Annotated in this window: 30 protein-coding genes and 3 pseudogenes (1 of these 33 only partly in view); 18 read left to right on the top strand and 15 right to left on the bottom strand. The window is 33.7% G+C overall.

Features of this window, described 5'->3' with window-relative positions:
• Positions 1 to 122: 122 nt before the first annotated feature.
• The 3 genes and pseudogenes from F0000_RS08565 to F0000_RS08550 form a co-directional block, all read right to left on the bottom strand.
• Complete coding sequence (locus F0000_RS08565; RefSeq protein WP_255452677.1) at positions 123 to 857, bottom strand: C-terminal helicase domain-containing protein; 735 nt, start codon at positions 855 to 857, stop codon at positions 123 to 125.
• Between the two features lie 15 nt (positions 858 to 872).
• Positions 873 to 2,090 (bottom strand): annotated as a pseudogene (locus tag F0000_RS08555) (DEAD/DEAH box helicase).
• A gap of 167 nt (positions 2,091 to 2,257) precedes the next feature.
• On the bottom strand, positions 2,258 to 2,647 hold the full coding sequence (locus F0000_RS08550; RefSeq protein WP_149624298.1) for a hypothetical protein: 390 nt from the start codon (positions 2,645 to 2,647) through the stop codon (positions 2,258 to 2,260).
• A 208-nt stretch (positions 2,648 to 2,855) separates the two neighbouring features.
• Between F0000_RS08550 and hemH the strand changes: the two genes are divergently transcribed.
• From hemH to F0000_RS08525, 5 genes are all read left to right on the top strand, one after another.
• Positions 2,856 to 3,893: a ferrochelatase gene (gene hemH / locus F0000_RS08545; RefSeq protein WP_149624297.1), complete on the top strand. Its 1,038-nt coding sequence runs from the start codon at positions 2,856 to 2,858 to the stop codon at positions 3,891 to 3,893.
• Positions 3,893 to 5,281: an MATE family efflux transporter gene (locus tag F0000_RS08540; protein WP_149624296.1), complete on the top strand. Its 1,389-nt coding sequence runs from the start codon at positions 3,893 to 3,895 to the stop codon at positions 5,279 to 5,281. Before hemH ends, F0000_RS08540 begins: the two co-directional genes overlap by 1 nt.
• A gap of 266 nt (positions 5,282 to 5,547) precedes the next feature.
• The gene (locus F0000_RS08535) at positions 5,548 to 8,124 is read left to right on the top strand and encodes a M14 family zinc carboxypeptidase (RefSeq protein WP_149624295.1); all 2,577 of its coding nucleotides are present in this window, start codon (positions 5,548 to 5,550) and stop codon (positions 8,122 to 8,124) included.
• 725 nt (positions 8,125 to 8,849) lie between these two features.
• Complete coding sequence (locus tag F0000_RS08530; RefSeq protein WP_149624294.1) at positions 8,850 to 9,704, top strand: SPFH domain-containing protein; 855 nt, start codon at positions 8,850 to 8,852, stop codon at positions 9,702 to 9,704.
• Positions 9,705 to 9,707: 3 nt separating this feature from the next.
• On the top strand, positions 9,708 to 9,896 hold the full coding sequence (locus F0000_RS08525) for an Arc family DNA-binding protein (RefSeq protein ID WP_149624293.1): 189 nt from the start codon (positions 9,708 to 9,710) through the stop codon (positions 9,894 to 9,896).
• 250 nt (positions 9,897 to 10,146) lie between these two features.
• On the opposite strand, the gene F0000_RS08520 is transcribed toward F0000_RS08525, so the two are convergent.
• A complete protein-coding gene (locus F0000_RS08520) occupies positions 10,147 to 11,169 on the bottom strand; it encodes an AraC family transcriptional regulator (protein WP_149624292.1) in 1,023 nt (340 codons plus the stop codon).
• Positions 11,170 to 11,322: 153 nt separating this feature from the next.
• On the opposite strand from F0000_RS08520, the gene F0000_RS08515 reads away from it, so the two are divergent.
• The gene (locus F0000_RS08515; protein WP_149624291.1) at positions 11,323 to 14,430 is read left to right on the top strand and encodes an exo-alpha-sialidase; all 3,108 of its coding nucleotides are present in this window, start codon (positions 11,323 to 11,325) and stop codon (positions 14,428 to 14,430) included.
• Positions 14,431 to 14,825: 395 nt separating this feature from the next.
• Here the strand turns inward: F0000_RS08515 and F0000_RS08510 are convergent, their stop codons facing one another.
• On the bottom strand, positions 14,826 to 16,280 hold the full coding sequence (locus tag F0000_RS08510) for a family 43 glycosylhydrolase (RefSeq protein ID WP_149624290.1): 1,455 nt from the start codon (positions 16,278 to 16,280) through the stop codon (positions 14,826 to 14,828).
• A gap of 246 nt (positions 16,281 to 16,526) precedes the next feature.
• Here F0000_RS08510 and F0000_RS28240 point away from each other — a divergent pair.
• Both F0000_RS28240 and F0000_RS08500 read left to right on the top strand, forming a co-directional pair.
• Positions 16,527 to 16,661 (top strand): annotated as a pseudogene (locus F0000_RS28240) (CopD family protein); the annotation flags it as partial.
• A 309-nt stretch (positions 16,662 to 16,970) separates the two neighbouring features.
• Positions 16,971 to 19,907, top strand: a complete 2,937-nt coding sequence (locus F0000_RS08500; RefSeq protein ID WP_188112057.1) for a proprotein convertase P-domain-containing protein — start codon at positions 16,971 to 16,973, stop codon at positions 19,905 to 19,907.
• Positions 19,908 to 20,224: 317 nt separating this feature from the next.
• Here the strand turns inward: F0000_RS08500 and F0000_RS08495 are convergent.
• Positions 20,225 to 20,452, bottom strand: a pseudogene (locus F0000_RS08495) (transposase); the annotation flags it as partial.
• A 587-nt stretch (positions 20,453 to 21,039) separates the two neighbouring features.
• Here F0000_RS08495 and F0000_RS08490 point away from each other — a divergent pair.
• The 5 genes from F0000_RS08490 (at position 21,040) to nadD (ending at position 24,371) form a co-directional block, all read left to right on the top strand.
• Complete coding sequence (locus F0000_RS08490) at positions 21,040 to 21,591, top strand: CopD family protein (protein WP_149624287.1); 552 nt, start codon at positions 21,040 to 21,042, stop codon at positions 21,589 to 21,591.
• Between the two features lie 6 nt (positions 21,592 to 21,597).
• Positions 21,598 to 22,143: a GNAT family N-acetyltransferase gene (locus F0000_RS08485; protein ID WP_149624286.1), complete on the top strand. Its 546-nt coding sequence runs from the start codon at positions 21,598 to 21,600 to the stop codon at positions 22,141 to 22,143.
• A 75-nt stretch (positions 22,144 to 22,218) separates the two neighbouring features.
• Positions 22,219 to 23,079: a YicC/YloC family endoribonuclease gene (locus tag F0000_RS08480; RefSeq protein WP_149624285.1), complete on the top strand. Its 861-nt coding sequence runs from the start codon at positions 22,219 to 22,221 to the stop codon at positions 23,077 to 23,079.
• A gap of 82 nt (positions 23,080 to 23,161) precedes the next feature.
• Positions 23,162 to 23,731, top strand: a complete 570-nt coding sequence (gmk, locus tag F0000_RS08475; RefSeq protein WP_149624284.1) for a guanylate kinase — start codon at positions 23,162 to 23,164, stop codon at positions 23,729 to 23,731.
• 58 nt (positions 23,732 to 23,789) lie between these two features.
• Positions 23,790 to 24,371, top strand: a complete 582-nt coding sequence (nadD, locus tag F0000_RS08470; protein WP_149624283.1) for a nicotinate (nicotinamide) nucleotide adenylyltransferase — start codon at positions 23,790 to 23,792, stop codon at positions 24,369 to 24,371.
• Positions 24,372 to 24,571: 200 nt separating this feature from the next.
• Here nadD and bluB read toward each other — a convergent pair whose 3' ends face one another.
• The 4 genes from bluB to F0000_RS08450 form a co-directional block, all read right to left on the bottom strand.
• A complete protein-coding gene (gene bluB, locus F0000_RS08465; protein ID WP_149624282.1) occupies positions 24,572 to 25,228 on the bottom strand; it encodes a 5,6-dimethylbenzimidazole synthase in 657 nt (218 codons plus the stop codon).
• A 195-nt stretch (positions 25,229 to 25,423) separates the two neighbouring features.
• Positions 25,424 to 26,203, bottom strand: coding sequence for an enoyl-CoA hydratase/isomerase family protein (locus F0000_RS08460; protein WP_149624281.1), 780 nt, complete (start codon positions 26,201 to 26,203; stop codon positions 25,424 to 25,426).
• 14 nt (positions 26,204 to 26,217) lie between these two features.
• The gene (locus F0000_RS08455) at positions 26,218 to 26,910 is read right to left on the bottom strand and encodes a DUF6090 family protein (protein WP_149624280.1); all 693 of its coding nucleotides are present in this window, start codon (positions 26,908 to 26,910) and stop codon (positions 26,218 to 26,220) included.
• A gap of 83 nt (positions 26,911 to 26,993) precedes the next feature.
• Positions 26,994 to 28,406, bottom strand: coding sequence for a PAS domain-containing sensor histidine kinase (locus F0000_RS08450; protein ID WP_255452675.1), 1,413 nt, complete (start codon positions 28,404 to 28,406; stop codon positions 26,994 to 26,996).
• 148 nt (positions 28,407 to 28,554) lie between these two features.
• On the opposite strand from F0000_RS08450, the gene F0000_RS08445 reads away from it, so the two are divergent.
• Positions 28,555 to 30,243 carry an ABC transporter ATP-binding protein gene (locus F0000_RS08445; protein ID WP_149624278.1) on the top strand — a complete coding sequence of 563 codons (1,689 nt, stop codon included), beginning with the start codon at positions 28,555 to 28,557 and terminating at the stop codon, positions 30,241 to 30,243.
• Positions 30,244 to 30,399: 156 nt separating this feature from the next.
• On the opposite strand, the gene F0000_RS08440 is transcribed toward F0000_RS08445, so the two are convergent.
• A complete protein-coding gene (locus tag F0000_RS08440) occupies positions 30,400 to 30,582 on the bottom strand; it encodes a hypothetical protein (protein ID WP_149624277.1) in 183 nt (60 codons plus the stop codon).
• A 440-nt stretch (positions 30,583 to 31,022) separates the two neighbouring features.
• On the opposite strand from F0000_RS08440, the gene F0000_RS08435 reads away from it, so the two are divergent.
• The 3 genes from F0000_RS08435 to F0000_RS08430 all read left to right on the top strand — a co-directional run bounded on the left by F0000_RS08435 (position 31,023) and on the right by F0000_RS08430 (position 32,429).
• Complete coding sequence (locus tag F0000_RS08435) at positions 31,023 to 31,511, top strand: hypothetical protein (RefSeq protein ID WP_149624276.1); 489 nt, start codon at positions 31,023 to 31,025, stop codon at positions 31,509 to 31,511.
• A gap of 347 nt (positions 31,512 to 31,858) precedes the next feature.
• On the top strand, positions 31,859 to 32,014 hold the full coding sequence (locus tag F0000_RS27660; protein WP_188112056.1) for a hypothetical protein: 156 nt from the start codon (positions 31,859 to 31,861) through the stop codon (positions 32,012 to 32,014).
• Between the two features lie 217 nt (positions 32,015 to 32,231).
• The gene (locus F0000_RS08430) at positions 32,232 to 32,429 is read left to right on the top strand and encodes a hypothetical protein (RefSeq protein WP_149624275.1); all 198 of its coding nucleotides are present in this window, start codon (positions 32,232 to 32,234) and stop codon (positions 32,427 to 32,429) included.
• 160 nt (positions 32,430 to 32,589) lie between these two features.
• Here F0000_RS08430 and F0000_RS08425 read toward each other — a convergent pair whose 3' ends face one another.
• From F0000_RS08425 to F0000_RS08415, 3 genes are all read right to left on the bottom strand, one after another.
• Positions 32,590 to 34,407, bottom strand: coding sequence for a sodium:solute symporter family protein (locus F0000_RS08425; RefSeq protein ID WP_149624274.1), 1,818 nt, complete (start codon positions 34,405 to 34,407; stop codon positions 32,590 to 32,592).
• Between the two features lie 284 nt (positions 34,408 to 34,691).
• Positions 34,692 to 35,498 (bottom strand): hypothetical protein, encoded by an 807-nt coding sequence (locus tag F0000_RS08420; RefSeq protein ID WP_149624273.1) that lies wholly within the window; start codon positions 35,496 to 35,498, stop codon positions 34,692 to 34,694.
• 438 nt (positions 35,499 to 35,936) lie between these two features.
• Positions 35,937 to 36,962, bottom strand: coding sequence for a Gfo/Idh/MocA family protein (locus F0000_RS08415; RefSeq protein WP_255452674.1), 1,026 nt, complete (start codon positions 36,960 to 36,962; stop codon positions 35,937 to 35,939).
• 800 nt (positions 36,963 to 37,762) lie between these two features.
• Between F0000_RS08415 and F0000_RS08410 the strand changes: the two genes are divergently transcribed.
• The gene (locus tag F0000_RS08410; RefSeq protein ID WP_149624271.1) at positions 37,763 to 40,315 is read left to right on the top strand and encodes a discoidin domain-containing protein; all 2,553 of its coding nucleotides are present in this window, start codon (positions 37,763 to 37,765) and stop codon (positions 40,313 to 40,315) included.
• A 590-nt stretch (positions 40,316 to 40,905) separates the two neighbouring features.
• Here the strand turns inward: F0000_RS08410 and F0000_RS08405 are convergent.
• Positions 40,906 to 42,077, bottom strand: partial view of a hypothetical protein gene (locus tag F0000_RS08405; RefSeq protein WP_188112055.1) — the 3' portion only. It continues 19 nt past the right edge of the window; 1,172 of the gene's 1,191 nt are visible here — the last part of the coding sequence; the start codon falls outside the window, past its right edge — the gene reads right to left on this strand; the stop codon is at positions 40,906 to 40,908.

The following is a 42,077-nucleotide window of genomic DNA, read 5'->3' as shown; positions in this document are numbered from 1 at the left end:
AGCTATAAAACAATAACTTACACAAAATCGAGTTGAAATGAAAAAATAACGATCATTTTTGAAAGTAAAAATATAGCAGAATAGATATAGAATATTTTTAAAAACCAATTAATAGAGGTCCCCTAAATACCTGTCAAAAACTCCATTTCTTTTGTCATTACTTCTTCCATTTGCTGGAAATTCACTTCTTTCTTTTCAATTTTTGGTGTTGAATTTATTTCTTTTTCTATACTGTTATCCGTGATATTTGATGCTACATTTTCATTAACAATTTCTTGTAAAACAGTCTCTTCGGGATTTTCGCTTATGAATGTATCTTCTTCTTGTATTGTAGCAAAATCATTATCCTTTATTACTTCTTCTAGCTGTTTGATAAATTGTGATTTCCCTTTCTCAGAAAAATCAACTTCGTCTGTTAAATTGCCTGAACTCAGAACACCTTCAAACAGATTTTGTTTTAATAATAATCCAGTAGCTATTTTTATTTCAATAGATTGATAAGACAATAAATTAAACATATGTAATTTCTGTTTTTGTTGTCCGATTCTATCGATTCTACCAATACGTTGATTTTTTTTGGCAGGATTCCGTGGTAGCTCAAAATTAATTACGGTATCTGCCTCCTGGAGATTTAGTCCCGCACCACCCGATTCGCTAGAAAGAAAAACGCTGCATGCTGGATTCTCCTCAAACTCTTTTATTAAGGCTCCACGTTTTTTTACAGGTACTTTTCCAGAGAGCATTGTATAGGTAATACCTTCTTTTTTTAACATATCTCCTATTAATTTTAGCATGGTGACCCACTCAGAAAAAATAATTATTTTTCTTTTAGACCTTTTTATTGCTAGTTTCTCTATTAATATATCTCTAAGCTATATTAATTTGGGAGAATGATAGGTCTCTTTGTCGACTAAATAACTAAAATCACAAACCATACGCATATTCGTAAGTAAATGCATTAGTTTCTGCCAGTCATAAGTGGTCTTAAATTTTTTCCCTAATATAGAGGCAATACCCCTTGCAAAACTGGCATGTAAGTTTGCCTGTTCATCAGAAAGGTATACATATACATTTTTCTGACTCACATTGGGTAATTGCTCAAAAACTTCTTGTTTCTCTCTTCTTAATAGGATAGGATTCAATCGTTTTTTTAAATTTTGAAGATTGTAATATCCCGCAATCTTATTTTTATATGTAACGTCAAAAATACAATGCTGATATGAAAACTCCTATTGTGGTGATAGGAACTGCTGGTCTAAAAACTGAACTATAGAGTACAAATCCAGTAGTTTGTTTTCTAGTGGTGTACCTGTAATGACCAATCCGTGTTTTTTTTGGATTCTTTTTACAGCATTCGCTGTTTGGGTTTCATAATTTTTTATTTTTTGTGCTTCATCCAGTATTACAAAATCATAGTCAGCCTTATTTATAAAAGATAAATCCCGCAAGACAGTTTCATAATTTATAATATGAAAAAAGCTATCATCGTTTATATATAAATTGTTCCTGTTTTCTGGATTACCTTCTATTACAGCAGCTTTTTCATTAGAAAATTTTAAAACCTCATTCTTCCATTGGTGTTTTACAGAAGCAGGACATATTACCAACGTTCTTTTGACATTAAAATCCTCTTTTTTAAGAATAGCCGTTGCAATAGCTTGTATCGTTTTTCCCAGTCCCATTTCATCTGCGATGATGACTCCTTTTTTAAAGACCGAAAACAAAATACCTTCTTTTTGATATGGATACAATGTAGCGTTTATAACAGAAAAATCTAACGTAGTTTGTTGCTCTATTTGCTCAAGTTCATTATTCTCGAAATAAGTTTCAATCTTTTCAAAAACCTCTTCTCTAATTTTTATCCGCTGAAAATCTCTGGATTTATGTACAAAAGAAAAAAATGAAGAAATCTGGTTATCATCAATTGAATTATTTTCTCCAAAATAAGACGTCAGCAATGACTCTTCATCTTTGTCTAATTTTTCTGGAAAAAACCAGGATATTTTATAGTCATTCAGGGGGTCTGTATGTATCTCTATAAATGGATATTTTTTATCCAGTTTTTTTATCTTTTTGGGATTCTCTTCCATGTAGTTATACAAATACATTATATGCTTTGTTGCCCCTAATTTATTGGTTTTCCAATCTATATTATTGATATATCCTGTTTTCTTGTTGAAATCCCAAAGTGTAACTTTATATGTTTTTCCTTTTTCGTTTATTAGTGTATGTTCGCCCTAAAGATTATTGGCCAGTTTTACTTTATACTAGCCTTTTTTGCCTTATCCATGCGTTCTCCCAATACGCGTTTCTTCATGCCATCCCGAGTATATTTTATACCTTCTGAAAGTTCCTTTTCTTCAAATTCATACGATACAACATATAACGCGACAAGCGTATTGATTTCCCAATCTGCATAACTTCCATTTATTTTGGCAAGCAAGCCATCATTATAATCCACCAAGAGCTGCACTATAATTTTCTCATCATTCTCATACGCCATTTGTAGTGTAATCTTTTCTTTTCCCTGAGATAGTATTACGTGCTCATATTTCTCAAAAATGGATTTTGCCTTTTCTATTTCTGTAGTAGATAATTTATCGTTTTCTTCTATATCTTTGATAGTGTTTTTGACAAGTTTGAGCATTGTGATATGTGCTTTTGAGTTGATATTTTTTCAAAAGTAATCAAACTCATTTTCTATCCAAAATATTTATCGTGTCACCATTATGGTCAAAAAAGAATGGAATACGTATTATATTTACTAATACTAGTATCATTCAGTCTTATTATATTTTTAAGATCAATCCATATAATAGTTTGTATTTTTACCTTCTGAAAAAAAAAGAAAAGTTATGAGTAAAGGTGTACTTCTTGTCAACTTAGGATCACCAGACAGTACGGATCCTAAAGATGTTAAGAGATATCTTGGTGAATTTTTGATGGATCCCAGAGTGATTGATGTACCTTTATGGGCAAGAATACTTTTGGTAAAGGGGATTATCCTTAATACAAGACCTAAAAAATCTGCTGCTGCTTATCAAAAAATATGGTGGGATGAAGGTTCGCCATTAATTGTACTTTCTGAAAGATTACAAAAAAAAGTGTCAGAGCGCACCTCTATTCCTGTTGCTCTTGCCATGCGTTATGGAACCATGAATATCAAGAAAGGATTACAGGAATTACATGATAAAGGTGTAGATGAAGTACTAATTATCCCTTTGTATCCACAATTTGCTATGGCAACTACAGAAACCATTCTGGTATTAGCTGAAGAATTGAGAAAGGAATATTTCCCGAATATGACACTTACTGATATTCCTGCTTTTTATAAGAATCCTGAATATATAGAAGTATTATCACGAAGTATTGATGAAAAAATCAATGATCTTGATTATGATCATTTATTATTTTCATATCACGGAGTTCCCGAAAGACATATCCGCAAAAGTGATGTAACAAAATCTCATTGCAAAATTGATGGTTCTTGTTGTAAAGCGGCTTCTACTCCAGCTCATGAATTTTGTTATCGCCATCAGTGTTATGAAACCACACGACAGGTTGCAGAAAAATTAAATCTAAAAGAAGGTACGTACTCTACCTCTTTTCAATCCAGACTGGGTTTTGATCCGTGGTTACAACCCTATACAGATCGTACTATCGAAAGAATGGGTAAAGAAGGTATTAAAAAAATGGCAATAGTCACCCCGGCATTTGTTTCTGATTGTCTGGAGACGCTGGAAGAGATTGCTATGGAAGGTGAAGAGATATTTCATGAAGTAGGTGGAGAGGAATTTACTACCGTTCCCTGTATAAATGATCGGGATGATTGGGCAGATGTCATAGGAACCTGGATACAAGAATGGGTTTCTGTTAAAACTACCTTGGCGTAATGGCTAAAGTTAACTTAGAGGCCTTAGGCACTCAACCTATAGGAAAACTTCTAGTACAACAAGCTGTTCCAGCATCTATAGGAATCCTTGTCATGTCATTAAATATGATTGTAGACACTATATTTCTGGGGAGATGGATCGGTCCCTTAGCAATTTCTGCAATTACTGTGGTTATTCCGATAACTTTTTTTATTGGTGCCATCGGTCTGGCAATAGGCATTGGCGGCACCTCTGTTCTATCAAGAGCTTTGGGTGCGGGAGATCAAAATAAGGCGTTACGTGTTTTTGGTAATCAAACAACATTAACTTTTTTAATCTCAGGATTTCTAGCCATTTTAGGATTGCTCTTCCAGAATTATCTTATCGATTTTTTTGGAGCAGATGATTCTTTTAAAGAATACGCACTTACCTATTATCGAATCGTACTCTATGGAATCGTTATGCTCGCCATGATTATGATGGGCAATAATATTATTAGAGCCGAAGGTCAGCCAAAATTTGCAATGGTAGCTATGATATTACCCGCTATTGGTAATATTTTTATGGACTATATACTTATTAACGTAATGGGATATGGGATGGAAGGTGCTGCCTGGGCAACATTTATTAGTTATGCTATCTGTTTTGGGTTTATTGTCTGGTTCTTTATCACTAAAAGTGAACTCAAGCTTACTTTTGAAAGTTTTAAACTTAGTCCTACTATTGTGCGTGAAATAAGCGGATTAAGTTTTGTTACTCTTGCAAGACAAGGAACTATTGCAGTGCTTTCTGTTTTATTAAACAATGTACTCATTGGATATGGAGATGCATTGGATGTAGCCATCTATGGGATTATCAGCAGGATGTTAATGTTTGCTTTGTTTCCGGTAATTGGTATCAATCAGGGTTTTATGCCAATTGCAGGATATAATTATGGTGCCGAAAAATATCAGCGAGTGCGAGAAACGATTAATACCTCTATTAAATATGGCGGAATCTTAGCGATCTGTATTTTTACTATTATAATGATATTCCCTGAAAGCTTCGTCTCACTCTTTATAAGTAATAAAGAATCATTGGATGCCCAAACACTGGCTGATAATACCGAAATACTGAAACGTACTCCCTCGGCATTACGTCTTGTTTTTCTGGCGACACCTGTTATTATTATTCAACTTATTGGATCTGCTTATTTTCAATCTATAGGAAAGGCAACACCTGCATTGCTATTAAGCCTTACTAAACAAGGTTTCTTTTTAATCCCTTTGATTCTAATTCTCCCTCCTTTCCTGGGAGTTCTTGGTGTATGGATTGCATTCCCTATTGCTGATGTACTCTCTACAGTGCTGACAGGGTATTTTTTAAACAGGGAAGTAAGAAAAACGTTGATGATCTCTAATGCTACCTAACCCAATCTGACTAAGAAAAAAGGCTTCTTTTTCTAATCAATACTGCTAAGAATCAGCTTTCTTAATTACAATACTGATGCATCCAATTTGTATTTTAACGTTACTCAGTATTATATTTTATTGTAACTTTATATCTGGTAAATAGTTGTACCTCATAGCATAACTTATTATGTAAATATAAGGATATTCATTAAAATTTATATAATTATCTAATCTATATAGACAGCTGCCAATATTATTATTATTCTCTTAAAACCAAACTTATTATGAACACAAAACCAACAACTACAAAAAGGTGGTTAGCACTACTCGTGACTGTTTTATTTTTTTGCAACACATTCATTATTAATGCTCAAGAAAAATATCACCGAGTGACAATAGACCTTGAAAAAGATCAGTTACAAACACTAAAAGATAAAGGGCTTGAGGTAGATCATTTTCACTATGAAAAAGGAAAAGTTACTGCAGAAATTTCTCAACACGATCTTACTTTATTAAAAAAAAACAATATTAAATTCAAAATTAATATTCGAAATCTGCAAAAGAAAATTCATCGCATAAATAAGAAAATCGACAGGAAGAATGCAAAAGTAAATATGGTACAGGCTGTTCCTACACCAACTAATTTTGAACTGGGAAGCATGGGAGGTTTTCATAAGTTTGATGAAGCCATTGCTACTATAGATAAAATGAGGCAACTCTATCCAGAATTGATCACAGCCAAATCTTCTATTGGAACCACAGCAGAAGGCAGGTCTATCTATATGGTTAAAATAAGTGATAACGCTGATATAGATGAGAATGAAAATGAAATGCTTTTCACTTCTATACACCATGCCAGAGAACCTATGGGGCTCTCACAAAATTTGTTTTATATGTGGTATTTATTAGAAAATTATAATTCTGATGAAGAAATAAAAACACTTGTCGATAATACTGAACTATATTTTATTCCTGTAATCAATCCCGATGGATATATCTATAACCAGCAAACAAACCCCAATGGAGGAGGTTTCTGGAGAAAAAACAGGCGCAATAATGGCAATGGCACTTTTGGCGTAGATCTAAATCGTAATTATGGATATCGCTGGGGAGGAGCTTCTAATAATACAAGTAGTGATGTATATCAGGGAACCGCAGGGTTTTCAGAATTAGAAACACAAGCCATCCGTGATTTTACAAATCAACATGAGTTTATTGCCGCACTTAATTACCATTCATTCAGTAATTTATTAATTCATCCCTGGGGATACAGTGCTAATACATTTACTCCTGATCAGAGTACATTCGAAACAATGGGTGCTTATATGACGGAGGAAAATTCATATGCAGTGGGAACTCCAAACCAAACTGTGGGTTATACGGCTACAGGAAGCTCTGATGACTGGATGTATGGAGAGCAGTCCTCTAAGCCTAAAATGTTATCCTTAACACCAGAAGTAGGAGCTTCCAGTGATGGATTTTGGCCAGCTTCAAGCAGAATCATCCCTTTATGTAATGATGCTTTTCCACTTAATATTAAAATCACCAGAATGATTGCTAAATACGCACAAGTAACTCCTGTCAATACTAATCAAACTATTACTGCCAATACTGGTGCTATAGATTTTTCTATAAAACGTTTTAGCCTTAATCAATCTAACTGGACCGTGAGTTTATCATCTACCTCATCATATGTAGCCTCTGTAGGCGCAGCGAAACAATACGATACTTTGGTATTTCTAGATACGGATACAGGGAGTATCGATTTTCAATTAAGTACAAATATCCCTTTGGGAACTATAATCCCGATGACATTGACTATCAATAATGGTTCCTGGGAGTATTCAAGAAATATTACTCTTACTTATAATGGCGGAAGTGATACTACTGCTCCTACTGCTCCAACCGGATTGGCAGCCTCGAATATCACTTCCTCTTCTGTAGCATTATCCTGGAATGCTGCAACTGATAATACTGGTGTTGTTGGATATGACATTTATCAAAGTAATAGTTTGGTTACCTCTGTTACAGGAACTACTGCTACTATGAGTGGGTTAACAGCTAATACTTCATATCCATTTAAGATAAAAGCAAAGGATGCCGCAGGAAATACCTCTGATTTTAGTAATACTATTACTATCACAACTACTGCTACAACGGTAACTTATTGTAATGCCAGCTCTAATAATGTATCTGATGAATATATCAGTAATGTACTGCTAGGTGACATTAATAATACCTCGACTGCAGAAAATGCAGGATATAGTGATTTTACTGCTGTCATTACCTCTTTATCAAAAGGAGTTGCCCATACTATTACCATAACTCCAACCTGGACCGGAACTATCTATAGAGAAGGGTATAGTGTATGGATTGATTATAACCAGGATGGTGATTTTACGGATTCCGGTGAGCAAGTATGGTCAAAATCTGCTTCGCGAACAACACCTGTTAGTGGCAGTTTTACGATACCTTCTGGTGCTATTGAAGGAAATACCAGAATGCGAGTTGCTATGAGATATAATGCCATTCCTGCCGCTTGCGGAAGTTTTAATTATGGAGAAGTCGAAGATTACACTGTAACCATAGGCGGATCGTCGATTGCAAATCAATTGATTAAAACTTCTTCTAAAGAGAATTCTATGCGAATTTATCCGGTTCCTGCAGAGCATGAGTTAACTATTATTCTTCCTGATGCTGGAATTAACCAATATGCTATTAGTGATGTATTAGGTAAAAAAATAACTTCTGGCACATTTTCTAAAACTATTGATGTAGAAAAACTGGCTTCGGGTACTTATATTCTAAAAGTTACTACGCCCTACAATACTTATATCAAGCAGTTTGTCAAAGAAGATTAATCATCATATACAGATCATCTGGATTGTAATCTCCAGGTGATCTTATTTCAGTTCGTATATAAAATTACTATTTATAAAAGGAACTGAATGTACATCATTATGATTTGGCGTTATTATACTATCAAATGATATTAACTATTGAAATCATTCCTTTTTGTTTTACACTTCAAAATAAAAAGTATCAATAGCAGTGCTATCTCTGAATTTTCTTTCTCGCCTGAATTAACATATAATTTAATAGGGTTACCCAGTTACGTCGCATTAATTTATTAATGATATTGTGTTGGACTCTATTTACACTTGCGTTATAAAGTCTATTTGTAAAAATATAGATCCTAAATTTATATTTCATTTTCAGTACTTTGAGACTTAAATGGGTAACCCTATAATTTAATTCAGTTTACGGTAATTCATCTAAGAAATGAATTAGCCTGATTTATTTATGTTGTTTATGGGTTCTTGAGTATTGCTTATCCATTTTTACTCGTCATTCTTGCGTTCCCCAGCATTATTGATGTATTCTTAGCTAGTGTTTACCTCCTCTGTTTTTAGAATTAACCGCAGAAAATGGTGGGGATGCATTCTATTTAACATCTATAGCGTTATGTTTCATTTGCATCCCAAAGGATTATAAATTGTTAGCACTTTTTTATTCATAAAATATGCTCATAATTTTTAATAGTGAAGCTAAATTAGTATTATTGTGATATCAAAATAATATCATAATGAAAAAAGAAATTAAAATTAAAGGTACTAATGGCTATTTAATGCTTCTTATATTAGCAGTCACAATTATTAGTATGGTTATAGGTTTAGTACTGGTTAAGAATCCATTTTTCTTAATCCTTGGACTACTCATAATACTAATAATCAAAGGCTTTTTTATCGTTAATCCGAATAGTTCCAAAGTATTAGTATTATTTGGTGCTTATAAAGGAACTATTCGTGAAAATGGATTCTTTTGGGCTAATCCTTTTTTTACCAAACAGAAAATTTCATTAAGAGCCAGAAATTTTGATAGTGAGCGGGTAAAGGTGAATGACAAAATTGGAAATCCCATTATGATCAATGTAATCTTAGTTTGGCAAGTTGCTGATACTTATAAATCTGCTTTTGATGTTGATAATTATGAAGAATTTGTAAAAGTACAAACTGATGCTGCTGTTCGGAAACTTGCAGGATCTTACCCTTACGATAATTTTGATGATGAGCAGGCAGAATTTACTTTAAGATCTGGGATGGATGAAGTAAACGAAGCTTTGGAAAATGAAATCACTGAACGTTTGGCTATTGCTGGGATAAAAGTTATGGAAGCCAGAATTGGTTATTTGGCATATGCACCGGAAATCGCGAGTTCGATGCTAAAAAGACAGCAAGCAGTTGCCATAGTAGCCGCCAGAAAAAAAATAGTTGAAGGCGCTGTTGGTATGGTAGAGGATGCATTGAATACGTTATCTACGGAGAATATTATTGACTTTGATGATGATAAAAAGGCCTCTATGGTTAGTAATTTATTGGTAGTTTTGTGTGGTGATAAAGAGGCAGTCCCAGTGGTAAATGCTGGAACTCTAAATTCCTAACATGTGAGTAAAAGAAAATCATTTGTAATTCGAATAGACCCTGATGTTTTTAAACAAATAGAAAAATGGGCAGATGATGAGTTTCGTAGCGTTAATGGTCAGATCGAATGGATTATAAATAAAAGCTTAAAAGAAGCTAAAAGACTACCAAAAAAACCGCTGGATAAAGAAAACAATAATCCAACACAATGATTAATTATACTCTAATACGATTTGTGATTAAAAAAATCGTATTAGACTATCGATGATAACTTCCTTAATTGCTTTTGTTTTTGATATAGGCTGGATACTCTTTTCGGATTTATTACAGCTTATCAGTATACTCCAAACTAAAAAGAGAATTACTTTGCTCATGTTTTTTGATTTTAGGATTTGAGCACAAATTCAGGAATGACAGGTCAATATCCTTTAAAAAACATGATCTTTAAAACGAAAAAGAGTATTATTTGAACTCAACAACCTTATATTTGTTTCTATACTGAGAAGGTGTTGTTGTTGTTTCTGCTTTAAAAGCAAGATTAAATGATGTCACATTACCAAAACCACAGTCATAAGCGATCGTCGCAATTTTTTCATTGATATATTTTGGATCAATCAATAATCTTTTTGCTTTTTTAATTCGGTAATGATTCACAAATTCAGAAAAGTTCTTTTGTTCATTTTCATTAATAACTTGTGAGAGTTCGCGTGAAGATATCTGTAATTTTTCTGCTACTCTTTGTAATGAAATACCTGCATCCAGAAATATTTCTTCATCGGCAAACATATTCTTAATTTGTAATACTATTTTTTTTGAAGTACTCCGATCTATGGCAGAATTACTATATTTTTCTAAGGCAAAAACATGTCTTTTTAGAAGCAGATAAGAAAATCCATAAACTAATATAGAGTACAAAATAGCTCCGCCAATATAAAAGGGTATAAATCCAACAAAATTACTAAGATAGAAACACCATATAAGACATGCTCCTATAACTATAGCACGATACCATTTTAATAACCTCGGATTTGCTTGTTTTAGCATTTTAACAATATAAATCCAGGATAAAATTAAATAAATCGCTAAATGAAATACGACTAATCCATAACTCAAATATGACTCAAAATTCTTATTATTAGGAATAAATTTACTACACAAAACAAATACTATAAATGGTATCAGATGTGCATAGTTCCATTTTGAGAAATGATTTTCTTTTTGTAGAAGTACTTTGCCATAAAACCATAAAAAAGGGCCTGATATTAAAATTCCCGAAATACCAAGATTGCGATACAACGGGTCTAAAACCACGTAATTATTAAATACGGATTTACCAATACGGATTGTTAACCCAAGTAATACCAAAGCTAAAAATCTATTCGCCTGTCTATTTCCTTTTTTAAGCGTGAATAAATAAAAACATAAAAAGAGAGCTTGCGCTAAACCCAAACAACTAAGCACTAATATAAACCCTTGCTGTACCATTCCTTAAAAATAAGGATGATCTTGTATACATCAAGGTTAAAATTAAGTGAAAATCTTTTGCAATACCAATTATTTATAGACTTTAGTACGCCATCAAATCTACAGTCTTCGTATTCTTTTATGTATTTAGGATTAATTATAAACTCAACAAACATGTACGCACAATTCATTAAAGTAATTGGTATTGTCATTTTTTTACTTGGTTCTTTTTCTTCTATTAGGTCGCAATCTTATTCATCAGAATTATATGATGCCTTAGAATATCGACTTATTGGCCCGTTTCGCGGGGGTCGTAGTGCTGCGGTGACCGGAGTCCCTGATCAACCCAATTTATTCTATTTTGGTGCTACTGGCGGTGGGGTATGGAAAACTACTGATGGGGGACGTAGCTGGGAGAATATTTCTGATGGTTTCTTTGGCGGATCTATTGGTGCTATTTCTGTATCCAAAAGTGATCCCAATGTCATATATGTTGGTGGGGGAGAAAAAACACTGCGAGGTAATGTATCTTCTGGTTATGGGGTATGGAAAAGCGTAGATGCCGGAAAAACCTGGACGCAATCTGGTCTCCCTAAAAGCAGACATATCCCTAGAATTGTAATCCATCCTACAGATCCTAATATAGTTTATGCAGGCGTGTTGGGAAATATCTACAAACCGACCCAGGATCGTGGAGTCTATAAAAGTATTGATGGGGGAGAAACCTGGAAAAAAGTACTATTTGCCAATCAGGATGCAGGCGCAGTGGATCTAACGGTAGATCCTAATAATCCAAGAATATTGTATGCCTCTACCTGGAATGCCAGAAGAACTCCTTACAACCTAAGTTCTGGAGGAAATGGCTCTGCCTTATGGAAAAGTACAGACAGCGGTACTAACTGGAAAGAAATTTCTAAAAACAAAGGGTTTGCCAAAGATACACTAGGTATTATAGGAGTAACCATTTCTCCTGCGGATAGTGAAAGAGTTTGGGCAATTGTCGAAAACAAAGAAAAAGGAGGTATCTATCGCAGTGAAGATGGTGGAGAAACCTGGAAACATATCAATAGTGATCGCAGTCTACGCCAACGAGCTTGGTATTACAGTCGGATTTATGCAGATCCAACGGATAAAGATGTTGTATATGTAGTCAATGTATCCTATCATAAAAGTAAGGATGGAGGAAAAAATTTCGGTAGTTTTAGAGCGCCTCATGGAGATCATCACGATCTATGGATTGCTCCAGAAAATCCAAAACGTATGATCATGGGTGATGACGGAGGTGCACAGATCACTTATGATGGAGGGGAAACCTGGAGCACCTATCACAATCAACCTACTTCACAGTTTTACAGAGTTACTACAGATAATCACTTTCCTTACAGAATTTATGCAGCACAACAAGACAATTCTACTATACGAATTAATCACAGAAGTACCGGCTCTTCTATATCAGAAAATGATTGGGAGCGTACAGCCGGTGGAGAATCTGCTCATATTGCAGTGGACCCTAAGGATAATGATATTGTATATGGTGGAAGTTATGATGGGTTTTTGACAAGGTTTAATCATAAAACAGAAGCCATCCGATCCATTAGTGTATGGCCTGATAATCCAATGGGACACGGAGCAGAGGATATGAAGTATCGTTTTCAGTGGAATTTCCCTATTTTATTTTCTAAACATAATCCTAATAGATTATATACTTTTTCTAATCACGTTCATGTAACTGAAAATGAAGGGCAAAGCTGGGAGGTTATTAGTCCTGATCTCACCAGAAATGATCCTGAGAAGCTAAAATCTTCGGGAGGGCCGATTACTCAAGATAATACTTCTGTAGAATACTACTGTACGATTTTTGCAGCAGCAGAAAGCTCTCTGAAAGAAGGATTACTATGGACAGGTAGTGATGATGGACTCATCCACATAAGTCAGGACGAAGGAAAAAACTGGAGTAATGTCACTCCAAAAGGGATGCCGGCCTGGATGATGATTAATAGTATAGAACCAAGTCCTTTTGATGAAGGTACCTGTTACATAGCCGGAACTCGCTATAAATCTGGTGATTTTGCTCCATACCTTTATAAAACTACAGATTACGGAAAATCATGGACAAAAATAGTTACAGGAATAAAAAATGAGCATTTTACCAGAGTATTACGGGCTGATCCAAAACGACAAGGATTGTTATATGCTGGTACTGAAACAGGAATGTATATTTCTTTTGATAATGGAGAAAATTGGACATCTTTTCAGCTAAATCTTCCTATTGTACCGATTACCGATATGACGATAAAAGATAATAACTTGATTGTTGCTACTCAGGGAAGAAGCTTGTGGATTATTGATGATCTTACTGTATTACACCAATTAAATAGTACTACAAAAAATCAGGAAAATGTATTGTTTAAGCCCAAAAACTCCTATAGAATGGCTGGAGAAAGTCGGAAAGATTCTAAAACTGAAGGCACCAATCATCCTAATGGAGTCATCACTTATTTTAATCTAAAAAATTATGATAAGAAGAAAGATACGGTATCGTTGACATATTTTAATCTAAAAGGAGATACAATAAAGTCATTCAGTACAAATGCTAAAGAGGAAAAGGATCAGTTAAAAGAATTAAAAAAAGGCGCCAATCAGTTTAACTGGAACTTGCGGGGAAATGGTGCAGAAAAACTAAAAGGAATGATCCTATGGTGGGCAAACCTAAACGGACCAAAAGCAGTTCCTGGAGATTATAAAGTAACTCTGAATGTAAATAACAAAGTTACCTCCCAAACCTTTACTATTGTTGCAGATCCCAGAGCTGAAGCGACACAACAGCAAATGCAGTCACAATTTGATTTTATTACAAGCGTAAATAAAACAGTCGATAGAGCGCATCAATCTATCAAAAAAATCAGAAAAATTAATGATCAATTAACGTCTTTTGAGAAACAATACAAAGACAATGAAACTACGACTGCCCTGGTAAAAAAGGCTTCGGAATTACAAAAGAAGTTTGATGCCATCGAACAGGCATTATATCAAACTAAAAACAAAAGTGGTCAGGATCCTTTGAATTTTCCAATAAAACTAACAAATAAACTGGGACATCTAAATTCTTTGGTAGGCATGGGTGATTTTGATCCAACAGCACAAGATATCGCTGTAAAAAATGAATTGACAAAACAGATTAACGAACAATTACAGGCGTTTGACAAACTAATTTCGGAAGAAATAAAAAGTTTTAATACAGAATTCAATACTTTGAAACTTAAGTATCTTTTTGTAGAATAGTAGCATACTCTATGAACTCATCTTAACTTTTATTTTTAACCAAAATAGAAAAAGTCAAAATGAGTTCTATGCAATGTTTTTAAGTAGAGAAGTGAAATTAGAATAAATGGAGTATGATTTCATTTTTTCTATAGAAGTTGCCATAAAGTCTTGGTATTCTCTCTGCGTAATTAATATAGTTTATTCTGACAGTGTTATTAAGTCATAAAGGAATTTCAAACTGTTTGATTCATCTTCAAAATGCAAACAAATTAGATTTACTATCACCTATTATACATTTAGAAATAATTATGTTAAAAAAGCCATTATCGATACACTAACTGACGAATATTATCACAAAAATGCCTACGTGCACAGCGGATTCTAATTATGGTCTTCTTCTGCTTTCAAGAATATTATTCACTACTTTTCTTTACAAAACTCTCATAATAACTTTGATTGTTGTTGTTCTTATTGGTTAACCGCAGAATATAAAAACCATCTTTTACCTGAGAAAGATTCATAGTATTTACTACAGTCGTATCATAAACTTCTTTTTGTACTATAGCCCCGGTTAAAGAGATAACCTCAAGAAGGTACGTTGCTGGTTTATTAAACTTTATATTCATAACATCCTTAACAGGATTCGGATATAGGTATAATTGGCTATCATCATTTAGATCAGTAACTGACAGTGAGCCTGTTACAATACCTTCATTATCTGAATCATTTACAATTAATTCTTTGTTTGTATTTTCAAATCTCTTTAAATACATCCAGAATTTACCTTGTTCTCTTGTCAATATGTGACAAAGTCCCCAGGACACGCCAGAAACTGGAGAAACCTCTTCACTTACAGGTCGATAAAGCCCGGCAGCTTCGGGATAATCGGAACTAGAATCCATCAAAACAAATTCATTTACTTTTCCTTTGATTTCAAAATTCACTCCATCCTCTGCATACTGAAGGGTTCCAAACTCAGGTCCATCCTGATGGAGCATGATAGCAATTCCTTCACCTGATTTCCAAACACATACTTCATGTCCAGTATTGGTAATCGGATTGTATTCGGACTTCACAAATGGACCTGTTGGATTATCAGAAATTGCTACTCCCCATTTTACTTGTTTATTAAGACCCCAAACTCCAACACCGCAAATGGGGGTTTCAGAACTTTCTCCTTTATAATAGAGATAGAATTTATCTTTAAAATAAATTAGACATGGATCATGTACGGCATTTTCATCAAAAACAGTAGTATTACTAACCGTAGGTTCTAAAATAGGGTTTTCTAATTTTGTCCAGGGACCATGAGGAGAGGTAGCATGTGCCATCCCAATAGTATTTTTGCTATAAATGCCTCGCAGATCAGCAGCTGCCTGATAAACCAAATAAAAAATACCATCGTGATAAAAGACCTCTGTAGTAAAAACAGAGCGATGATCGTATGATCCTACGGGACCTCTTTCTACAGCAGATCCGTGTTCTTCCCAATAATTTCCATCAGAAGAACTGGCATAATAGAGATCATTTAAATCCCAGGGAGCATTTTTACCAGGAGCATCTGTTAGACTATAAGAATACCAAACGTAGTACTTCCCGTCTACCTTTAAAACGGAACTAGGATCTCGTCTGGTATAAGTCACATTAGGGGCTAAATCACCCTCTAAATTAAACCGATCAAAGGTAATATCCCATGCTGGATTGGATGGTATTGTAACATTACAATTACCACTTTGATCATACTGCTCTAAACGTAATGTTGCACTGCTTTTAGATACTTGACCAGAAGCAACAAACGTGATACAAATTACACCAAATAATAGCTTTCTTATTTTTATCATTTCAATTCTAAATACGTTATAAATCATTATTTTAAGTTTTAAGGCTTTTTATGCACATACAAGCATCTAAACAAACGACAATATAGCGATACTAGTAAAAAATTCTTTAAAAAAATATAGTTAATTTGAATCATAACTTTCAACAAATGAGCACTTTTAAAACCCATTCTGTTGTAGTTATTCTTTTACTGTAACATAAAATTTCTAATTTTGTTGTTCAGTGCTTAATTTTATATGACTTTATAGGGTAAAGACATCCTTTTAGGAAAAATAATGACTGACTATTACGATTACATAGAAGCCCTGCACCTTATTTTTGTCATCACCTGATTTGCAGGATTATTTTATACCTCTAGATTATTTGTCTATCAAATTGAAGCTTTTGGCAATTCTTCTCACCAAAAAGAAATGATTTCAGTGGATAATTTCATTTGAGATTGGTATAATCCATTGGATATAATGGGTACTGAATACTTATCATAACAGAAACAATTGTATCCTAAAAAAACTCTCATATCACCAAGATACTATGGTTTATCATTCGACTAAAAAACAACATAAAAGGAAATTTGTCGTACACCTCAGGGCGGCAAAGTAGTTTACTTGATTGTATATTTAGTTAATTTTTTAAATAATAGCTTGATTGAAGTAGGGATATTATCAGGTTGCCTGTTTATAGAATATAAAAACATGATATTAATTACACAAAAAACTATTATGCGCAAATTTTTTTTTTTAGTACTTCAATTGCTATTTTGTCTTAGCATTAGTACGTATGCCCAAACAAAACCAAATCGTATAGAGCAATCCATATCGATGAGAGTTGTTACGCCATTGGCTTCTAAATCAAATTTAATTCCAGTTAAAAAAATAAGTGGAGAAATTAAAGATGGGCGTTCATACGCAAACAAAATAATCATCGGGAAGGGATCAACAGGAGATGATACATTAGCAAAATCACCTCACAAATTGACCGGTAAAGTTCCGGGGACTCCACCATCTTTTGTATTTGATACTTTTGAACGAGATCGACAAGGGCCGATAGATCCATCCCTGGCAGTAGGACCTAAGCATATGGTAGGTGTCTATAACACCGCATGGAGAGTATTTGATAAGAGTGGTAATGCATTAACCGATGCAATGTCACCAGAGGAACTCTTTTCTCCAAATAGCTGCTGTGATCTTACTATTTCCTACGACAATGCGGCGGACAGGTGGGTAATGTCTATTTTGTTTTCTGGTGATGGTCATGTAGAAGTTGCTGTATCTCAGGGGCCAGACCCAATAAATGATGCCTGGTCCGTATATTCTTTTCAGAATATTCAAGACTATCAAAAATTATCAGTGTGGTCAGATGGATATTACATGACTGCAAATGCTAATAATGGTCCATCTCTAGGGACCAGCGATTCTATCTTTATATTGGATAGAGAAGCAATGCTGGCAGGAGAAGACACTGCGACACTAATAAGTTTTCCATTACCAGGAATCTCAACAACCAATTTTTATAGCCCACAGGCTTTTAATGTAAGTAGCAGTAATTTACCGGCACCTGGTAATACACCTATAGTTTATCTACAAGACGATGCGTGGCGTGGCGTAACAGAGGATCACCTTAAAATATGGATCGCTAATGTTAATTTTAGTAACCCAGATTCTTCGACTATTTCTGAACCGACAGAGCTTGTAACTACAGATTTTATTTCTGTTTTTGATGGTGGCTCATTTGACAATTTAACACAACCTAATGATGGGATCGATATAGATGCTATACAATCGGCGATTATGAATCAGGCTCAATTTAGAAAATTCCCTACACACAACTCTGCAGTTTTTAATTTTGTGGTGGATACTGAGGGTGGTACAGAGGAAGTAGCTGGTATCAGATGGTTTGAGCTCCGTCAATCTGGAGACGGACAACCCTGGACAATTTTTCAGGAAGGGACATACACTTCTCCTGATGGTAAACACGCCTGGAACGGGAGTATGATTATGGATGGTGACGGAAACATAGCTCTAGGATATACCGGTATGGGAGGAACAACGAATACAGTTCTCAGTTCGTATTATGCAGGTAGATTTGCAAATGATCCTGCTGGGACTATGACTATCGACGAGACTCTAATTGCAACAGGAGGAGGAAATGTAACTGGAAGTCCGAGATATGGGGATTATTCAAAAATTGATATAGACCCACTAACAGATACTAGATTCTGGTTTGTTAACGACTATGTTAATGCAGGGGGCAAAAGAGCTGCGGTAGCAGGAGTTTTTCAATTAAAATCTGACCTTACCAGTGACGTTGCACCTGTTGCCGTTAATATCCCGCCTCTGGGATTATATTCTGCTACAGAAACGATTACCACCACCATCTACAATCTGGGAACGACAGATGTATCAAATTTTGAGGTAAGTTATAGTATTAATGGCGATACTCCTGTCACCGAAACTTTTACAGGAACCATTATGCCGAATCAGAGTGCAGATTTTAGTTTTGCACAAACTGTGGATCTATCCACAGAAAATCAAAATTTTGAAATCAAAATTTCTACTGATCTTACATCTGATGAGAGAGCCGAAAATGATACGTATTCTATATCCACACAAAGTCTTTTCCCTAATGAAATAGGTATAGAAAAAATCATCTCACCTGAAAGTGGTCAAAATTTAGGAAATGAGGAAGTAACCCTGAGAATTTATAATTTTGGAGGAGTAGAACAATCAAATTTTGATGTCTCTTATACACTGGATGGAGGAGTACCAATAACTGAAACTGTTGCAGGTCCATTACCATCGAGAGAAAGTCTGGATTATACATTTACTCAGGCTGCAAATTTATCTGGTGAACAAAGATATACAATAGAAGGCTCTACCTTATTGACAAACGACTCTGTAGCTTCTAATAACACATTTTCAAAGGAAGTTGATAATTTGTCGTGTAATAACCTGACCAATGATACCCCTGTCACTATCAGTGCTCCTAATACTAGTACCACCATTACCTCAGAAATTGAATCAACTCTAGACGAGCCTATATCTCAGCTATTGGTTCAGTTTACTATAGAACATGCCTTTACATCGGATCTAATCATAAAACTAATAGCACCAGATAATACCGAGGTATCTTTAAGTTCGTCTCGAGGAGAAGATACTGATAATTTTACAAACACTACTTTTCTGGACATTGCTTCTGTTCCTATATCAGATGGAAGAGGCCCATTTACAGGATCTTTCAGACCAGAAACTCCTCTATCAGATTTAGCAGGAAAATCTACTTTGGGAACCTGGACACTTTCTGTAGAAGATAGTTTTGGTTTGGATGGAGGTCAACTTGTAGGTTGGTCTCTAAGTTTTTGTTCACTAAGAACACTTAGTGTTGAAGAAAACCTTGATCCAGATAATGATCTGAAAATTATTTACAGAGATAATAATCAATTCGATATCAAGTTTGAATCTGATACCGTACACGATCAATTAGAAATGGATATTTTTAATCTAAGCGGTCAGCGTCTGTTACACCATAAACTGGATAAAGAAAATGAAATCGGTTATTATTATAACCTTGATATGTCTCATGCTTCTTCTGGGATATACCTAGTAAGGATTAAAGACAAAGAGAACAGATCAAAATTTAAAAGACTTGTTGTCAATTAATTTTTTTCTAAAACACAAGTCCTTTTTTAAAGTACTTCAATAATAAGAAATCGTCTAAAAAGTAATTTTTGGACGATTTTTTTGTTTCAAGATTTTATACAATAATCCTACTTTGTCATCTTATGTTTTATATTTTTTCTGATTCCTTAAAAGCTGATTTATATACCTTTGATGCTGTTCCTAAATTAACTTGATAGCTAGTTGTGGTTCTTCTATTTTAGTTTTTATGCACAGGTTGACAATTTTCTTAATTGTAGCGGCAGTATATTTTTCTTTACTTTTTTTTAGTTTGACTTTAGTAATCAACAACATAGCCATCATACAAATTGCCATATGATTATGAAAGCCATGCCATCCTCTGATTTGATAATCTTCCATTCCTTTGGCATGAACAAACGCATATCTATAGGGGTATAATATTCTGACTGTGAAAGTCCTGCCGCTACAGCTATTTGACCATTATCTGTTTTTCCAATACAACCTAAATATTGCCTGGAAACACAGGCAGACATCTTACCTTTTTTACGAAAACCCACTTCATCAATCCAATAATGCAGTAGGTGGGTTGCTCTGTAAAAACAACTCGGAAGAAGCTAAAGCTACTTGATCCATCAACCCTCTATAAGACCATAAATCGCTATTAACAAAATGATTAATACTTTGCTGATTCAGAGTTGACAAGTGATCTGCAATATATTGGCAATTAGCCTTCTTCTTCTCAAATTTGAAAAGTGATTGAAAATAATCGAAGGTATGTTGTCGATATGAAAATTTAACGACCTTAAATCGATCTGTGAATTTTGAAAAGAAAGAAGTGAATTGAGATTCAATAGAATCCAGAAATTTTAAAGTTTCTGAATCATTTTTTTTGGCAGGTGCTATCTAGTGTAGCCCACTTGTGTTTAATTTGTAATACTATATTATATGGGTAAAATAAGGTGTTTACTATCATTTACCAAAATATTTTGCCTTCTTTTTATAAGATGACAAAGTAGGAATAAAATGAAATTACCTGCTTCTTGATTCGGATCGAGTTGGCAATCCGTGATTATTTTTTACTTTTGAGCATATGTAAACATCTTTTCTGTCACCTCAAGTGTCACAGAGGAACATCAGTACTAACTTATTATCAATGCAAGAATATTATAACTACATAAAAGCGCTGCATCTTATCTTTGTGATCACCTGGTTTGCAGGGTTATTTTATATCCCGAGACTTTTTGTCTATCAAATAGAAGCATCTCAAAAAACTTCTCCAGAAAAAGAGATATTAAGTAATCAGTTAAAGCTTATGACAAAAAGGTTATGGTTTATAATTACCTGGCCTTCTGCTATTCTGACAACTATTTTTGCTACTTTGTTATTGATTCTAAGACCTGGGATATTACATGACTCCTGGATGCATATAAAATTAGGCTTTGTTTTTTTACTTTTTTTATATCATTTGAAGTGTCACCACATGTACAAACAACTTCAGCAGGATATCATAAAATGGTCTTCTAATCAGATGAGAATTTGGAATGAAGGGTCTACCATCATCCTCTTTTCGGTTATCTTTTTGGTGATTGTTCGTGATGCAGTTAATTGGGTCTATGGAGTTATTGGGATCATGATTCTATCGATACTATTGATGCTGGGTATAAAATTGTACAAAAGAATCAGGGATAAGAATCCAAATGCTTAATTTGAGTTGAGTTTTTTTTCAAAAACATATACAACAAAAAGCCATCAGGAAGTGATAATCAGGCAAGCGTTATCTGATGATGCTTCTCCATTGTTAGAACTTAAATTGCAGTATCTGGAAAATACTAAGACGCTTCCTTTGTTCAAAGAAGAATATCCTAATGATATTGATCAGGAACGGGAAATGATCGAACGATATCAATCAGAAAAAAACAGCTTATTACTTGTCGCCACTTTTGAAGACAAAGTTATAGGAAATATTGATCTGACTGGTAGCTGGCGAAAAAAGATACAACATACCGCCATGATCGGCATGGGCATACATCCCAAATGGCAGCATCAGGGTATAGGAACTTTACTTATTAAAAATGCAATAGACTGGGCCAAAGAAAATGAGGTATTAAAAATAATCTGGCTCGAGGTCTATAAGACGAACACATCAGGTATTGCATTGTATAAAAAGATGAAGTTTCTTGAATCCGGGTATATCCCTAATTTCTTTTTAGAAAAAGGAACTTATATCGATAAAATTACGATGTTCAGAAAGCTTTAGAGACTTAAGATTCCATACTTCATATAGACACTTCACGAGTTTTCCTTATCTTCGTGCAACTTTTAGTTACATCCTATGATTAAATCCATGACCGGTTTTGGTAAGTCTATTCTTCAGCTTCCAACAAAAAAAATTACTATCGAAGTAAAATCTCTTAACAGCAAAAATCTAGATCTCAACGCCAGAATCCCTTCTCAATATCGAGAAAAGGAGCTGGAGATGAGAAAAACTATTGCAAATACCTTAGAAAGAGGGAAAGTTGATTTTGGTTTATATGTAGAGGTAACCGCAGAAGAAAACTCCACTAAAATCAATGAAGACATTGTCAAGGATTATATAAAGCAATTAGAAGCTATCTATACTAATGGAGAGACACTGGAAATGATGAAAATGGCAGTTCGTATGCCAGATGCTTTAAAAACAGAACGAGCAGAAGTCGATACCGAAGAATTTGATATTATAAGAGAAGGACTACAAGAAGCCTTAAAAGCTATTGAGGACTACAGACTTGATGAAGGGAAGGCTCTGGAGAAAGATTTTAATATTCGTATTAAGAATATTAGTAATTTATTAGATGATGTGATCAAAATAGATCCGGAACGTATCGAAGTTGTTAAAGAACGATTACACAAAGCCGTTTCTGAACTAAAGGAACAGGTTGATGAAAATCGTTTTGAGCAGGAATTGGTATATTATTTAGAAAAATTTGATATTACTGAAGAAAAAGTAAGACTTACTAATCATTTGGAATATTTTGTAACGGCACTAAATTCTAAGGATTCTAATGGTAAAAAATTAGGCTTTATTACTCAGGAAATAGGTCGGGAGATCAATACTATTGGTAGTAAATCTAATTATGCTGCTATGCAACAATTAGTGGTCCAGATGAAAGATGAACTAGAGAAAATAAAAGAGCAATTACTTAACATTTTATAAATGTTATAGCAAGACAGGTAGGTAATTGCTTAACAAAATTGGCGAACTATAAATAACCCATATAGTGGTAAAATTTATATAAATGAAACAGGGGAAACTTATTGTACTGTCTGCGCCATCGGGGAGCGGAAAGACTACATTAGTAAAATATTTATTACACAAAGAAGAGCTAAATCTGGACTTCTCTATATCCGCAGCTTCCAGAGAACCAAGAGGTGGAGAAATTCACGGTAAAGACTACTATTTTTTATCTCTTAGAGAGTTTAAAGATAAAATCAAGGCGGATGAATTTCTGGAATGGGAAGAAGTATATCGTGATAATTTCTATGGCACCCTAAAAACAGAAATCCAGCGAATATGGGATCAAGGAAAACATGTGATTTTTGATATTGATGTAGTTGGTGGATTGGATATCAAAAGAATTTATCCAGAAAGAACCTTGGCTATCTTTGTAAAACCGCCTAGTATCGAAGAATTAAAAATTAGATTAAAAAAGCGTAAAACTGAATCCGAAGATAAAATCAATATGCGGGTAGCAAAAGCTTCTACCGAACTAGCAACTGCACCACAGTTTGATGCCATTGTCACCAATGATGACCTGGAGAAAGCAAAAGCCGAGGTATTCCAGTTAGTAAAAAAGTTTATTACATAATACTGAAAGTGATCAAAGTGAAGTTCTCATCGATTTGTAGCGCAAAAGTAAATTTCTAATGAAAAATATCGGATTATATTTCGGAACATTTAACCCAATTCATATAGGGCATTTGGCAATTGCCAATCATATGGCAGAGTATTCTGATCTTGATGAGATATGGATGATAGTGACTCCTCATAATCCTTTTAAAAAGAAAAGTTCTTTGCTAGACAACCATCATCGATTAGAAATGGTATATAAAGCGACGCAGACATATCCCAAATTAAAACCTAGTGATATTGAGTTTAAACTACCGCAGCCTAATTATACGATCAATACTTTGGCGTATTTACAGGAAAAACATCCTGATTTCTGCTTTAATCTCATTATGGGTGAGGACAATCTGAAAAGTTTTCATAAATGGAAAAACTATGAAGTAATTCTTGAAAACCATACTATTTATGTATATCCAAGAATCACAAAAAAAATCGCAAAGACGGATTTATTATCAAATATAAAAGTAAAAAAAGTACTTGCTCCCATTATGGAAATTTCATCTACTTTTATCAGAAAGGCAATTCACGAAGGTAAAAACATAAGACCTTTATTATCTGAATCCGTATGGACATATATTGATGAAATGAATTTTTATAAATAGAACTCATCCCGTTCTAATCATTTCTTAATACAACAAAATGAGAAGAATAATTTATGACCTCATCTTGAGTAATGCTTTGACCTTCAAAATTTACATGTTGTACGTTAATTTTTTTAACTAAGGCTATACTGAAAAAAAACTACTTCATAAAAGTACAAAAGTCAAACTTTTCGGTTGAAAACCACTACTCAAGATGAGTTCTATCTATATTTTTCTTCAATAACAACTTCTTTCTGAAGTTTTTTACGATCCCATTTGCGCAATTCTAATTCGGGCTGGTTATAAAACATATCTGTATATCCAAAGCATAGATACCCTATCAACTGGTTCTCTTGTGGGGCTTTTAATACTTTTTTTACTTTTTCGGGATCCAAAATACTAACCCACCCCATGCCGATATTTAGAGACCTTGCCATGAGCCACATATTCTGAATGGCACATACGACACTATATTTGCCCATATTGGGCATACTTGTTTGTCCAAGTACTGGTCCTTCTTTGGGCTTATAGAAAACTGCCATATTAAGAGGTGATTCTAAAATCCCTTCTAGTTTGAGTTCAATATATTTCTTCTGTTTTTCATCTGCAAACTGCATAGCTGCAAGTGCTGTCTCCTCAGAAAATGTTTTTTTTATTGCTTGCTTCGTTTCTATATCACGTATCAGCACAAATTCCCAAGGCTGAGAAAACCCTACAGAAGGAGCAGATAATGCTGCTTCTATAATCTTATCAATTGCTTGCTGATCAACAGGAGTTGCCAGAAAACGATTTCCACGCACATCTCTACGATGTACTAGTATCTCTTCTAGTAATTGCTGTTCGTCGCTATTAAATACGCGTTGCGGTTGGTCTTCCAAAATCAATATTCTTTTAGCTTTTTAGTATCTATAAATATATAATTCGTACTTCTAATAGTAAAATTACGTATCGATTTGTGTAATATAACAAAATACTAGGCATATTTATTATTAAATACAATAAATTAAGGGTATACAATTTATAATTTATGATTTCAATACTTATCAAAAAAAGAAAATCTTACTGCCTCGATTTCATTTGCCAGGAAAATCTGCCTTTCTTTTTTCCAGAAATGCAGTAGTACCTTCTTTAAAATCTTCAGTGCCAAAACAATTTCCAAATTCTTTAATTTCTGTTTTAAAACCATTCACTCCATCTTCATAACACGCATTTACTGCATTGATTGCAGCGCCAATAGCTATAGAAGAATTTCTGGTAATTTTACTTGCTAGTTTCTCTGCTAAGGGTAATAATTCATCGAGAGTTACTACATGATTTACTAATCCATATGCTAATGCCTGATTAGCATTAATCATTCCTGCTGTCATAATCATTTCCATAGCTCTACCTTTTCCTATTAATTGCGGTAATCTTTGAGTACCTCCATATCCGGGAATTACTCCAAGAGAAACCTCTGGCAACCCCATTTTGGCAGTATCACTGGCAATTCTAAAATGTGCAGCCATTGCTAATTCTAATCCTCCACCTAATGCAAAACCATTAATTGCGGCAATAACTGGTGTCCCTAAATTTGCTATAAAATCAAAAAGCAATTCTTGTCCTTTTGCTGCCAACTCTTCTCCTTGATCAATAGAAAAATTGGAAAACTCACTGATATCTGCTCCAGCGACAAAGGCTTTATCTCCCTGACCTGTAATAATAATAACTTTACTAGTATTACTTTGATCTGCTACTGCAATAGCATCATGTAATTCCTGGATCGTTTGTTTATTAAGTGCATTTAACTTTGACGGGCGATTAATCGTAATCGTAGTAATGCCATTAGTATGTGATGTGAGAATATTTGTGTACATTTTTTAATCTAGTATTATTGTTTCAATTCTTGTTTGATATGCTGTTTTAAGATTTTCATCTTTTCTTCAATCAATTTATATCGAGCTAATTTATATTTTCTATTTGTTTCTAATCTCCATAAGTAGCTAAATACTTCTTTTTTCTGACTTTCGGATATTTCTACAGGCTGTTTCATTTCTATCAATCGTCCATTTTTATTAAATATCATATATGGATGCAAAATATCGTTTATAGGTTTAAAATAATTAGTATATGATTTCATCTCTGGTATTTCGACTTCTAACTTATAAATAATGGTGTAATAAAAATCATACAAGGAGATGATTTCAAATCGTAGTGAATCATTTTTTATTTTTTCTAATCCACTTGCTTTTAGAGATTCATAACCTGATCTGTTGATAATAGGCGTATAATCTCTAAAAAGAATTATGTATGCATTATCTATTGAGTCCTGATCAATTTTTTTGTTATCCAATAAATCTCTAAACAATTGATTTGCTTTAAGACTCATCTTATGACCGTGTATATTCCCTCTAAAATCACGAAAATCTAATTCAATCCCATTATTGATCTCTTTTAGTATCTTTTCTTCAGAAAGGTTATCTCTTCTGTTGTCATTCCAATTATTTAATGCAAAAGCTGATACTACTGCAATAAATATTGACAGAAATTCAAGAGTATATTTTCTAAAGCGTATCTTTTTCACGATTACTATGTCTTTCTCATAAAATACAAATTCAAAATACTAGCGTTTATATCTATGCAGTCTTATTTTTAAGCCGAAAAAGCTTATTCTCTTGGGAATTTAACTTTGAAAACAGTTCCTTTTCCTTCTTGAGAGGTAAAAGTAATGCTTCCATTGTAAGTTTCGACAATATTTTTTACCATCCCTAACCCTAACCCCATACCACTTGTTTTGGTTGTAAACTTAGGTTCAAATATTTTATTTTTATTCTCCTCAGTAATTCCTATTCCATTATCTGCTACTGTGATCACTACATTTTCTTTTTCTGTAAATACATTCACCATAATCTTAGGAGTTTGATCTTCGTGTATAGCTTGTATTCCGTTTTTGACCAAATTAGTCACCACTCTAATTAATTGTGTCTTATCAAATTTAGCGATGATTTCTTCTTTTTCTGAAGGGAAAATAATATATCCTTCATTAAAAATATCCAGTGCTAATCTTACGACTTTTACAACATCCAGTGTTTCATTTTTTTGTGCTGGCATTTGTGCAAAATTAGAAAATGCAGATGCAATAGAACTCATCGTATCTATCTGCTGAATCAGTGTATCGCTATATTCTTTTACTTTTTGATTCACATTAGGATCTCCTGGATCAAACTTACGCTCAAAACTTTGAACCGTCAACCGCATAGGTGTTAGCGGATTTTTAATTTCATGAGCTACCTGCTTTGCCATCTCACGCCAAGCTGCTTCTCGCTCGCTTTTTGCCAGCATAGCGGCACTCTCTTCTAGCTCATCAATCATACTATTGTATGCATTTACCAGAGAGTAAATCTCTTCTCCTACATTACCGATTTTAATTCTTTTATTTCGTTTATCCAGACGTGTTTGATCTATAGTATCAGAAATCGTCTTAAGAGATCTTGTAATATATTTTGATAAAAAATACGCAAACATTATGGCGACCAATAACATCAATAGATATACTTGCCCAAGTCTGGTTAGCGATTCCCAAAGCTCTCTGGAAAAGAAATTATCATCTTCCAGGTAAGGTAGGTTAAGAATCGCCAGAGGTTTTGACCTATCATCTTCTATATACGTATAGGAGGATAAAAAATGTTCTCCATCTTTTTCTGAAACGCCCAGGTATCTCTTTTCATATTTTTTACTAAGCCTGTTAATTATAATCGAATCCAATTGGATATCAATAGTATCACTAACAAAAGTTTCTTCTGACTTGATTAATAATTTACCTGATAAACTATAGATATTAATGGGTAGTGTATGTTCTTCTGATATTTGGTAAATCCGATTGTTTTCTCTGAATATGAGCATAACATTCTCTTCTTTCACCTCATATGTAGTACTTTTTAAGGCATTGTTAATTGCAATTCTTATACGTTCTTCTTTTCTCTCCAGTCGTTCCCGATGATATTCTTCTGCCTCTTCCTTATATTGATACACTGTTATTGCAGCAACTAATACAGAAGCTAATAAAACTAATACAGTCATCGATATAAAAATTCGTGTACGTAACGAGAGTTTGGTAAGCTTCATAGTATTCTTTGAGACGTAAATATAACAAATATCACACCAAAATAATTGCAAAAACAAAGTTGTAGGAATAATGAATTGACTAAATTTAACTAGTTTTGATTTTATGGATACTAACACCTTACTTTCTGTTCAAAATCTTAGTATTTCTTTTACTTCGAAAGGAAATTCTACACAAGTATTACATAATATTTCTTTTGATATTAATCGAAACGAAATTCTTGGGGTAGTAGGGGAATCTGGAAGCGGAAAATCTGTTACTTCTCTGGCAATTATGAGGTTAATTCCTGAAAGTATTTCTGAAATAAGTGGCAATATCATCTATAATAATACTTCTATACTGAGTTTAGATGATAAAATGCTAAGATCTATACGTGGTAATGAAATCGCTATGATATTTCAGGAACCTATGAGTTCTCTAAATCCCTCTATGAAATGTGGGAAACAGGTAGTAGAAATCCTATTACAACATACTAAATTATCAACATCCGAAGCTAAAACAGAGGTGCTATCTTTATTTGAAAAAGTAAAGCTCCCTGATACTCATCGTGCCTATAATTCTTACCCACATCAACTAAGTGGCGGTCAGAAACAACGTATTATGATTGCCATGGCAATCGCCTGTAAACCTAAATTATTGATAGCTGATGAACCTACTACGGCACTGGATGTAACGGTACAAAAGGAAATTATCCAATTGCTCAAGGATTTACAGCAAGAATATAGAATGAGTATTCTATTTATCTCTCACGACTTATCCCTGGTCTCAGAAATTGCGGATCACGTTTTGGTTGTCTATCAAGGAAAAATGGTAGAATATGGATCTACTCATCAAATTTTTACTTCTCCTCAAAAAGAATATACAAAAGCACTTATTTATGCAAGACCATCTCTGGATGTCAGGTTTAAAAAATTACCTACTATCAGAGATTATCTAGACAATCAGGAAGCAGATAGAGAGATCATCACAAAAACTGAGCGACAACAACAGCATCAGAAGTTATATAGTAAACCTCCATTACTCGAAGTAAAAAATGTGGAGAAAACATTTTTCTCTACTGTAGGTTTCTTTGGTAAAAAGGAGTTTAAAGCTGTAAATGATGTTAGTTTTAAACTATATGAAGGGGAAACATTAGGGCTGGTTGGAGAATCTGGCTGTGGCAAATCTACTTTGGGTAATGCTATTTTACAATTAGATAAAGCTGATACCGGGCAAATTCTATATAAAGGCAAGGATATCACACTACTTCCTTCGGCTCAGTTAAGAGGGTTAAGGAAAGAAATACAACTTATCTTCCAGGATCCTTTTGCCTCACTAAACCCAAGACTTACCATAGGAAAAGCCATTATGGAACCTATGAAAGCTCATAATCTTTATGCTAATGATGTACAGCGAAAAGAAAAAACCATTGATTTACTAAAAAGAGTTGGACTCGATCCTCAATATTTTAATAGATATCCACACGAATTTAGTGGAGGGCAACGACAACGGATAGGTATCGCCAGAACCATAGCATTACAACCCAAATTAATTATATGTGATGAATCCGTAAGTGCGCTAGATATATCTGTTCAGGCTCAAGTTTTAAATTTACTGAATGAATTAAAAGAGAAATTCGGATTTACCTATATTTTTATATCCCATGATCTTGCTGTTGTAAAATATATGTCTGATCAATTATTGGTAATGAACCAAGGAAAAATAGAAGAAAAGGGTGATGCTGATGTTATCTACGAAAACCCTACAAAAGAATATACCAAAAAGCTTATTGATGCCATCCCGAAAGGGTTGTAATTAAAATATCATACGTATAAAAAAATGTAATTAAATTTGATGAAGAGTATAACTGTATAAAATACTTCTATGTCTTATAAAACCGATAAAACTTCCAACGTATGAAGCTGAAGGTTTTAAAAACTACCATAGCAATCTAACCGATATGGATACGTTTTACGCAAGATCACAAAGTTCAACACAGGTCTTTTTGCAATCGTCAATATCTTCTCCGCCTACTGTATCACCTCTCGAATCAGAAGCATTACATCCTTGAATACACGCGCCTACACAGTTATTTGCCCCTTGTGATCCATTGATAAATTGTAATTCTTTTTTAGGAATTTTAAATCTCTCCAAAGTTGTTTAAAGCTTTCATTTTTAACCTGAGTTCGATTAATACAAAATGCGTCAGTTTGAGTGAAATTCTTATAAGAATTTTGTATCGAAAACAAGCATTTTGGGATCAAAAACCTATTCTCGATACACTTTTACTTCGTCAAAGTGCTCGAATTGAAGGTTTTGAATAGTCTGCCATAATAATCGAACTTTGGTTAATAATTAATTTACGATTGACATAAATAACAAAGTCAATAGTATTATAAATTCTCCTTTAATGTATTAACTGATCAAATTATTACCCCAAAAAGTAGTACAGACGTTATATTTTTGATCTAAATCAGATAATTCCTTTTCAAATAAAAATAAGCTCATAAAAATAAATTCTTACATTTTTTAAACGCTAAATGTTTACCTCATCATTTTTATTACACAAATAATAAATAACAAAACGTAAAATGATGAAAACAAAAATGAAATTTTTAACGTACTTCATACTAGTATTTGCTTTGGTATTCACATCAACTTCTTGTGAAGGAGAAGATGGAATGGACGGTATTAATGGTGTTGATGGAGAAATTGGGGCTCAAGGACCGGCAGGACAAGATGGAAATGCCAATGTCCTTTCGGTTTTATTAGAAAATCAAACCATTAATAATGGTGATACGGTTTTTGATATTCCGCAATTAACTCAGGAAATATACGATACGGGTATCGTATACGCATATGTTACTGTAACCGGGAATGATTATTGGGAAGTTTTACCATTAAGTCTTGGTCAGCAAATTATCTTAGAAATTGATCAAATAGAAATCGGTAAAATCACATTAAGAGCTACGTTCACCCAATCCAACCTTAGACTTCGATTTGTACTGGTAGAAGGTACTGATGTAAGCAATAAAATAAACTTTTCTGATTTTGAAGAAGTAAAAGCTTTTTACCAATTATAACTATTCTTGAAACTTTTGGAGCAATACCACTTACATTTGCTCTAATTTTTATGAAGAGAAATCTTAGAAATCTAGGATTTTTCTTCATAAAAAATAAGTTTTCAGGAAGTAAGGTTTTTAAACAAACTCTTAGTTAGTATCTGGTCGTAAAGGTTTAACTATTTGATTTTTAGGTTTATGATTTGTTTTTAGGTTTTGAATATCTATTGAAATAAGGGTTTATACGATTTATAACTAAAAATTTCGCATATTCATCGTTTCTTTTTCCTTTCTACTTCGTTTAAAAAATAAACCGTAGCTATAGCTATGCTTGATTTTTTTGCCTTGCATAAAGAAAAAATAATTCAATGAATTTATACGAATTTTTTAATCACAAATCGTATAAAAACGGATGTTCACTTTCCTGCGGATTACAATTTATTCTGGGATGCTGCAAGAAAATGTATCGAGATCAGTTGTCAGTTAGCAGAAAGACAAGAGTTATCAGGTTGGCGCAAGGCTAGTGATTGGAAATACCGTGTAAAGTATCAATTTAGAAAAGTACAAAAGGTTAAAAAATCTGGAGGAAAGTATAAAGAATCTAGGTTACAATTTACTACTGAAAATTATTTAGAGTTAGCCCTTACACTGACTAAAAAGGTATCAGAATTTAGAAAGACTTTACAAGGCCGTTCAGTACAGGAAATTAGTTTATTAATATCATTGGAATATTTTTATAAGATGTTGAATAAACATATTAGTTTACTAAAACGAAGAGTTCTAAAAGGCGAAAAGATTCCTCATCATGAAAAGGTGTTTTCTTTATTCGAACCACACACCAAATGGATTAACAAAGGCAAATCAGGAGTCATTACAGAGTTAGGTCAAAAACACTTAATTGTTACAGATCTACATCAAATCATAAAAGTATCCTCATAAAATCCAAAAATGAGTAAAAAAAAGATCAAATTAGAAAATGTAATTTATAAGATTTTTCTTTGAAAATTCAAAAATAACCCTTTTCCGACCGGACACTAGTTATCATCTTATAATTAAAGGTAGGGATACATCTAATATAGAACGATCCCATATAATGAAATCATTCCATAAGGTTTTTCCCTATTCTTTTCCATACGCTTAGTAACAAAATACCTGCAATTATTGTCAAAGCCCCAAGCCATAGTGCTTCATTATACGCTCCATAGATCAAATATCCTGTGGTAAAAAGCACACCATACACAAGGCAACACCCTAATACCATAGCCAATATGCCTGAGGGCACTGTCCATTTTTTTTGCGTAGTTACTATAGCTACTCCTTGCTTTTCTGCTTTTGCTCTGACGGTGTCCCATCCGGGACCTCCAGGTTGAATTTTTTTATAAAAATTAAACAGCTTTTCGTCTGTATCAGCTTGTGTAATAAACGTCACCACGATCCAGATAATAGTAGTGATCAAAACAACAAAAGGAATGCTAAACCAACTAGGAAAAATACCGACACCTTCTATCCCGAATAACACATCATTAACCTTGGGTATTGTAATAATTAAGGAAATAATACCTGACGAAAACATCGCTGATATTTCACTCCAGGCATTGATACGCCACCAAAACCATCTTAGAATAAAAATAAGTCCAGTACCTGCCCCAAACATAATAATATATGTAAATATCTGCTCTGCATTGGTTAGTACCAATGCCAGCAAAACACTTAATGTCATTAACACAACAGTAGATAATCTCCCTACATTCACTTTTTCTTTTTCTGTAGCCGTAGTGTTGATAAACTGATTGTATACATCATTTACCAAGTACGAAGCACCCCAGTTAAGATGTGTAGAAATACTAGACATATAAGCGGCTACTAATGAAGCTACAACTAGACCTAAAAGGCCACTTGGCAATTTAGTTAACATAGCAGGGTAGGCTAAATCATGACCTAATTTATCAGGTGTCACATCAGGAAACGTTTCCTGAATACTGGCAAGATCAGGAAATACTATTAATGACGATAATGCTACCAAAATCCATGGCCAGGGTCGTAGCGCATAGTGCATGATATTAAAAAAGAAGGTAGCTCCAATTGCATGGTTTTCATTTTTTGCAGCTAACATACGTTGAGCTATATATCCACCACCTCCAGGTTCTGATCCTGGATACCAGGAACTCCACCACTGAACGGCCAGTGGTATAACTAATAGTGTAATCAATGCTTCTTTATTTTCAAAATCAGGTAATAAGGATATTTTATCGGCCACATTGGGATGTGATATTAAATTGTGAAAGCCATTAACTTCTGGTAAGTTCACACAATAATATGCTGCTCCAATTGCTCCCGCCATTGCAACAAAAAACAGTAAGAAATCAGAATACACCACTCCTTTGAACCCACCTAAAGCACTAAAAACAACGGTAACGACAGCTGCATATCCAACTGTTTCTATAGCTGTTAAACCTAACATTACCTGCCCGATTTTTATAGCAGCTAGTGTAATTCCGGACATCGCTAAGATGTTAAAAATTAAACCCAGGTAAATGGATCTAAAAATTCTTAAAAACCTTGCTGGTTTACCTGAATATCGCAATTCATAAAACTCCATATCTGTGGCTACATCAGATTTTCTCCAGAGTCTGGCATAAATAAATACGGTCAATAAACCGGTAAGCAGAAATGCCCACCAAACCCAATTCCCCGAAACTCCATTCTGGCGAACAAGATCCGTAACCAGGTTAGGAGTATCTGTAGAAAAAGTAGTGGCTACCATAGAAAAACCTAACAACCACCAAGGCATGTTCTTTCCAGATAAAAAATATTCGGTCGTATTTTTTCCCGATTTTTTAGCAACTATTAAACCTATAAATAATGTGATTATGAAAAAAAAGATAATTATAATATAATCGAATGTACTTAAATTCATAGATCTGAGTTTTGTAATTGGTATAAGATAATTGATTCTAAATAAAAATTAACACTGATTCGAGTAATCTGAAAAAAGAGGCTTGTATCAAAGTCACGTTAATTTAGTAAGCAATATAGTAATACTCTTTTAAAAAGAAATTATCCCGCAAACCTAATTAGTAAATATTATCTAGAAATAATGTATTGTTTCTAATATACTTAACAATAAAAAAAGACTGCCTTTCCAGACAGCCTCCTTTTGATTTCAATAAATCAATACGCAATTATAAACTAAATTTTGATTTATCTCGTTGGTATAAACCTTGTAAATTCCCTATCACTTCTCTGTCTTGTATCAGTAATTTGTGCAATATGAAGTCTGCTTCTTAATCCAGAAACTGATACTGTATTTCTACCTGCAACAGCATTAACTCTTTGTCTAAAAACTCTTCTTCCACTAGCATTTCTAACAATCAAAAATGCAGTACCTGTAGCTCGAGCTTCGAATACCAAATTTACAGATCCTCCACCAAGATTTACAGCTCTAAAATTAGTAATATTAATATTGTTGTTAGCTGGTGGTGGTGGAGTAGTTCCCCCAGAAACTATTGGAGAAATATCTGTAAAAACAATATCTCCGATAGTATTAGATCCAGAAGGAATATCAGCTCTATCTGTATTAACAAAAACAATACGAGTCTCAGAACCAAAACCTACTGTTCCATTAAAAATTCGAAAACCAATCTCTCGTCTTACTCCATTATCACTAGGAAAAGGTCGAGAAAGACCTGCAGTATTAATAGCAAAAGCTCCGCCGCTCAAGCCATCGTTGCCAGAGTCACGTATCGTTAATTCAAAAGAAGATCCGCGTCCAAAATCTGCACGTTCATCCAATGGGATTTGTACTAAATCATTAGCATTTTCAGCACTAAAAGGACCAGTAGTAACAACTCTTCCAGTTGGTAATTTAAATTCAACTGTTATCTGATCTGGGCGATCATCAAGTTGTAGATACAATTGCGTAGCAATAGGACTTCCTCCTTGCGCTTCTACATTAGGGGTAGTCAATGCTGCAACTAAGATTACAAAAAGTAATTTAAAATTTTTCATCGTGTTTAAAGTTTAAGTTTAAAATGATTTTAAAAGACGCAATTTAGAGAACGGGCTTTCTTGTACCAATATGAGTGGGTGAAAAAGTGGGATGAATAGTATTCTAAAAACAGTAATTCATTAGTAATCAGTGTTATTTTTGATATCCATACTCTATCAAAAGTGGACTGTATATAAGTTTTTCTTATGGATATTTTGGACCACTCTTTCTAAAATATATCTTGATTATGACAATACTGATTTAAGTTTGATCATAAGAAAATGAAAAAAATAGAGTCGCTAAAGGATGGGGCAAAAGTATTCGGGATACAATAATTCTTGGAGAAATATCATTTATTTTAATAGTAAGGTTCTAAAATTACTCAACAAAAAGTAGTACACGTTTATATTGCTATGATCCTTTCTCTAGTCAGATGAGCATCATAAATTTTTTTATTTTTATAACAAAACCTTAGCTTTGCTTTTAGCCGCTTTATAGATAGCTTCTACAATTCTGATATCTCTCATTCCTTCTTCACCAGGAACCATAACCGGTCTGTTATTGATAATTGATAAGGCATCATCATCCATTTGCTGTGCCTGCTGATTTTCAATATATATGTCCAGAAGGATATTATCGCTAGTTTTACCTTTCACACCTGAGTACATAGAGAATGGTTGAAGATTATACCATCCATTTTTACAATCTGCATGAAGCCGATGCATATTGTCGCCTATACTGGTTTTACCATGTGCAATTGCTCCAGAAGGAAATTCTAATGTAAAATGTGTGGTTTCATCAGTTTCGGTAAATAACTCAGGTCGTGTTGTCATTTGCCGCGCGGTTACAGAAATGGGTTCTTCTCCCGTCGTATATCTAGAAGCATTGAGCGCATATACACCTAGATCATACATAGTACCGCCTCCCAACTTAGCATTCATTCTCCAAGTGTTTCCAGGATTGGTAACATTATATCCAATTTCTGCATATACTGTTTTTATAGCACCATAAGGTTTTGACATTGCCCATTTTATTATTTGTTGAGTATTAGGTTCGTGCTGCATGCGATATCCTATAGATAGTTTTACTTTATTTTTATTGCAAGCCTCTATAATGGCTTTGCATTCTGTTTCTGTTTTTGCCATTGGTTTTTCGCACCAAACATGTTTTCCCGCATTAGCTGCTTTTATGGCATATGTGGCATGCAGTCCTGTAGGCAATACAATATAGATTACATCAATATCAGAATTATCTGCTATTTGATGCATCGTCTCATAATCGTAGATGTTAGTATCTTTTATCCCATATCTTTTTTGCCAAATTGGAATTTTAGAAGGAGTACCTGTCACAATACCTGTTAGTTTACAATACTTAGTAAATTGAAGTGCAGGAGCAAGTATTGTGGTGCTATAAGTTCCTAGACCAACTAAACATATACCTAGCGGTTTCTGAGAAGAATTAGCAAGTAAATAAGAATAAGGCATAAGGGTTGAGCCTAGCAAAACACCTGTATTACGTATGAAATTTCTTCTATTTAAAAACATAACCGTAACGTTAAAATATTCTATTAAAATAGATTTTTTTCTATTGAAATACTGTTTTTACTTTGTTAAATGATTTCAAAATCAACAATTTTTAATACTATAGCGGGGTTTATTCATTTGTTGTTTTTTAATGAAAGCATAGTTTTCTTTAGAATAACTCTTTTTGGACTGACAAGGTTTTTTTGAAGATATATTCATTCGATCCTAATCAACAGTTTGCAATAAAATTCATAAAAATTTAACTTTTTTAATGTTTTTTACACAACTACAACACCTTACCATTTGATTATTAGGTAATTGTATATTTATTTTTCGATAAAACGAATTCTATAAATTTCTCTACGTATACTAGATAGTTGTGTTTACTTTTTAATGTAAAAATTACTTTTATAAAGCTTTAAACGATGAGCATAGTTTTTTTGCTACAAATAATTAACTTTTTTTTAGATGTAGATACAATCAAAATGCTTTTGACTCATTTGCCTTATAAAAAATTAAGAAAAAGAAAGATTGAATTGAAATGTGTGTTTTTTTGGACAAATTCTAATAAAGCTATTGTATGTTCAGTCTATAATTGTAAATCAAATCTTAAGTAATCTCAAAATTTACTTAATACTAACAGGTATTACTAAGTAAAGTTTTTTTGAGTATTAGGTTTGATAAATAAGCTTATGGTTTAAATTTAGGATTAATTTATCCCAGAAAAACTAGACGTAAACACAAATCATTTTTTAAGTATTATGAAGAACAAACTAATTGCGCTATTAACCTTGCTGAACATATGTTATCTAAGTATAAATGCCCAGAATGGAAGTACTGGATGTAATGCGGATTCTTCCTGTTACGATTCTGATTATCCTGAAATTAAAGAATGGGCCAAGGCAGGAAGAAGAGGTGGAATTCCTACTATTTCGAATATAAAAGCTACATTAAATCCCGGAGGAAATATTCAAAATGCTATAGACAGAGGGGGAGCGGGTGTAGTACTCCTGAATAATGGTACTTATACGGTTAATCGATCAATTAACCTAAAAGATGGTGTCATACTACGTGGTAGAAATAAAAATGGTGTAAAACTTAGCGTTAAAATGAAAAGTGGGCGTGCCATTGTATTTGGAAGAGGTGTGAATAATGCTGGTTTGGAAGATATGCGCGTAGTCTATGAAGCACTTCCTAATCCTCCAAAAGAATATCGTACAGGTTTTCAGGATGGTAGATTTTGCAGAGAATGTTTTGAGAATGTTTTTCCAAGTAATAATAATACACTGGTTCGTCTTGATGGAGATGATAACTGGGTAGATGATGTCGATTTTATTAATAGTGGTTCTGATCCTGTTGAAATATTTGGAAAACATAATACATTCAGAAATTCACTTGTTGACAATTGCTATAACAAAGGTGAAGGAGGAGAAGGTTATTTTGATATCAGAGGGGATTACAATTTAGTGATTGGATCTACAGTGAGAAAGATACGCCATTTTGCGATTCAAAACGGAGCGAGATATAATGTAGTTTTCAAAAATAATTTGGAAGTAGACGTAAACTTTCACAATGGTGATGACGGGCGCAATTTAATTGAACAAAATTCGATTATCCGTCCTTCCTGGCATACCTGGGGAGTATTTGCAACCGGAGGAGCACGATATGGTCATGATAAACCAGGTCCCAGAAATATTATAGTAAATAATACAACATTTGACTATAGAGAAAATAAGAAAGAGTTCTCGGATCGAAATGTTGTATATACTTACAGAGATTATGGAGAACCTGATAGAACAAATTGGTCTATGCCATCCTGTGGAACATTTTATGCTGTAAAATGCGGATCAGGTGGTGGAGGAAACAATACAGTTCCAGTTACAGGGGTAAGTATATCAGATAACAGTATTACCCTTACCGTGAATCAAACAAGAGATTTAGATGCGACAGTAAGTCCAAAAGGTGCCACGAATAAATCAGTAAATTGGTCTTCTAATAACACCGCTGTAGCGAGGGTAAATTCTAATGGTTTGGTAACTGCAGTATCAAATGGTTCTGCAATTATTACTGTAACAACAGTAGATGGTAATAAGAAAGCTACTAGTAGAATCACTGTAAAAGATACAGATGGCAATGGAGGAGATAGTACTATTAAGAATTTGGCACTTAAGAAACCTACTAAATCCGAAAATAGCCAGAATGGTAATCCTGCCTCAAATGCTGTAGATGGCAATACGAATACAAGATGGTCTTCTAATGGATTTTCAAAATGGTTAGAGGTAGATCTGCAATCATTAAAAAATATTTCCAGAACAGAGTTAGTATGTTATCAAAATAGAGCGTATCAATTCACAATCCAGGTTAAAGAAAAAGTTTCGGATGCATACAGAACCGTTGTGGATAGAAGTAATAACAAAACAAAAGGTACCGTAGATAAACCAATCAAAGATTCTTTTAATCCCATAAATGCCAGATACATAAGGATTAATGTTACAGGTGCTGACTCATATACAGGTAGTTGGGTAAGTCTTCTGGAATTTAGGGTGTTTGGTAAAGATGCAGACACGTCTACAGGTGGAGGAGAATCAGTTACTACAACCCTATCGCCTATTCAAGACGCCTATTTAGAAAATGCTACCAGAAAAAATGTAGATCTTATTAGAGTAGAAAATAATAGAAGAGTAGGCTATTTACTTTTTGATGTATCACAGATAAAAGGAGCTATTACTTCGGCTCGATTAGAATTAACCTGTACTTCTGATGCTGGGAATGGGACGATAGAAATACAACAGGGAAATAAAATTGGTTGGACCGAGAATACGTTGTCGAATACCAATAAACCGTCTGCAATGACAACATTAGGTAGTCTTAATCAAAGTTTTAAGGTAAATTCAACATATAAATGGAATCTAAAATCTCTTAAAATAAATAATCAAGATAAATTGGCACTTATATTAGAACACAAAGGAGGAAATGATGTAGGTTTTGCCTCTAAAGAAAATAAAAGTGCAATCGCTAAGCCTAAACTAGTGATTACATATCAATCCGGAAGAGATAATGACCTGACAGATACCAGAAAGACATCGATATTTCCGAACCCATTTACAGATCAATTTAATTTGAGACTGATTCCTAATCGGGTTTACTATTCTGTAAAAATAGTCAATATAAATGGTCAAATAATTTATGACAAAGCTATTACAGACAAAGCAGATACGTTGCAGATTAATCTGGAACATATTGAATCCGGAATTTATTTTGTCCAGCTAACCGGAGAGAAGGGTATGGAAAGTCTAAAAATCATGAAAAATTGATACTAATACCATTTATCCTTTTGAATTAGAGCTTGTTTAAAAACCTTACTTCCTGAAAACAAATATTTTAAGAACCGTGAGCTTACTTCAAATAATTGAAATATCTCGATATTCTCATCATTTGAAGTGTCCTTAGTACCTCAAACTATTGATTTTCAATTTGTATTCTTTTTATACGATTTGTGATTAAAAAATTCGTATAAATTCATTGAATTATTTTTTCTTTATGCAAGGCAAAAAAATCAAGCATAGCTATAGCTACGGTTTATTTTTTAAACGAAGTAGAAAGGAAAAAGAAACGATGAATATGCGAAATTTTTAGTTATAAATCGTATTAAACATACTCTAAATAAAAAATCCCCGAAAAATTAAACTTCGGGGATTTTTTTTAAAACTATTTATCAAATTATTACCGTTGTAACGGGTCTCGTTTTTTTTAGTCTCATTACAAAAAAGGAAATATATAATTTTCTTAATTGACAATACCGTTTTGCCGAATTATCTGATATAAGAATAGTAGTAATATTTTGTTATACTTTCTCCGATAAATAAACCAGCCTACCATAATATTACTTCACTTATTCTTTTTCTTATTGATTACTAGCTCCAATTTGTGTTACAAGAGCAGTATTCCCTGTTCCGTTTTGTAAAATTGTATTATTCTGAGCAGTTCCAAACTGATTAACTTCAGCAAAATTACTTAGTCCTACTTGAGTGTTTTCTGAGATGTGAAGTTCTCCTCTTTGGCTAATACGACTCCTATTGCCTCTACCTCTCTGAGAAGTAATTATTGTATTTTCATTCCCAAATTGATTTTGAAAAGCAGAATTCTGTTCACCTAGAACATCAGATGACAATCCTTCCTGACTAACCATAGCAGTATTACCATTCCCTGATTGAAACTGGTCTGCAAGATTTTGTCCACCAGAAGATTCGATATTTTGAGAAGCAACAATAGAATTTTCATCCCCTCCCTGAGTTTGATTTATTCTATTTCGATCTTGTTCTTGATGTGCAAGCGCACTATTTTCATCACCAGACTGACGCTGATTAACAAATCCACTTACAGAGTTAGAGAGAGAACTTCCTTGTATTGCAGTAGCAAGGTTTCCTCCACCATCTTGAGATTGAAGCAATATATTATTGTCCCCGAATTGGTCACTCATTGCGATATTGGCATCCCCTGTTTGTCTTTGGTCAGAACCGTTTCGAACACCGGATTGCGTTACTACAGCTTCATTTTCATCACCTATTTGTAAATTAAAACTAAAGTTTGTATCACCACCTTGTGTAATGGTAACGGCATTGTCATTTCCTAACTGCCCACTTGAAGCATTGTTGAAGACTCCAGTTCCCGTAGAGTTTGTTCCTTCTTGAGAAATTGTAACTATATTATTATCTCCACTTTGAAATTGTTCTGCTCGGTTATTTCCTCCGGAATTTATAATATTCTGAGTAATAGAAGCTGAATTTCCATTGCCATTTTGTGTTTGAATAGCAACATTGTTATCATGTTCCTGCTGTACAAAAGCAAAGTTTTTATCTCCCGTTTGTATCTGACTAATATTACCATTTATAGAAATAAAATCTACACTACCTTGAAAAGCTCTTGATAGGTTAGAATTTCCATCTTGGTTCAGAGTTATAGCATTTTCATTACCTGTCTGTATTATACTAGTGGTATTATTTTCTCCAGACTGATCTACATTACTAGTGTTTGATTGTGCAACTATTGTGGTTACGCTTAATAAGCCTGCCAAAC

Source organism: Aquimarina sp. RZ0 (genome assembly GCF_008370685.1).
Classification (GTDB): Bacteria; Bacteroidota; Bacteroidia; order Flavobacteriales; family Flavobacteriaceae; genus Aquimarina.
Note: the sequence above shows the minus strand (reverse complement) of the source record. Positions and strands in the feature narration are given on the sequence as shown.

Bases quoted from the DNA above. Each gene is read 5' to 3' on its own strand.
- F0000_RS08550 (WP_149624298.1), bottom strand. From the start codon at position 2,647: ATGCTCAAACTTGTCAAAAACACTATCAAAGATATAGAAGAAAACGAT.
- hemH (WP_149624297.1), top strand. From the start codon at position 2,856: ATGAGTAAAGGTGTACTTCTTGTCAACTTAGGATCACCAGACAGTACG.
- F0000_RS08540 (WP_149624296.1), top strand. From the start codon at position 3,893: ATGGCTAAAGTTAACTTAGAGGCCTTAGGCACTCAACCTATAGGAAAA.
- F0000_RS08535 (WP_149624295.1), top strand. From the start codon at position 5,548: ATGAACACAAAACCAACAACTACAAAAAGGTGGTTAGCACTACTCGTG.
- F0000_RS08530 (WP_149624294.1), top strand. From the start codon at position 8,850: ATGAAAAAAGAAATTAAAATTAAAGGTACTAATGGCTATTTAATGCTT.
- F0000_RS08520 (WP_149624292.1), bottom strand. From the start codon at position 11,169: ATGGTACAGCAAGGGTTTATATTAGTGCTTAGTTGTTTGGGTTTAGCG.
- F0000_RS08515 (WP_149624291.1), top strand. From the start codon at position 11,323: ATGTACGCACAATTCATTAAAGTAATTGGTATTGTCATTTTTTTACTT.
- F0000_RS08510 (WP_149624290.1), bottom strand. From the start codon at position 16,280: ATGATTTATAACGTATTTAGAATTGAAATGATAAAAATAAGAAAGCTA.
- F0000_RS08500 (WP_188112057.1), top strand. From the start codon at position 16,971: ATGCGCAAATTTTTTTTTTTAGTACTTCAATTGCTATTTTGTCTTAGC.
- F0000_RS08490 (WP_149624287.1), top strand. From the start codon at position 21,040: ATGCAAGAATATTATAACTACATAAAAGCGCTGCATCTTATCTTTGTG.
- F0000_RS08480 (WP_149624285.1), top strand. From the start codon at position 22,219: ATGATTAAATCCATGACCGGTTTTGGTAAGTCTATTCTTCAGCTTCCA.
- gmk (WP_149624284.1), top strand. From the start codon at position 23,162: ATGAAACAGGGGAAACTTATTGTACTGTCTGCGCCATCGGGGAGCGGA.
- nadD (WP_149624283.1), top strand. From the start codon at position 23,790: ATGAAAAATATCGGATTATATTTCGGAACATTTAACCCAATTCATATA.
- F0000_RS08460 (WP_149624281.1), bottom strand. From the start codon at position 26,203: ATGTACACAAATATTCTCACATCACATACTAATGGCATTACTACGATT.
- F0000_RS08450 (WP_255452675.1), bottom strand. From the start codon at position 28,406: ATGACTGTATTAGTTTTATTAGCTTCTGTATTAGTTGCTGCAATAACA.
- F0000_RS08445 (WP_149624278.1), top strand. From the start codon at position 28,555: ATGGATACTAACACCTTACTTTCTGTTCAAAATCTTAGTATTTCTTTT.
- F0000_RS08435 (WP_149624276.1), top strand. From the start codon at position 31,023: ATGAAAACAAAAATGAAATTTTTAACGTACTTCATACTAGTATTTGCT.
- F0000_RS27660 (WP_188112056.1), top strand. From the start codon at position 31,859: ATGAATTTATACGAATTTTTTAATCACAAATCGTATAAAAACGGATGT.
- F0000_RS08430 (WP_149624275.1), top strand. From the start codon at position 32,232: ATGTTGAATAAACATATTAGTTTACTAAAACGAAGAGTTCTAAAAGGC.
- F0000_RS08425 (WP_149624274.1), bottom strand. From the start codon at position 34,407: ATGAATTTAAGTACATTCGATTATATTATAATTATCTTTTTTTTCATA.
- F0000_RS08420 (WP_149624273.1), bottom strand. From the start codon at position 35,498: ATGAAAAATTTTAAATTACTTTTTGTAATCTTAGTTGCAGCATTGACT.
- F0000_RS08415 (WP_255452674.1), bottom strand. From the start codon at position 36,962: ATGCCTTATTCTTATTTACTTGCTAATTCTTCTCAGAAACCGCTAGGT.
- F0000_RS08410 (WP_149624271.1), top strand. From the start codon at position 37,763: ATGAAGAACAAACTAATTGCGCTATTAACCTTGCTGAACATATGTTAT.